Here is a 57,671-nt window from a genome sequence, read left to right on the forward strand (position 1 = left end):
ACTCCCTCCTACTCGATTGTTGACCTGCCTGCGAATATTTAGGGGAATCCGTGACAAACTAGGAGTGTTTTGGCACGAATTTTCGCGCAGGGAGAGAGGGCAAGCATGAGGAAAACAGCCATTGGAAAGTGGGCTGGTATTTGGCTCGCCGTATTGGGTGGGGGAATGTCGGTTCATGCAACTGGACATTCCTTTGACCAAGCGAAGGAAATTTCTGCGATCATCGAGCCAACAGACATTACCAAAGAAGACGCCATACGAATCGCCTTACAGCAAGTAAAAGGGCGAGTTGTCCATGTTGAGTTAGAAAAAGACGAAGGTGTTCTCGCGTATGAAATCATCATTCTCACCGAGCAAAATCAGGTGTTTGAAATCGATGTCGATGTGAAGACCGGAAAAGTGATCAAGGTTGAATCGGAGAATTTGTAAGGAGAAGGCTTCTGCAATTGGGCAGAGGTCTTTTTCCTATGGGCAATTAAGTTTTGGCAACAACGAGTCAGACAAATTCGCGCTTTGATTTTGTTGTTACCTTCTATGAAAACGCTTTATATTTGAGGTGTACCCATTATCATTTCAATCATGTCAACATCTCATAAATAGGGGTAAAGGAGGGTGCAGTATGGAGAGCGTGGAAACAAAAAACGCTTCGGGTGGAGTACGGGTCTCGGTACAAAAGTTTGGACGATTCCTGAGTGCAATGGTTATGCCGAATATCGGTGCTTTCATCGCTTGGGGGTTGATTACCGCTTTATTTATCCCAACAGGTTGGCTGCCTAACGAAAATTTGGCCAAACTGGTTGGACCGATGATTACGTATTTACTGCCACTGCTGATTGGTTATACCGGCGGGAAAATGGTCCATGATGTTCGAGGTGGGGTCGTAGGTGCCGTCGCTACGATGGGGGTTGTCGTAGGCGCAGACATCCCGATGTTCCTCGGAGCCATGATCATGGGTCCTTTGGGCGGCTGGGTCATGAAAAAAGTGGACCAGTTGTTCGAAGGAAAAATTCGTTCCGGCTTTGAAATGTTAGTGAATAACTTTTCCGCGGGTATTGTTGGCGGGTTACTGACACTGTTTGCTTTCCAAGCAATTGGCCCTGTCGTTGCAGGCTTGAGCAAGGCGCTTGCAGCAGGTGTAGAAATCATTGTAGGTGCAGGATTGCTACCGCTTGCCAGCATTTTTATCGAGCCAGCGAAGATCCTGTTCCTGAACAATGCGATTAACCACGGTATTTTGAGCCCGATCGGTCTGGATGAAGCGGCGAAGTTGGGTCAGTCCGTTTTCTTCCTGCTTGAATCCAATCCGGGACCAGGTCTGGGAATATTGTTGGCATACTGGCTTGCTGGCAGAGGCAGTGCCAAGCAATCGGCTCCGGGTGCTGTCATCATTCACTTCTTCGGGGGTATCCACGAAATTTACTTCCCGTACGTGCTGATGAATCCGCGTCTGATTCTCGCGGCCATTGGTGGCGGGATGGCTGGTGTGTTTACCTTCACGCTGCTCGGCGCAGGATTGGTGGCGCCACCGTCTCCAGGTAGTATTTTCGCCTTGATTGCAATGGCACCGCGTGGTGGATTGCTACCGGTACTGGCTGGTGTGTTGGCGGCGACTGTCGTGTCCTTCCTCATCGCATCTGCTCTCTTGAAAATGAGCGCGAAGACAGACGAGGATGAACTGGAAAAAGCGACAGAAAAAATGCAAGAGATGAAAGGCAAAAAAGCGCAGGAACAAGAAGTGGTAGAAGCTCCAGTGAAGCATGAGGTAGCTGCTGCTGACGTGAAGAAAGTTGTCTTCTCTTGCGATGCGGGAATGGGCTCCAGTGCGATGGGAGCGGCGTCCTTGCGTAAAAAGTTCAAGGATGCGGGCCTGACCGAGATTACGGTCATCAATACGGCGATCAACGACATTCCAAGCGACGCTGATATCGTTATTACGCACAAGTCTTTAACAGAGAGAGCGCAGGTCAAAGCGCCTTCTGCGGAGCATATCTCTATTGAAAATTTCTTGAATAGTCCCGAGTATGACAAGTTGGTCAAACGCCTGGGGTAAAGGGAATCAACGCTAGTGAGAGCTAGCGTCTTCCCTCTTTGGCGTTAAGGAGGGAACGAAGACATGCATGTATCCTCTCGACAGCGATCTATTATCGAGATTTTATTGAAGGAACAAAAAGGAGTTACCGTGGGTTCGATCGCCGAACAGGTTGGTGTAAGCGGTCGTACCGTTCACCGAGAATTGGATGCACTGACTTCCTTGTTTGACGAATTTGAACTGGAGCTGGTCAGAAAAACAGGTTCAGGTCTTGAAGTGGTGGGGACTGACGAGCAAAAGCGTGCACTCAGAATGTCTGTCCTGCATCACATGACGAAGGAATTCACCGCGCAGGAACGAAAGGCAATCATCCTGTGCGCACTCCTGGAGGCATCGGAGCCAGTCAAACTGATTTCGCTGGCGATCGATTTGAAAGTGACAACAGCAACCATCAGCCATGATCTGGATGATTTGGAGACGATGCTCGCTCGATACGATCTGTCACTCTTGCGAAAACGAGGGTATGGCGTGGAGTTGCAAGGTACAGAGTCGTCCAAGCGGCGGGCGATCAGCAGACTGATTGCCGAGCATCTGGACGATCACGAGCTGATTGGGATTATCAAAGAAAATATTCAAAACAAGTCACTGCGAGACATCGACTCGATTTCGGAACGGCTGCTCGGTTTGATTGACCGGGAAAAGCTGATCAAGGTCGAGAATGCATTGAGCCATCTGGACGAGGAGCTTCCCTATCCTTTGGCAGACAGCGCCTATCTCGGATTGGTCACACATTTGGCATTGGCCATGGAACGGATTGAAAAAGGGGAAGGCATTCATTTTGACGAGAATACCCTCAGTGAATTGATTGGAACACCCGAGTACGAAATAGCCAGCAACATCATGGAGCGGCTAAAGCAGATTTTCCAAATGGAGATCCCAGCAGATGAGATCGGCTATATTACGATGCATTTGCGGGGTGCCAAGCTGCGGCATTCCCCGGATGACCAAGTATGGCCAGAAAATACAGAGCTCATGGTCATTACGAAACGCTTCATTCAAGCCTGTGAAGAACGCTTGGACATTCCGCTTGGCAATGAGGCTTCGCTGTTCCATGGTCTGCTGACGCATTTGGAGCCAGCGTTATACCGATTACAGCGGAAGATGGAGATTCGCAATCCGATTCTCGAGCAGATCAAGCAAAACTATCCAGAGCTGTTTGCCGTAACAAGTGAAGCGGTCCATACGATTTTGCCAGAGCTACAGGTTCCAGAGGAAGAGATCGGGTACCTGGTGATGCATCTTGGTGCAGCATTGGAGAGAACGCGCCATGAGCAGCAGTGGTACCGGGCATTGGTAGTATGCTCCAGCGGGATCGGCTCCTCCAAGATTTTGGCAACGCGTATTAAAAAAGAAATACCGGAGATCGTCAGCTTGAAAAACCTGTCCATGTTCGATCTGGAAGAGGTTCCGGCAACGGATTATGACTTGGTCATTTCCACCCTTCCCTTGCCGCTCGATCCAGCGGAATATGTCGTGGTCAGCCCGCTGCTTCCGCCAGACGATATCCAAAAAATTAAATATCAATTGCACACGACGAGTCAGAAACGATCCCATCAGGAGAAAAGTCAGCTGGTTCCCGCAGGACAGCAGTCCATCGAACAACTAAGGGCCATGCAATACTACGCTGCGTATGCCAATGAGCTTTACGATGGGCTATGGGGAATGAGATGGGATAATCGTGCTCAGGACATCGCCCAGCTTTTGGGACAAATCAGCATGAGGCTGAAAGAACGTGGAACGATCGAGGAGGTCGAACCGGTAGTCAAGCAGCTGATCGAGCGGGAAAAGCTCGGCGGTTTGGGGATTCCGGGAACATCCTTGGCCCTTTTCCACGGAAGAAATGAAGCGGTGAACAAGCCGTCTTTTACGTTTCATCAATTACGAGAGCCTATCCTTCTTCGCTCGATGGATGAAGAAGTGATATCCATTGACACGCTTCTACTCTTGTTAGGGCCGAAAGAAGTGCCGAAGGAAGGGCTGGAAGTACTCAGTGAGATCAGCTCCCTTTTGATTGAAGAAGACATGCAAGCGGTTTTGAAAACAGGAGAAACACAGCAAATTGCTGATTATATAGCAGGCAAAATGTATGCATTTTGCCTTAAAAAGATAGGATTGGAGAGAACAAAATGAAAAACATACTGACAGCAGAAAAAATCATGTTGAATGCAAAGGTAGCCAATAAAGAAGAAGCGATCAGACTGGCAGGAGAATTGCTTGTGCGTGCAGGTCATGTAACGGAGGCGTATCTAGAGAAAATGCAAGAGCGCGAGCAGTTGGCGACCACCTACATCGGAAGCGGCGTAGCCATCCCGCATGGAACCAACGAATCCAAGGCAGAGATTCAATCTACCGGGATCTCCATCGTTCAGGTTCCTGGGGGCGTAGATTTTGGAGAGGGCAACACAGCTTATTTGCTGGTGGGCATTGCTGCCGTTGGAGACGAGCATCTGGAGGTGCTCTCGAACATCGCGATTCTTTGCTCCGAGGAGGAAAACGTCAAGCGGATTGTAAACGCGGCTTCGGCGCAAGAAATCATCACGATGTTCTCCGAGGAGGTGTAATTTCCTATGCTAGCTGTACATTTTGGAGCAGGTAACATTGGGCGAGGCTTTATCGGACAACTTTTGCAAAAGGCTGGCTATGAAATTGCGTTTGTGGATGTCAATGCGGCTTTGGTCGATGAGCTGAATGAGCGAAAAATGTATCGTGTGCAACTAGCAACAACAGGAAAACCGGAGTCGGTCGTGGAAGGAGTTCGAGCGATAAATGGTCAGGATGTAGCGGCGGTAGCTGAAGCGATCGCAACTGCCGATTTGGTTACGACGGCAGTGGGTCCCAACATTCTTCCGCATATTGCAGGGGCCATCGCAGCCGGCATTACCCGGAGACTTTCTGTTCATGCGAAGCCACTCAATGTGATTGCATGTGAAAACATGATTGGCGGCAGCGAGATGCTGAAGGAGCATGTGTATGAGCATCTGACGGAATCGGTTCAAGCCGAGGCAGCACAATGGATCGGATTCCCCAATGCAGCGGTAGACCGGATCGTTCCTTTGCAGCAGCATGATGACAAGCTGCTGGTTATGGTTGAAACGTTTTTCGAATGGGTGGTAGATTCGTCGCAGATGGTTGGAGAAATCCCTTCCATAGAGGGCGTTACCTATGTGGAGGATCTTGCGCCGTACATCGAAAGAAAGCTGTTTACCGTCAACACAGGTCATGCGGTCATCGCGTACCTAGGGTATCAGCTGGGGATGAAAACGATTGATGAAGCGATGCGAGACGACCGGATTGTTCAGGCGACACGCGGGGCTCTCCAGGAGACAGGTGCACTGCTTTCTGCCAAGTACGGATTTGACCCACAAGTGCATGGGCAGTATGTAGAAAAAATTCTCGGCAGATACACCAACCCGCTGTTGTCTGACGATATTGTCAGGGTGGCACGTTCGCCGATCCGCAAGCTGTCGCAGCATGATCGTTTAGTCGGCCCAGCGCTGCAATGCATGGAAAAAGGAATGAACCCAGAGCATTTGGGTCTGGCGATTGCAGCGGCACTGGCATTCGATTATCCCGAGGATGCGGAGTCCGCACGGATACAAGCAAGCCTGAAAGAGTTTGGATGGGAAAATACATTACACAATTGTACCGGCATTCCGGCAGGTCATCCTCTTGAGGAGATCGTGCGCGAACAGGCACGCAGATTGAAGGAATGGTCAGGTAGCCATTGAGAGAGGCTGGTGTTACGATGTCCCAAAAGATCACAGGTGTAAAAGCTTCAGCAGGTATAGCCATTGGTAAGGCGTTTTTACTGACAACGCCCGATTTACAGATTAATACCGTAGCGATTGAAGATTCGGAGAGTGAAATCCAACGCTTTCAAGAGGCATTGGCTCGAGCGAAAAATGATTTGGAGGACATCGTTCTGCGAGTGGAGCGGGAGATGGGCACGGATCATGCAGACATTTTCAAAGCTCACCTGCTCGTCTTGGAAGACCCGGAACTGGTCGATACCGTCAAAGATAAAATCTCAAACGAAAAGACAAACGCTGAAAGTGCCTTGAATGATATCGCACAAGCATTCATCGTACTTTTCGAGCAAATGGACAACGAATACATGCGGGAGAGAGCAGCAGATATTCGTGACGTGACTAAGCGTGTACTTTCTTACTTGCTCGGGGTACCGTTTGCTGGACTCGGTGAGCTGACAGAGGAAGTGATCATTGTAGCGGATGATTTGACGCCTTCCGATACGGCCCAATTAGATCGTCGCTATGTCAAAGGCTTCGTTACGGACATTGGTGGACGAACCTCGCATTCTGCGATTATGGCACGTTCTCTGGAGATTCCTGCTGTTGTCGGAACACAAGGGATTACTCGTGCGGTTCAGCCCGCGACACTCGTCATTCTCGATGGGCATGAAGGGATCGCGATTATTGACCCGAGTGAAGAAGAGATCGCTGTCTACAAACGCAAGCAAGCTGATTACGAAGCGCAAAAAGCCGAACTGGCGAAGCTTGTGAACGATAAAACGGTCACGTTGGACAATCATCATGTCGAGCTTGCCGCCAATATCGGAAGTCCTGAAGATGTCGCTGGGGCTATTGCCAATGGTGCTGAAGGTGTCGGGCTGTTCCGCACGGAGTTTCTGTACATGGGACGCAATGATTTTCCGACGGAAGAGGAGCAATACGTTGCGTACAAGCATGTGCTGGAGCATATGGGCGACCGTCCGGTGGTTATTCGTACATTGGACATTGGCGGGGACAAGCATCTCTCTTACTTGGCTTTGCCAGAAGAAATGAATCCGTTTCTTGGACATCGCGCCATCCGGCTGTGTCTCGACAACCAAGAACTGTTTCGTACACAGCTACGTGCACTATTGCGCGCAAGTGTACACGGCAATTTGAAAATCATGTTTCCGATGATTGCGACACTGGAGGAGTTCCGCCAGGCGAAAGCGATTTTGGAAGAAGAGAAAAAATCTTTGGTGAATCGCGGAATTGTAGTATCCGATCAGTACGAAGTGGGTATCATGATTGAGATCCCTGCTGCGGCACTGATGGCCGATCAATTTGCACGCGAAGTTGACTTTTTCAGCATTGGAACTAATGATTTAATTCAATACACAATGGCAGCCGACCGTATGAACGAGAAGGTCGCTTATCTTTACCAGCCTTATCACCCTGCCGTTTTGCGCTTGCTGCACAACGTCATTAAAGCAGGGCACGCGCAGAACAAATGGGTCGGCATGTGCGGGGAGATGGCGGGCGATCCAATCGCGATCCCGATTCTGTTGGGACTAGGTCTGGATGAATTTAGTATGAGTGCAGGGAGCATTTTGCCTGCGCGCCAACAGCTGAGTCGTTTGCGCGTAGAGGACGCAGCGAAACAGATTGATACGATTTTGCAAATGAGCACTTCTGCGCAAGTAGAGGCGTTCGTGAAGGAATGGCTGGAGAGAGTATAGCAAAGGAGGCATATCAGAATGGTAGAGAAAAAAATAGTGGTTCAATTGGCGCAAGGCCTGCATGCACGTCCTGCTGCGAACTTTGTGAAGGTGGCCACGACATTTTCAAGTGAAATTAAAATCATCAAAAATGAGAAAAATGTAAATGGCAAGAGCATCATGGGTATTATGGCAGCAGCGATTGGAAAAGGGGAAGAAATTACCCTGATTACGGATGGTGCCGATGAACAAGAAGCGATGACAGCATTGGAAAAAGCATTGACCGAACAGGAATAGTGAAGAGAAGAGAAGAGAAATGATGAAAAGCCCCTCAAATTCGAGGGGTTTTTTTGTTGTTCCGGAAAAGTTCACGTAGACAGAAAGTGTGCGAAAGGGTGAGAAAAGGGTGTCAATCGCTTTTGGGCTCGTTGTTCTTCTAAAAGCAGCTCCATTTTCAGGCGGATGCGCTCTGAGTGTGTGGTTTTGTAGAGGGGGATTACCAAATTCCTTGTTTCCAAAGGATCGTTCGTGAGATTGTACAATTCGTAATCAATCATGGTGGGGTTGTATACATCCTCGGCGAAATAGCGGGAGTATTTCCATAAAGCGCTGTGCCCGGCAGAATGCATGTAGGAGAGGACGGTTTCTATCCGATTCGGAGGAATGACAGAGTCATAGGGCTGGTGTTGCACGCTCACTTGATGCTGTCCTTTTGTTACATCGTCGTCCGTCATAAAGTAGATCGGTTCAGTGGAGATAGATTCCGTATCGTGAGACAAGATGATGGGAGTAAGATCACGACCGACAAGAGGTCGTACCTCGCTATGCGTGAAGGTCAGTTCCTCACCAAGCCTGTCTGTGTCTACTCCAGCCATACCGAGCAGTGTCGGAAGAATATCCACATGACTGGTTAACAGCTCTGTTGAGGTTGCGTGTGGGAAAAGGAGTGGGTTGTGGATAATGAGGGGAATGTGAATCGCCTCTTCATAGGCACAGTACCATTTTTGATGCAGCTTGCCATGAGCCCCCAACAATTCGCCGTGATCGGATGTGAACACGACTAGTGTTTCGGGATAAAACGAGCTTGCGACGAGTGCTTCAAGAACACGCATGACTTCCCGATCGGCGTTTTTCTGGAGCTGATAGTACAGTCTTCGATAATGGGTTTGGTCCGAAATGGGCTGGAACGCTTGTGGATATACCTCCCGATAACTCGCTTGGCAGCGCGGTTTTGTCGCAAGGGATTCGTGCTGAGTAGGGGGCGGGGCAACAGCGGGAACGGACTTATCCACATGGAAGCGAAAAAACGGTGTGCCCGCAGAGATATCCCCATAGATGGCGATATCATGTGGATTGACGAAAGACGCCACGATCAGCCAAGGATGGTAGCTTTCAACGGAGTTCTTCTCCTGGTCTAATGCATGGAGCAGCTCGATGACTTCACTGCTGTACACCACATCACGACCGTTTACGCCGATGGCTGCGGACGAACCGGAGTTATGAGGCGCTATCCCATGTGGTTCAGGCCCTATCCAACTGGAGAAGCCATAGCCTTCTAGCCGATCAGCAAGTAAGTATAAGCGCTCTTTATCCGGATCGGGAACTCCCGTTACAGGAATATAGCTGGGGATGGGAAAATGGGTACCCGGTACCCAAATGTCAGCATCGGATATATGCCACTTGCCTTTATAGAAACACCGATAGCCCGCTTGACGAAAAAAATTTCCCATCGTCGGAACGGTATTGCGATCGAGCCAGAACATGTCGCTGTCGGGAGATCGTTTAGCCACGCCGCTGGTCTGGGTGACGCCGTGCAAAGAGGGGTACTGACCGGTGAACAAGGTGGCTCTGCTTGGGCAACAGCCTGTGGAGCCGACGTAATGACGCTCGAACTCCAACCCATGCTCTCGCAAAAAAGCATGAGCATGGAGTGTATCCTCACTCCATGCACGTATCGCAGGCCCTTCATAAACAGGGGGAAATCGTTCCTGATCCACAATGATAAATAAGATGTTCGGCCGTCTCCTCAACCATTTTCTCGACATATAGATCCCCCTCGGCAAAGATGTACACATCTTTATCAACATATGGGGATAATCTTTGTCCTTATCCACAAAAAAACTCGCCGATCATCAAGAAATCGGCGAATTCGAACCCGCATGTCTGGTTATCCACAATTTTTTATACCAATGCAAAGGAGAGCACCGACAAAAGAATCGAGGTAATACTCATAGCAATCAGTGGGCGCGCCGCTTTTGTTCGAAGGGCCCGCAGATCGACATTGAGGCCAAGCCCGACCATCGCCATGGTGAGCACAAAGGTTGTAACATTGGCGACGCCATTATGGAACGATTCTGAGACAGGAATCGTTGTACCGAGAACGTAGCTTCCAAAAACACTCATGGCGAGGAAGCCGATCAGGAACCAAGGGAATTCGATCTTGGTACCACTTTGTAACTTCCCGGAACGTTTCATCCAAACCATCAGGATAAAACAGAGTGGGACCAACAGAAGCACACGTCCCAATTTTGCCAGCAGTGCAATCGCTAGCCCATCTTGACCCGCCGGTGCAGCAGCCAATGCGACATGCGCAATCTCATGCAGACTAATTCCAGACCACATGCCGTATTCGACCGCGGACAGGGGAAGGATTGGACGCAAGATCGTGTAGGAAATAGCAAATAAGGTTCCGACGAGTGCGATCATTCCTACCCCAATGGCGGTATCTTCATCCTTGGCAGCAACGATAGGGGAGACGGCTGCTATTGCCGCTGCTCCACAGACGCCTGTACCGACTCCGAGCATGAGGGAGAGGGAAGTATCTGCTTTCAGCCACTTGGCTATCAGCATCGTAACCGCGATGGCAAAAATAATAACACCAGCGTCATAGACGAGAAGCCCGAGGCCTTGATTCAAGACGACGTCGATATTGAGCTTAAGACCGTACAAAATAATAGCCAGACGCAGTAAGCGTTTGGCGGAAAATTGAATCCCTGATCGCAATGCTTCCGGATATCCACGAAAATGCCGGTATGCGACCGCGATCAGGATCGAACAGGCGAGGGGGCCAACTTGTTGAAAGCCAGGTATTTTTGCTAAGCCGTAGCCTGTCAGGGCGATGAAAAAAGTAAAAGCGATTCCAGCTATCCACAGCGAGAAGGATGCAGGGTTGCTTTCGTTGTTTTTTGCGGGCTGTACACTGGCATTGCTTTCATTCAATGGCACGCTGCTTTTAATTGGAGTTGCCATTGCCATCACTCCTCGAAAAGTTTTACAAACTCAGCATACGGCAACTGTTATAATAAGAAAAATAAATCATTGCGATGATCATCATAAGTGAAATGAATGGTTAGTAGTGGAAAGGAGAGTGGAGGCAGTTGGATCAGCATTTGCTTGTGTTCGTGACCGTTGCAGACAGACAGAACTTTTCCCGAGCCGCAGAAGAGCTCCATATGACGCAGCCTGCCGTTAGTCAGTATATTCATGCGCTCGAGCGCACGATAGGGACAAAGCTCCTGGAGCGAAGCAACAAATATGTTCGTTTGAATAAAGCGGGGGAGATTGTCTATCATCACGCTCGGGAGATCTTGGGCCTGTACACGCGAATGCAGAGCCTCGTGGATGATTTGATGAATACACCAAGCGGGCATTTGACGATTGGCGCCAGCTACACATACGGAGAGTATGTGCTACCTCATGTCATTGCACGTCTTCGTCAGTATTACCCAATGATTACCCCGACGATTACGATTCACAATTCCACAGTCATTGCTGAGCTGGTGGCGAAGCGACAACTCGACGTCGGGATTGTTGAGGGGGAGTATGTGGACGAAAAAATGTGCGTAGAGCCGTTTGCTGATGATCGTATGTATTTGATTGCTTCGCCAGAGCATCGATTGGCCGGGCAGACAGAGGTCAGCATTGACGAACTAATGAAGGAAACGTGGATTGTGCGGGAAGAAGGGTCAGGCACGAGGGAAGCGGCTGAAAAAATGTTTCGCCAGCTGCAATTCACACCGCAAAAGCGAATGGAGTTCGGCAGTACACAGGTAATCAAGGAATCAGTGGAGGCTGGCCTGGGAATCAGCTTACTGTCTTATTGGGCCATCCGCAAAGAACGCAAGCTCGGCACGCTCTGTACATTGAAAGTGACGGGGACACCGGTTACCCGTGATTTTTCGCTCGTCACGAAATCCGACGAGTTTCATACCAAAGCATTGGACATTTTCATGGATCTTATCCGCACGCATGTGCCGGAGGGTGCCCATACGTAAAAGAGGAAGCGGCACGAGCGGTACGTGCTGCTTCCTCTTTTTCATTTCAAGCGGACGAGTCTGGATGGGCGAGTGTAAGACGAAAGGTTGTTCCTTCTGGAGAAGTCTGAACCAATTCGACATTTCCATCGTGTGCCTTTGCCAATAGGCGGGAGATCGTCAAGCCCAGCCCCAGGCCTTGCTTCTTTTTGCGTTTGCTATCCCCACGATAGTACCGTTCGAAAATGAAAGGAACCTCTGACTCAGGAATTCCTTTTCCATTGTCAGTTACATCGATGAAGAGGAAGCTGCTTTGGTTGTGAACGTCGATCTTGATTTGCGTTGCATTTGCGGCAGCGCTGTTCCCCAATAAATTGAGCAAAATTTGTTTGACATGTGATTCGTCGCCGATCCATACGATTTCTTGTCCAGTCGGGTTAACTGTCACAGATACGCTGGCAAATGAGGGCAAGGTTTGCACCTGTGCGACTATCTGATCCAACGTACTGTCGATCTGAATGGACTGCTTCTCGACGAAAACTTCACCTGCTTCCATGGAGGAGAAATCGAGCAGGTCATTGACCATTGTCTGGAGTCGCTTGGCTTCGTCCATGCTGATTTGCATGAATTCATCCGCATCTGCACCTTTTACGACGCCGTCTTTCACTGCTTGAATCATTCCGCGGATCGAAGTAACAGGGGTACGCAGCTCATGGGAAACACCAGCCAAAAGGTCGGTGCGCATCCGTTCTAGTTGTCCAAGCCGTTTCGCCATTTCGTCAAAGGAATAAACCAGCTGACTGATTTCTGCTTCTTTGATTTTGGAGGAATTGGGCAAGGAAGGCGTATAATTCCCGCTGGATATTTGTTCTGCCGCTATTGCCAACTGCCGTAGGGGCTGTGTTAACGAGCGAGAAAGTACATAGACGATGGCCCAACCGCACAAAGTGATGATTCCGATAGAAACCATGATCGTGATATAAGTGTGAACCAAATCATTGTTAAGGGGGGTACTGACGTAATAGGTGCCTGCGACTGTATTGTGTTCATAGTAAGGGACACCCACACGCAGCCAGGTAGCTCCCTTTGTGGCAACGACCTCCCGTATTTCTTTAGTTTTGTCCACAGGTTGGGCAGGGGTAGGTAACTGCGCAATGGTAGCGGTCGTCGTCTGACTCACCATTTCCTTCTTAAACGTCTTGCCCGCATCATCGTAAATCTGTACCACGTGATCGATTGGAACAGTCGGCATGACTCGAAATGCGATCATGGCGGTATTGGCTGCGGGTGTTGCGGTGTCAGGAATAGCCGGAGACGCAGGGCCAGCCACAGCAGTGACAGCCTGACTGGAGATACCAACTGTTGTTTGTGCCAAATCAGCTATCTTTACAGAAGAAGTCGAGGTGCTCTTGGCAAGCAACACCTTGGTATACGAATCAGCGAGCAACTCTGTTCTTGCTTCCAATACTTCAAACTGTTGTTCTGTAGCTGCTTTGTTAATCCAATAGATGCCAAAAAAGCCGATACCAAAAAGAATGACGGATAATATCAAGGCATAGCGCCACGTCCAGTAACGCAAGAGCGGCACAGCAGTTCTAGTAGAAGTAGATGGTTTAGTAAACACGCAGGCTATACCCCATTCCTCTGATTGTGCTGATTTCCCCTTCGGAAGTCGGCCACGGCAGCAAGCTTTTGCGCAAGCGCTTCACTGCGGTATCCACAGAGCGATCGCCTCCTTCAAAATCCATTCCCCACACCTGATCCAGCAACTGATCTCGGCTGAAGCATTGGTTCGGATGTCGCGCCAGGAAAACGAGCAGCTGCCAATCCCGTGGCATCAAGGCAAGGGGTGTTTTCCCGATCAAGGCATTTTGGGCAGTAACATCTATGGAAAGTGTCCCGAGTCTGATCGTATCTGCTTCGGCGATATAAGAGGAACGGCGGAGCACAGCTTGTACACGGGCGAGCACTTCTTCTGGATCAAATGGCTTGGCGATGTAATCATCTGCACCTTGTGCCAGCCCTTGGAGCTTGTCTGGCACGGTACCGCGCGCCGTGATGATAATGACAGGGCAACTACCGTTTTGGCGAATCTGATCGAGTATATTCAAGCCGTCATGATCGGGCAGCATCAGGTCAAGCAGGACAAGATCTGGTTTCCAGGAGAAAAAAGTCGGGATTGCCTCGTGATCACCCTCATTCCATTTTACCTCATAGCCCGCCCGTTCCAGGTAGACCTGGACAAGTCGGGCAATCGGCATTTCATCCTCGATGAGTAGAATTCGTTTCACGAAGAAACACCTCCTATCTATCTCAAGTCAATTTGTACTTATCATAGCAATGATAGACATCATTTTGAGTGACATCATTTGTAAAAAATGTTCTTGTTCAGTTGTTTAGCATAATGGAGTTATGTGTCCGTTAAATGGCGAAGGGCATAACTAAACCTCTGGCAGTTTCCCGTCAGAGGTTTTTGAGTGTCTTGAAAGGCAACGTTTATTTTTTGATGGCAGGTACTGAGATTGTTGTACCTTTTGTGATCTTGCCTTCTTTTTCGAACTGTTTGATCAACTCTTCCACGGAGATGCCCTTTTCTTTTGCCATTTGCTCCAAGCTGATTGCAGGGTGAGTAAAGGAAGCTGCTTTACCAGTGGCGATCGTGCCTTCTTTTTCAAGCTGCTTGAGCAATTTTTCCACAGAGATGCCTTTTTCTTTCGCTACTTCTTCCAGATTGATAGTTGTCATGGAAACATTCGTTGCCAGCTTGCCTTCTTCTTTAAGCTGCTCGATCAACTCTTCTACGGAGATACCCTTTTCTTTCGCCATTTCTTCCAGATTCATAGCAGGGGCAAGAGTGATGAATGCTCCGCCGTCCTTGTTTTCAGGATCGAGAGCAATGACTGCGAGACCTGAATTGGTGCCGTCTGGGTTGCTGGAAGCTGTTGCTTTCGTCAGTTTTCCTTCTTTTTCAAGCTGCTTGATCAACTCTTCCACAGTGATGCCCTTTTCCTTTGCCATTTGCTCCAGGTTAAAAATCGGTTTTTGAAGAGCATCTGTACCATCTTTGGTCACCATTTTCAGTGGAGCAGAAGAACCAGTCGTTTTCGCTGGTTCATTTGCCGCAAACGCGGAACCTGCCATTGCGGATACTGCCAAAGCCATTACTGTCATTGCCATTTTCTTTTTCATTGTAAAATTCCTCCTTGGGGGTCTTTAGATTGTGGTGAGCCTTGCTTGCGGGCTTGCCCGTCTCGGCTACAACACAAATGTAACGTGGGTGTGTGTCCGTAATATGACCGGAATATGGAAAAGTGACGGAATGCCGAAAACGCTTGCATTTTTCTGTGCCTTGTTCTACATTAGAGACAGGTAAAAGACCACATAAATAGCGTGTAATCTTCTACCCACAAGTGAATAATCAAAAGGCAAAGGTGCCCTTGAACACGGCTTATTTTTTCGTGTTTAGGCACCTTTTTTTACTTTTGATCAGGGATGTTGTCTTGAAAGGAGTGACACGCATGGAAAAACCAATTCGAGCGACGCCGCTTGCGATCCGACTGATTCCCAATGTCGATCCACAATTTGCGGAGAAGCTGAACCTGCCTTCTCATATCCGAAGTCTGGGGCTATTGACCTCTACGATTGACGATGTGGGGTATACGGCCATTGATGAAGCGACCAAAAAGGCAGCGGTAGAAGTTGTGTATGCCAAGTCGTTTTATGCAGGCTCAGGCCATGCGTCTGGACCGTTGTCCGGCGAGTTCATCGGGATGATCGGAGGCGCGACGCCATCGGAGGTGCAGAGCGGACTGGATGCAGCCGTTGCATTTATGGAAAGCGGAGCATGCTTTTACTCTTTGAATGATGAAGGGACGCATGCGTATTACGCCCATGTTGTGTCGCGGACGGGCAGCTACTTGTCTCAAACCGCCGGAATCCGCGAAGGTGAGCCGCTTGCTTACTTGATCGCTCCGCCGCTGGAGGCCATGTATGGTATTGATGCCGCCCTCAAGGCTGCAGATGTACAAATGGTTCAATTTTTTGGTCCACCGACAGAAACGAACTTTGGGGGAGCGCTACTCACTGGCAGCCAGTCGGCATGCACGGCAGCCGCCGATGCTTTTGCCGAGGCCGTAAGAAGTGTCGCCCAACAGCCTGTCAAACGATAATAGGGATTTTCTCTCTTGAAGGGGAGGTAATGTAAATGCGCGCTACAACATATTCACTCGGCATGATCGAGACGCTGGGCTTGCCTGCTCTCATCGCTGCCGCAGACGCTGCTGCTAAGGCGGCAGACGTCAAAGTCGTCTCTTATGAAGGAGCGGACGCAGGAATCGTCACTGTATACGTGATCGGGGATGTATCTTCGGTTATGGCGGCAGTAGATGCTGGCGCTGACGCTGCGAGACGTGTCGGAAGATTGCTGCACTCGCACGTGATTCCACGTCCTGACGAAAATATTCCAAAAATGATTAAAAACCTGCTGAAACCGGAAGTAAAAGAAGAGGGTAAGGCAGAGCCGGCTAAAGCGCCAGTGTCAGGATTGCAAGATCAGTCCATCAATGACCTGCGCAAAATGGCGCGTTCGTATGCGGACTTCCCGCTGACAACGAACGAAATCAACATGGCGAAGAAAGAAGATCTCATTCGTCTGTTGGAAGAGAAACAAGGCGGAGGTGACAAAGCCTAATGACACTCGACGCTGATCTGTATTCCATACAGGAAGTGCGTACCTACCTCGCACAAGCGAAGGAAGCACAGGCCAAATTCGCTACCTACAGCCAAGAGCAAGTTGACCGGATCATCGAAGCTATGTCCAAAGTGGGCGTAGAAAATGCTGATCGACTGGCAGCAATGGCTGTAGAGGAAACAGGCTTTGGTAACGTCGCTGACAAGCGGATGAAAAACCTGTTTGCTGCACAAGATGTGTACGCATCTGTAAAAGATGTAAAAACGGTTGGCATCATCCGTAAGGACGAGGAGAACAAGGTGTGGGAAGTGGCGCAGCCATTTGGTATCGTAGCAGGGGTTGTACCTTCCACGAATCCGACGTCCACGGTTATTTATAAATCGATGGTCTCCCTCAAGGCGAGAAATGCGATTGTATTCAGCCCGCATCCGTCGGCAGCCAAATGCACGCTGGAAGCAGCGCGACTGATGGCACAGGCGGCAGTAGCGGCTGGAGCACCAGAAGGGTTGATCCATTGCGTTACGAAGCCTACTCTTCCTGGGACAAATGAGCTGATGAAGCACAAGCTGACCAATCTGATTCTCGCGACTGGCGGAACTCCGATGGTACGCGCAGCATACAGCTCCGGTAAGCCGGCATACGGTGTTGGACCTGGTAACGTACCCGTTTACATCCACCACACTGCTGACTTTGCTGCTGCTGCCAGACGCATCGTGCAGAGCAAGACGTTTGACTATGGTACAATCTGCGCTTCTGAGCAAGCATTGGTAGTGGAGGAATCCACCAAACACCAATTGATTGCAGCCTTGAAGCGTGAAGGCGCCTACTTCCTGAACGAGCAAGAAAAGGAAAAGGTAGCTGCCATCGTCACGATAAACGGCTCGTTGAACGCGAAAATCGTTGGCCGCTCTCCACATGTGATCGCTCAAATGGCGGGTATTACCATCCCTGCTGATACGCGTGTCCTGGTTGCGGAGGAGAACAATGTAGGCAAAGCTTATCCGATGTCCGTTGAAAAACTGGCACCGATCCTTGCCCTCTACACGGTTCAAGGCGACAGCGAAGCGTTTGCTCGTTGCCGCGAATTGTTGGAACATGGTGGTCTTGGACATACAGCGGGTATTCACGCCCAGGATGACAATGTCATTGCAGCGTATGGTCAAGCAATGCCAGCATCCAGAATTCCGGTAAATACGGGTACGACCTTCGGAGGAATTGGTGCAACGACTGGCGTACAACCAGCGTTCACGCTTGGATGCGGTTCTTTAGGGGGCAACATCACTTCCGATAACATCGGTGCGAAGCATATGTTCAACATCAAGCGTGTTGCGTTTGGCATCAAAGAAATGCCGCAATCAACGCCAGTAGCAGCAGCTCCTGCGACACAAGCGGAAGAAGCTGTCCTACAGGCTGTCTCTTCCATGAATGTCGGTTTGAGCCGCGATGAGATCAAAAACATCATCAAATCGGTGTTAACAGAAATGACGACTTAGAGTCGTAAAACACTAAAATTTTGGAGATATAATTAAGGAGGAAATGAAAATGGCTGGAGAAATGTCCGCATTGGGAATGGTAGAAACAAAAGGTTTGGTAGGAGCAGTAGAAGCTGCTGACGCAATGGTAAAAGCAGCTAACGTAAAACTGATTGGTAAAGTACACGTAGGTGGCGGTCTCGTGACTGTTATGGTACGTGGTGACGTAGGTGCAGTAAAAGCTTCCACTGACGCAGGCGCCGCTGCTGCTGAAAAAGTAGGAGAGCTCGTATCTATTCACGTAATTCCACGCCCTCATGGAGACATTGAACTGATCCTGCCTAAACTCGAAGGATAATAATTCCCTATGGCAGTGATTACAGAAGCATCCTTGAGAGCCATGCATAAGTCAGGTATTCCAAACCCCTTTCTCGTTGAGAAAGGGGATAAAATAACACCAGCAGCGGCAGATTTCTTGAAAGGAAGAGGGATTCAAGTGAAACAAGTTGATCAGAACCAGCAGCCTTCCACCAATCAAGCTGCCGAGGCAGTGCGAGAAATTCCTTTGGGCGTATCTAACCGTCACATTCATTTGTCGCAAGCAGATGTCGAGAAGCTTTTCGGAGCCGGACATCAATTGACGCCAATGCGTGATTTGTCGCAACCGGGCCAGTTTGCTTGCCAAGAAACAGTCACCATCGTGGGACCAAAAGGCAGCATCCACGGGGTTCGCGTTTTGGGACCAGCTCGTGGCGCGACACAAGTGGAAATTTCCCGGACAGACGGCTTTGCAGTAGGTGTTCAAGCACCTGTGCGTATGTCTGGAGATATTGAAGGAACACCAGGTATGGTACTCGTTACGGCAAAAGGGACAGTCGTGATGGACAAAGGCGTAATCGTAGCGAAGAGCCACGTTCATATGTCTCCTGCAGATGCCGAGCAATATCAAGTGAAGGATGGCGATACGCTGATCCTGGCGACGCAAAGCGATCGTCCAATCATCTATCCAGATGTAGTCGTTCGTGTGCATCCGCAATTCGCACTTGATTTCCACGTTGATACGGATGAAGGTAATGCCGCTAATTTGAAAACGGGAGACCGGGTAAAAGTGATCGGCAAGAACGGGCAATTTTACTCCGGCTAACGGAGGTAGAGCTTGATGGACATCAGAGAAATGGTGGCGTCGATTACGAAAGAAATTTTGCAATCGATGAATACAGAAAAGAAAAGCGATGCGCCTCGTGTCCTGTACGTCTTTTGTGACAGCCAGGCTCATGAGGCTTATCAGGATCATTTTATCCAACTGAAAAACCACGGGATCTGCCATGACATTCTCTTCCTGGATGGAGAAACCTCCTCTTGGCTTGGCATGCACAAGATCGAATGTGGGGGAGCAGGCAGAATCCTTACAGCAGATGAGTACGCTCCTGCCCCGTTGGAAGTGCCGAAAGATTATGTCGGTATCGTGATTCCTGAAATCGATTTGGATAATGCAGCGAGAATTGCTTCCGGTCTAAAAGGAACAATTAAAGCGGAAATCGTCTTTTCCGCGTTGGTAACAGGTAAATTCGTCATTGCTGGTTCCGATGTGCCAGGGATCAAGCGCGCAGACCGTCGTACCCTGCAAACCTTGACACTGACACCTGCTTATGAAAAGCTGTTCAACCGTCACGTTGAGAGCATGAAAGAGCTGGGTGTGGAGTTTGCGGAGCAACGCCGTCTGGCTGATCGCGTGGTTTCCAAGCTGAAGTCTCAGCTACAAAAAGTCGAGACTACTGGCAAGACAGAACAACCGACATTGACTCCTTTGGATGAGCAAGAAGCCGTCTTTTCCGGGAAGCTGTTGACAGCGGATTGGATCAGATCGCAGCCTGAGCTTCGCGATACGACTTTGATCGTGAAAAAAGGTGCAATTGTTTCTCCGCTTGCTTATGACAGCATGAGAGAACGCGGCATTACGGTCAGCTATTTAGGAAAAGGGTGATCGCATGTTTTTGGGAAAAGTGATCGGCAGCGTCTGGGCCACGCAAAAAGAAGCAGGTATGGAAAATCTCAAGCTCATGGTGGTTCAGCCGATTGATTGGCGTGGCGAAGAAGGCGGACAAACCGTTATCGCAGCGGACAGGATCGGTGCGGGAATCGGGGAGCAGGTTATCGTCTCTCGTGGGACGCCTGCCCGAATCCTTTTCTCCGGCACCAGTGTGCCGATCGATGCGATCATCGTAGGCATCGTGGATTCGTTTGAGGTGCCGGGTGCCGCAGGAAGAGAGGAATAGGAATGGAACAGGAACGTTCACGAGTCATCCAGGAATTCGTACCAGGGAAACAGGTCACGTTGGCTCATGTAATCGCAAACCCTGACCCAATGCTCTATACCAAGCTAGGTATCAATGAGGCCGGTGCCATCGGCATTTTGACTTTGACGCCTACCGAAACAGCCATTATTGCCGCGGATATTGCGACAAAGGCTGCTGGCGTCGAGCTTGGGTTTCTCGATCGTTTTACAGGTTCGCTGATTGTCGTAGGGGATGTATCCGCTGTTGAGATGGCAGTCGAAGCGGTCAATCAGGTACTGAGCGAAAAACTGCGGTTTACACCGGCATTGGTGACGAAATCATGACCGGCCGTGTAATGATTATCGGTGCAATCGAAGCAGGAAAGTCTTCTCTGGTGCGGGCGCTGTTCAATGACGAACAGCCTGCCCGGAAGACACAAGCGCTCGAATATCGGGACTGGGCAATTGACACTCCGGGTGAGTACAGTGAAAACCCGATGTTTTACCGCACGCTTATGGCTACCTCTCTTGAGGCGAAAATCATTGTGATGGTGCAGGATGCTACGCGGGAGCGCAATTATTTCCCTCCTGGCTTTTCACAAGGGTTTCCACAATCGTGTATCGGGGTTATTACCAAAATGGATCATCCTGATGCAAATGTGGAGAGGGCTGAACAATTTCTGCGTCAATCGCTCGGCAATGCGAAAATTTTCCGGACCTCCTCGCTCACGAGTGAGGGAGTGCCAGAATTGCGAGCGTATTTGCAACAAATGGTAAACGATTAAGTGTGATTAACCAGTATTACACCCCTTTCCGCCGTAGCGTGTCTGTGAGAAAATGAAGTCATATCAACTCCTAGCAGGTGAAAAGAGGTTCACATGCAATCAATACGAGAAGTGTGCAAAGCGTCCACGACGTTGAGTGATGACGACATTCGGATTGTGGAGGATCTGGCTTCCAAGCTTCAGATTTTTGCTGATCTGTCTCAAGCGGACATGTTTATCGATTGTCCGACGGTAGATCGGAGCGCTGCGATGGTAGTCGCACAAGCTGCACCGAGTACGGCACGCTCTATGTACAGTGGATCGGTCGTAGGGCATTTGGCGACGGCGATTAATGAGCCGGCCGTTATGTATTGTCTGACTACAGGCAAGCCCGTCATCGGTTCACGTGGGGTTTCACAGGAGCAAGTCGTGATGCGACAAAGTGTCGTACCCATCACGAATGCGGCTGGAAAAACAATCGGGACCTTGATAACTGAACAAGATATATCCAAACAGGTGGAACAGGAAAAGAACGTCGAAATGCTCAAGGAAACAACGGAGCAGTTAAGTGAGACGCTCATCCAGTTCGCTGTGCCTGATCTGCCCATTTCGTCGCTTTTGCACGAGGGCATGATTTTGTTTGATCAGAGTGGGGTTATCACGTACGCCAATGGCCGTGCCCACAAGCTGCTCTCCTTGATTGGCTTTGAACGGCCGGAAAAGGGAGAGAGCATTGAACGTATTTTTTCCTGGAGAGTTTCCCCGGAGAATTTTGTACGCAACGGGGGTTATATTCAGGAGGAGCTGTCAAAAGGCAAACATTTTATCATGATGAAAGCGGTTTCGTCCGTCCGCAAACAAGACATCATTGGGGGATTCATTCTCCTGCGAGACATATCGGACATTCGGGAAAAAGAAAAGCAATTAATGATCAAATCCGCGGTGATCAAAGAGATTCACCACCGGGTCAAAAACAATTTGCAAACCATCTCTAGCCTACTGCGCCTGCAAATGCGGCGTTCGCAGTCCAACGAGATTGAAAAGGTATACAGGGAAAGCATCAATCGCATCAACAGCATCGCCATTATTCACGAATACTTGGCACAGGATGGTCTGGAGCAGATTGACTTCAAAGAGATTTTAACCAAAATATCGAAAATAATCGTCTCTTCGATGAGACGTTCCGAGCAAGCTATACACGTCGTGGTGACGGGCGAATCGGTATATCTACCGTCCAACAAAGCAACATCGTTTGCCTTGATCGTCACCGAGCTGATTCAAAATTGCATGATTCATGGTTTTCATGACCTGCACGAAGGGAAAATCTCTATTGCACTGGTTGCCAAGGAAGACTTCGTTAGTCTGTCTGTGACAGATGACGGAGTAGGCATCGAGGACATGGAGCAAATCCACAAAAAGGGCCATCTCGGCCTGAAAATTGTCGATACGCTGGTCAGGGAAGACCTCGAAGGCACGATGCATTTCCGCAACACTGGGAACGGAACAGAGGTAACCATCCTCTATCCGATCCAAAAGGAGGATGAAGATGACACAGCCGAAGATTATGGTGGTTGATGACGAGCCGATTATTCGCATGGATTTGCGCGAGATGCTCGAAAATGAAGGGTATTTAGTGGTTGCCGAGGCGAAAAACGGAGAAGAGGCAGTCGAACAGGCCCATCGTCACAAGCCCGATCTGATCATCATGGATGTGAAAATGCCTGTCTTGAATGGAATCAAGGCAAGCAGTATCATTCGTTCCTTTTCAGACAGTTCCATTCTTCTTTTGACGGCTTATAGCCAAAAGGAACTCGTCCAGGATGCCAGAAAAGCGGGTGTGACGGCTTACTTGGTGAAGCCGGTGTCGGAGGATGACTTGATTCCCGCAGTAGAAATCGCACTCAGTCAAAAGGAAAAAGTCGTTTCACTGAAGAAGGATATCAATGATCTGAAGCAAAAGATCGAGGATCGCAAAGCAGTGGAAAAAGCAAAAGGAAAGCTGATGAGTGCCCTATCCTTGGAAGAGGATGCGGCTTACAAATGGATGCAGCAAGTAAGCATGCAACGGCGCATGCCGCTTGTGAAGCTGGCAGAAGAGATTTTGTCGGGCGAGCAGGCCATTTCCACACAAGGCTAGTACTGACGTTATCATAAAAAGCAGTGACAAGTAGATACGAAGAGAGCAAAGGCGCTTGAATCAGACCGGGAGCAAGGAACCGGCTGTTCAAGCGTTTTTTCGTAAGCCCGTCTGACACGCCAATGGTTCAAGGAGGTTCATATGGACGAACAATGGATCCAAAGCGTCGGGATCGATGTGGGAACAAGCACAACCAAAATGATCGTAAGCCGATTGCGATTGGGTCGCATGTCCAGCACGTTTTCGCTGCCGCGTTATCAGATCGTGGAGCGACAATTGCTGTATGCGAGTGAAGTACATTCCACACCGCTCATCGGATTTGATGAAATCGACGCTGACGGAATCGGATCGATTCTTGCAGCCGAGTACAACAAGGCACAAATCAGCTTGTCTCAAATCAAGTCCGGAGCGGTCATCATTACCGGAGAAACAGCCAGCAAAAAGAACGCACAGCATATCGTTCATCTGCTGGCTGAACGCTCCGGGGATTTCGTGGTAGCGACAGCAGGTGCTGACCTCGAAGGCGTGCTGGCGGGCAAGGGCGCTGGAGCAGAAAAACGCTCGCAAGCCATACAAGGTGTGATCGTCAATGTCGATATTGGCGGAGGAACAGCGAATGCAGCCTACTTCCAACGTGGTCGAGCGATTGCGACGGTTACGTTCCACGTCGGAGGAAGACTGATCCGTCTCAGTCCGCAAGGTGTCGTTCAATATGTGTCGCCGAACATTCAACAATGGCTGTCGGCAAAAGGATTGCGTATTCAAGTCGGACAGGAAATCGGATTCGCGCAGCTCACAGAGGTTGCCGAACAGTTGGGACGCAGCATGCTCGATTATTTGACGGGGAAAGAGCGCCAAGTATCAGGCTTGCTCGTCTTGGGGCCGCATCTGCGCGATTCCATCCCTGTTGCTGAATTGACTGTCTCAGGCGGTGTAGGCCTGCTCATGAGCGGACCTCCCGTCCAAAATGTTTCGGATGCAAGCCGATATGGCGATTTTGGCCCGCTGCTCGGATATGTACTCCAGCAGGAGCGCGAAAAAGGAACGTATCCGGTACAGTGGCTAGACCCAGATCAGACAGTACGGGCAACGGTAATTGGCGCGGGGATGCAAAGTACGGAGATTAGCGGTTCAACCGTGCATATCAAGCCGGAGCTGTTGCCGATTAAAAATATTCCGATTCTCAAGCTAGAGCTTACCGAGGAACAATTGGCAGATGCCACACGACTGCGACAGGAAGTGGCTTCGATCTACCAACTGGGTGAGCGCCTGTTTGAAAAAACGACAGGGATTCCTTTCGCACTCGCGATCTCCGGCATCGGGTATTGCTCGTACGCTCTGCTACAGACGCTGTCCCAGGAGCTGTCGGAGCAATACCGGGCAAGTTTTCCCGAGAGTCAAACCATGGTCGTGATCTGTGAAACAGATATGGCGAAAGCGCTCGGGCAGGCCTTGGCGCTGCGTTGCAAAGGGGCACCGGAAATCATTTGCATCGATCAGGTGCGTGTGGAATACGGCGATTACATCGATCTCGGTGAGCCGATCTCGGGAACGATCATTCCCGTCGTCGTCAAAACACTCGCGTTTGATGAAAGGCCGTAACGTAAGAAGGGGTGGACGTGATGAACACGAAAACGACTGTGCTTGGACAGACCTATCAATTTCGCGATTTGAAAGAAGTTTTCGCGAAGGCTAATGAAGATAAATCAGGCGACCAGCTGGCTGGTCTCGCCGCTGCTGATTCCCGGGAACGTGTAGCTGCCAAGCAAGTTTTGGCTGATCTGACGCTGGCGGATATCCGCAACAATCCAATGGTTCCGGCAGAAGAAGACGAAGTATCCCGTGTGATCGAAGAAGGCATCAACGAAAAAATTTACAGCGAAATCAAAAACTGGAGTGTAGCAGAACTCCGCGAGTACATTTTGAGCCATCAAGCAGGCGATAATGAACTCAAGCGCATCAGCCGCGGCTTGTCCAGTGAGATGATTGCAGCGACTGCTAAGCTCATGAGCAACCTGGACTTGATTACGGCTGCGTCCAAGATTAAAGTTGTGACGCATGCCAACACTGTAATCGGTCAAAAGGGCGTATTGGCTTCTCGTGTACAGCCGAACCATCCATCCGATAACGTACAAGGCATCAAGGCGTCTCTGTACGAAGGATTGAGCTACGGAATTGGCGATGCGGTTATCGGGATCAACCCGGTTATCGATACAGCGGACAGCGTCAAGGATATTTTGAACATGACCAAAGACGTGATGACCAAGTTCGATATCCCGACCCAAAACTGCGTATTGGCTCACGTATCTACGCAAATGCGTGCCATCCGTAATGGGGCACCAGCAGACTTGATTTTTCAAAGTTTGGCGGGTAGTGAAAAAGGAAACAATGCATTTGGTATTGATGTAGCGCTGTTGGATGAAGCAGACGAGCTGATGCGCAAAGAAGGTACTTCCTATGGACCGAACTTCTGGTACTTCGAGACAGGCCAAGGCTCTGAGTTGTCTTCCGAGGCGCATCACGGCATGGACCAGGTAACGATGGAAGCGCGCTGCTACGGTTTGGCTCGCAAATACAATCCATTTATCGTGAATACGGTAGTTGGATTTATCGGACCTGAGTATTTGTACGACAGCCGTCAAGTAATCCGCGCAGGCTTGGAAGACCATTACATGGGCAAAATGCACGGTTTGCCAATGGGCTGTGACGTATGCTACACGAACCACATGAAGGTCGATCAGAACGATATGGACAATCTCGGTATCTTGCTCTCGTCGGCAGGAGTTAACTTCGTCATCGGGGTAGCTATGGCTGACGATGTCATGCTCAACTATCAATCGACGAGCTTCCATGATATTGCCGCGTTCCGCGAAGTGATGGGACTGCGCCCGGCACCTGATTTTGAAAAATGGCTGGAGAAAATGGGCATCATGGAAAACGGTAGGCTGACTGCAAAAGCAGGCGATCCGACAATCTTCATGTAAGATCAGGAGGTGAAAGACGGATGGAACAACAATTAGATTTTTTGGTAGATAAAGTAGTGGCAGAGCTGCAAAAGAAGCTGGGTGAGGCCACAGAACAAGCTCCGTCACCAAAAGCAGAGACAGGCGGCTTGATTCAACTGAGATCGGAACCAAAGGCAGAGCCGGTAGCGAGTGCGACGACGGCTCCGACGCAAGCTCCAGTGGCGAATGAGCAGCCCGCTCCATCAGCAGAACCAGAGAGAACCACACATGTACCGAATCCGAAGTACAAGGAAGGCTTGGATGAACTGCTGTCCAGCACGCCAGCGCGCATCGGAGTTTGGCGTACAGGTGTGAGACCTTTGACTAAAACGATGCTCGAATTGCGTCGCGACCATGCTGCGGCTGTAGATGCTGTATACGGTGAAGTCAGTCAAGCGGTGCTCGACCAGTACTCCTTGTTCACAGTCGAAACGCAGTATGACAACACCGAAAACTATCTAAAGCGTCCGGATATGGGGCGCGTCCTCACGGAGGAAGGCGTGCGCTTGCTGCAAGAGCGCTGCCAAAAGAAACCGCAGGTACAAATCGTCGTTTCGGACGGCTTGAGTGCCGCTGCGGTGGATGCGAACCTGAAAGACGTGCTTCCATCTCTGATGGACTCTCTGAAAAGCTATGGACTGACCTGCGGCACACCGTTCTTTATCCAAGGCGGACGCGTAGCCAGCATGGATCACGTCGGCGAGATTTTGGAGCCAGAAGTATTGGTACTCCTGATCGGAGAGCGTCCAGGATTGGTTACGGCGCATTCCATGAGTGCATACATGTGCTACCGTCCACGCAAAGGTATGGTAGAATCAGAACGTACAGTGATCTCGAATATTCATCGTCAAGGTACTTCTCCGGTTGAGGCGGGTGCCCACATCGGGACCATTCTCTCCAAAATGCTGGAGCAAAAAGCAAGTGGTGTGAAACTAGTCTTGTAACATGACGAGGAGGATTCAGCATGACATTTCGTAGAAAAAAAGTAGCCGTCATCGGTAGTGGTTTTACAGGAGCGACAACTGCGTTCATCATGGCGCAAAAAGAGCTGGCTGACATCGTTTTGGTCGATATCCCTCAACTGGAAAACCCAACGAAGGGTAAAGCACTCGACATGATGGAAGCTTCCCCAGTTCTCGGCTTCGATGCTAACATTACAGGTACTTCTGACTACAAAGACATCGAAGGCTCCGATATCGTAATTATTACAGCAGGGATTGCACGCAAGCCAGGCATGTCCCGCGACGACTTGGTAGCAACGAATGCAGCTATTATGCGCTCTGTTGCTGAGCAAGTGAAAACATATGCACCAAACTCCATCGTACTCATCCTGTCCAACCCGGTAGATGCGATGACGTATACATTCTACAAAACGTCCGGCTTCCCGAAACACCGCGTAATCGGTCAATCCGGCGTACTGGATACAGCTCGCTTCCGTACATTCGTAGCAATGGAACTGAATGTATCTGTTAATGATGTAACAGGCTTCGTATTGGGCGGTCACGGTGACGACATGGTGCCACTCCTGCGTTACTCCTACGCTGGCGGCATCCCACTGGAAAAATTGATCCCACAAGATCGTCTGGATGCCATCGTCGAGCGTACACGCAAAGGCGGCGGCGAAATCGTAGCTCTCTTGGGTAACGGTTCCGCTTACTATGCACCTGCGGCAGCTCTGGTAGAAATGGCAGAAGCGATCTTGAAAGACAAGAAGCGCATCTTGCCTTCCATCGCTTTGCTCCAAGGCGAGTATGGCTACAACGATATCTACCTGGGTGTACCAACTCTCTTAGGTGGAAACGGTATCGAGCAAGTCATTGAGCTGGATCTGACTGCGGCTGAGAAAGTAGCATTGGATAAATCCGCAGATTCCGTTCGTGCAGTTATGAAAGTAGCTATGCCATAAGCACAGTATGAAAATGAAAGCTTCGCCAGATATCTTGGCGGAGCTTTTTTTACAATGTGGATAGAGTAGCTGTAGTGGAGGGAAGAAGCGGATTTCCAGTCTACGCTTCGGCCTACGCCCTGCTGAGGGCGGGCACTGTTCGCTCCGAAATAAATAGCGGGAGCGCTTCAAAAGTAGAGTTTCGAGGATGTTTTTTCAGAGGTTGAAGCTGAAAACCCCCGCTATTTATTTCAGAGCTGGGTAGGGCTCCAGAGGCGCTAGGACTGGAAATCCGCTTCTTCCTACGAGGCTGTATTCGCATGAAAGCTGATTCAACTGATTCAATTGAGTGTAATTGTCACGAAGTGCAAACACCTGTAAAACACTGGAGGAATTGTGCGAAGAGTGACGAAATAGATTGCTGAAATGTAAACAATTGTAAAGAAAAATCTTTCAAAAAAATATATTTTATTGTAAAATTAAGGAAAAAAGTAGGGGTTGATACTTTATGGGGGAGCTGCTAGGGACAATGCACTGGTCGCTGCGGTCAGAAATTGAAAGACACCGTAGAGAGTGCGGCTATACCTTGAGTAAATTAGGTGAATTAACGGGAATCAACCATGGGAGTTTAAGCGAAATCTTGAACGGAAATCCACCGCGGGCTATGACCATTGGTCAATTAGATGCGCTCGCTGCGGTGTTTGGTCGCGAGCCAGGTTGGTTGTACGAATTGTATACGGAAGAATGCATATCAGAGGGGCGAATATCGCGTCCTCGGTTGATACCTTATTTAGTTCGATGCGCGGAGGTTGGGCGGAAAGATTGCATAGAAGAGGTTGTTCCTAAATTGTTGGACAACCCTAAAAATATTTCGACTCTCTTTTTAGTGGCGGAACAGCTATATGAAAGTGGGAAACAAAAAGAGTCCGTACCTTTTTATCAGGCTGTCGTTGATAGCGAGAAGGATGGACATTCTGACCAATTCGTAATGAGTCAGTATCGATTGTTTCGGGCTGCACTCGGGACCAATTCAGAAGAAAATGGGGAGGCAGTTATTCGGTTTGCTCCCTATCGGAATAGGCTTCCTGAGAACTATCAGTTGGATGCTTTATTTCAATTAGCGCGGGTTTGTTTCGCTTTGCAGAAATGGAAGAAATCAGAGCAGTATGCAGATGAGTTGCGGTTTCTTGCGGAAACGATTTACATACATGAGTTGGACAGGTTGAAAAGAAATAAAAAGAGAGAACCTCTAGAAACAGAGCGCCATTTCGTCTTTTATTATGGTATGGGACATTTATTTAAAGGCTTGGCACTGGAGATGCAAGGGCTATACGAACAAGCAAAAACGTATGTACAAGGTTATGCAGATCTAAGTTGGTTTGAACTACTTGATGAAGTTGGATACAAAGAGGTTGAGAAGTTCAGCGTCTGGGCGAAGGCTAACATGTACACGTTAGAGGTATTGGGTGGCAATACAAGCATCATAGAAGAGTATACAGACTATCTTGATAGTCTTCCGACGAATGAAATACTCGCGGGTTTAATTTCCATTATGAAATCCGCGAATACCTACCATTTTTGTGTGGATGAAATACTTAAACGTTTTTCTTCGCATATTGCTACTTTCGATCAATTTACTGAAGCTATTGGATTGGACAGGCAACTCCAGTTCCGGTCTCAAACTGCCATTTATGAATTCAATAAAGGACGTATAGAGAAAGGGATTGAAGAAACGTTGAGCTACCTTTCTCTAGCTGACTCAATGAACAGATATCAAGATGCTCTTAAATGCGTAGCTTTATTTGAAGAGCACCGTCAATACGCATCAACAGCACAAGAGGAACAATACCAAGGAATTGTAACGGGAATGGTTGCTAATCTTCTTTTTCAAAATAGGTAAAATGAAACGACTCTATAACAGTCATTTATTTGATTATCTTAGTGCATGGCAACGACGCTTAGGGCTTAATTATATACCCTGAACATTGCACGAAAGAGGCTACAAATTAGAAAAAGGGGGATGGGAGAATGAAGGCTCTTATTCTTGCATTTTTACTAACGATAGGAATTATTAGCGGTATACCTTTTGAACCATTCCATGATGGTCTAATTAAGGCTAAGGCATATCAGCATGGAAGTGATGGCTAGAGAAATTGCAGTCATAGATTTGTTATAATTAGTATTTATACACTCCTAAAAGCATCCCTAAATGGGATGTTTTTTTCTATTCAATTTTTCTTAATCGGTGAATTTCTGCACATCCCTGTATAGTAAATATATGTAATAAATTGTAAAAGAGAGGGGGCGTTGGACATTACTGCTATCGCAAATATTTTAGATAGGGATGTTTCTTTTCACAGTGGAAACTCCCCCAAAAGAGGAGCAGCATCAGCCCCTAAAAGTAAGTGTACGATCCGGGGCATGGTAAAGGACATCGGCTGCCATTTAGAGTTGGATAATAGAATTGAACAGTTACGACAGGAAATGATGGAATTGGCAGGAAAGTATGGTCTCTCACATGATAAGGTTTTGGCTGTAAGCCAACAATTAGATAAATATATTGTCATTGCACAAAACAGATTGAAAACTGAAAAGTAAAGATAAGGTCATTTCTTCTAACACTTCAAGGCCCCCAAAAACCCTTCCGTTAAGCCATTGTCCGAATATCTGCTGACTCCTAGGTCAAAAAGTTATGAACTTGATGACGAAACGCTAGGAAGGTAAAGTAGTGTATTTCAAAAAAATAGTGAAATAAAGTAAAAGCGAAGGGATGAACCTTTATGGTAGGGCTGCAAGGGACATTGTATCAGTCACTGCGGTCAGAAATCGAACAATGTCGGAGAAAGCACGGTTATACATTAAGCAGACTGGGTGAATTAACGGGCATTAACCCCGGTAGTTTGAGTGAGATATTATATGGAAATCCCCCGAGGGCTATGACCATAGGGCAATTAGATGCGTTCGCTAAGGTATTTGGACGTGAGCAGGGTTGGTTATATGAATTGTATACAGAAGAATGTTTATCGGAGCAGAGAATATCGCGCCCACGATTAATTCCTTATTTGACTCGATGCGTGGAGGTTGGGAGAAAGGATTGCATAGAGGCTGCTGTGTCCAAATTGCTGGAGAATCCGAAAAATATTTCAATTCTGTTTGGACTTGCAGAACAGCTATATGAGAAAGGGCAACTGAAAGAGTCGATGTCCTTTTATGAATATGTCATTGAGAATGAGAAAGATAGCTTTTCTGACCACTTTGTGATGAGTCAGTACAGGCTCTTTCGAATAGTCGTACAAGGAACGAATTTTGAAGAAAATTGGAAAGCAGTTATTCGATTTGATCCGTATCGAAGGCGCTAGCCGGAAAATAGGCAGTTGGATGCACTCCTGCAATTGGCCAATGTTTGTTATACGCTGCATAAGTGGAGGCAAATGGAGCAATATGCAGATGAATTAAGAGAATTGTCAACAATTATCTATGAGGATGAGTTGCGGAGGCGAAAAAGCAACATACCCAGTGAATTGTTAGCAACAGAACGTCATCTGGTTGTGTACTATGGACAATCATTTCTCATTAAAAGTATAGCATTAGAAAAACAGGAGTTGTATGAAGAAGCGAAGCGATATGTTGAAGGATATGCTGATTTAAGCTGGTTTGAACTCTTGGATGAAGTTGGACAAATCGAGGTACAGAAATTTCGAACATGGGCAACAGCCAATTTGTACACATTGAATATCCTGATGGGGGATGGTGACGTCATCCCTGAGTATATTCAATTCTTGGACGATCATCCGAAAGAAATACTTTCGGGTTTAGTAACGATTGTGAAAGCGGCCAATGAACATGGTTTTTCCATTGATTCGGTATTTGATAAGTTTGCGGAAAATATAGATAATTTCAAGAGGCGCATAGACGCTATCGGTATGAGTGAACATATCCAGTTTCGGAATGAAATGGCCAAATACTTACTAGAAAAAGAGAAGTATGCAGAGGGGCTTAATGAAACGTTTCAATGTCTTGTTTTGTCTGATATTACTAAAGACTATAACAATTACACTGGTTTGTTCAAATTATGGGTGTGGGTATCAAAGTCGTTAGTGGATAAGCAAGCAACAAAGTAGGCGAGAGGATATATGTTAGGCTAAAAATATCCGAATTAGAGGATATTTTTCTATTTGGTTAGTAGAAACCGCTAGTTCCCTTAAATTCATTAAAAATAAAAAATCAAGTAAGAATCATGGGGATGATGCTATATAGGGGGCGCAAGAGACAATGCGTCGGTCACTGCGGTCAGAAATCGAAAAATGTAGTAGAAAGCACGGTTATACATTTAGCAAGCTTGGTGAATTAACGGGCATTAACCCCGGTAGCTTGAGTGAGATTCTAAATGGAAATCCGCCACGTGCCATTACCATTGGTCAGTTAGACGCACTAGCTAAGGTGTTTGGTCACGATCCGGGTTGGTTGTATGAATTATACCCGGAAGAATGTTTATCAGAGGGGAGAATATCGCGCCCCCGATTAATACCATACTTGATTCGATGCGTTGAGGTTGGGCGAAAGGATTGCATAGAAGCTACTGTCCCCGAAATGCTGGAGAATCCGAAAAACATCTCGATTCTGTTTGCCCTTGCAGAGCAACTATATGAGAAAGGGCAACTGAAAGAGTCGGTGCCCTTTTATGAATATGTGATTGAGAATGAAAAAGATAGTTATTCGAACCACTTCGTGATGAGTCAGTATCGGTTATTTCGTGTTGTACTTGGGACAAATACAGAAGAAAATTGGGAGAATGTCATTCGGTTTTCTTCGTATCGAAATCGGCTTCCCGAAAACTACCAACTCGACGCCTTATACCAATTGGCGAAGATCTGTTTCGCTTTGCAAAAGTGGGAGAGATCAGAGCAGTACGCAGACGAATTAAGGCTTCTGGCAGACACTGTTTACAGGCATGAATTGGACAGGATGAAAAGAAACAAAAAAGGTGAATCTTTGAAAACGGAGCGTCCTCTTGTTTATTATTATGGATTGGGCCATTTATATAAGAGCGTTTCACTGGAAATGCAAGGACTTTATGAAGAGGCGAAGCAGTATGTGCAAGTTTACGCTGATTTAGGCTGGTTTGAATTACTTGATGATAACGGACGTAAAGAGGTAGAAAGATTCAAGGTATGGGCAAAGGCGAACTCTTATACATTGGAGGTATTGTCTGGCAATACAAACATCATTGAAGAGTATGCTGACTATCTCGATAGTCTTCCCACCAATGAAGTTCTTGCTGGTTTAAATGCCATTATGAAATCCGCTAACACCTACCATTTTTGCGTGGATGGGATTTTAGAGCGTTTTGCCTCCCGCATTGCTAGTTTTGATCAATTTACAGAAGCAATCGGATTGGATCGACATCTTCGGTTTCGATATCAGATGGCTATTTATGAGTTCGGTAAGGGAAGAATAGAGAGAGGAATTGAAGAAACGATTTATTGCCTTTCTCTAGCCGATTTGATGAATCGACACGACGAGACCCTTACATACATAGCCCTGTTTGGATGGTTAGGAAATTTGAATAAGCGAATAGGTAGCCAAAACGAATTAGGTGGATAGCATCCTGTTAGGTCATAGTAAATATAGCGTAGATTGATGAAACATCCTCTGTCAGGATGTTTTTTTATTCCATTTTTTGCAGTCGGTAAAAACCCGCATAACAACTTATGGTTAATTATGTAATAAATCTCAATAAGGGGTGGCGAATATTGATATTCCATGAAGCAATAGAAATCTAAGAACAGCTCTAAAAAGAGGAGCCACAGGAGCCACTAAAACCAAGTGCGTAATCCGGTGGTAAAGTAAGGAGGGTGAGACTTATAGCAGCAATTGCATTTAAAAAGGGCGTTCCACCCCTTGTCATTCAGCTCTTCTCCAAATGGCTAGAAGCTGCTTGTAAACGTACCCATTCGCGGGGAAGGCATGAACAACGTCTGCTCCATACCTCTCCTGATAAACTGAAAGCTGAGGAACAGGACGAATTAAAAGTCTGGTTAGCCCAAGATCCCCATCCAGAACGCCTTTACAACGCCCTTCAGCACATGAGAACGGTGTATGCAGCTCATACAGAAGAATCAGGGAAAGAAGCACTCCAACAATGGATTGCTGAGCATCTCACTTCCCCCACCGCTGCCATTCGGTCGATTGCAAAAACGGTTGTCCAATGGCGCGAGTCGATTCAGAATTATTTTTCGTTTCGGGTCACGAATGCTCCGATTGAAGGGACACACAACAAAGTGAAAGTCATTAAGAGACGAGCCTATGGCTATCGCAACATTGAGCGATTCAAGATTCGAATTCGGCTGGAGTGTAAACCAGCCATGTAAAATAGTGAAAAACTACGTTAGAGGAAGATCAAGCACGTTTAACGGTGAAGAGCTATAAAAATACTTTGTCTCTACTATTAACAAGGAGGTTTTATTTATGGGAGTAGATGATTGCACTTTGTATGGGATTCACAAAATGAAGATTGTCTCGCGGGCTATCATTAAGAACAAAAACACGGGCAAAACAATCAATTCACATTGGAGTTATTACAGATGTAAATGTGGAAACTTGTTTGCTTGCAGTGGAGCTCCGCAACTCGGTGAACCGGTTATGGATTATTTAACTAACCACTACATGGATGGTGTGGGAATGAGTGGTATTATTACAATCTTTGTTGATCCAAGTGATATTGAATCAACTACCGACGACACGATTCCAGGTCATAGTTTCATGTAAATTTATGAACAAAATAGAGAAGTGCTACAGTGAAATGTAGTACTTCTCTTTATATTCTCCGAAGAATTAATATTGAATTAATTTTCAAACTGTTTTGTTCTAATATCGTCCCAATAATAATCAATTTTAAAAGTTTCATTTTCAGGTATTAAAGTTACCCTACCTGATTGTTGCTTAACATCGCTTTTTGAAGAGTCTTGTAAAAATATTGTATAACTAATATTTAGTGATCCGGTGGTTTCATCTCTCTTGAAGTCTGTAATTTTTACATCTTCTACCTTCAAAAATATATCGTTATAAGCTAAATAAGCAGCTGTAAAACCAATATTTAATTTGATCAGACTTTCAGGCTCTTCCTTTTTAGTTAAATAGGGCTTTGCTTTTTCTTGGATCACTGGTATATATGCAGTAAAATCTCCAGGGGTTTTTACATATTCTTCTTTTTTGACTTCGTAAAGAATTTTAGTATATTCAACCAAATGCTTCTTAGTTTGTTCTTTTAACTCATCTTCTGAAATTCCAGATGAACATGCGGTCAAGCTGAACAATAGCAAAATAGCTGAAAGTATCATTCTCAAATGAAAAACCCTCCTTTTAGTACAAATTCCTTATATTGGAATTATATCACATTTGTAGAAGTGTTGAAATCTACCACACTATCTCAAAGTACAAAAATTGCATCATCTGCACATTTAGGTTTCGCGCAAGTTAAAAGTGCTTAGTTTCTTAGCATAGGGAAAACTAACAAATCTAAAACAGTAACGCCTTCTTGGGGTAATAAATCAGGAATAAAAAAGGAGGCAGATATTATGATTAATGTCTCTCATAATATATCTTCTACATCTCCTTCAAAATCAAGCTTTGACTTGAAATCTATTATGGCACATGAAATGGGGCATGTTGTGGGACTAGATGACGAAACTAAGCTAAAATATGGTGACTCTGTTATGTACGAATCATTATCAACTAATGAAATTAGATACAATCTTAGTAAAGACGACGAAAATGGCTACCATACCATTTCCTGGTAGGAGGGATAAGAATGACTAATAAAAAAGCAATTGCTATCGGGCTATTAGCTTTCAGCTTTTCATTAGGGTTCGGATTGAATATATAATCACAAAGTTTAGTCAGTGGAAACGTAACTGAAATCAACAGACATGGACTTGTCCCTAGATATAGTATCGAAGAGTTAGCCGCAGGAAGTCAGTTGATTATTAAAGGTACTATCGTTGATATTGATAAGGATAAATGGAATACTGAAGATGGTGGACAACCGGAAGAAATTGGGGTTTCTGATTCGATCTACAGAGATGTTTCTGTAGAAATAGACGAAGTTCTCAAAGGAAACCAGGAAAAAGGTGATATAGTCGTCGTTCGGATGTAGGGTGGTGAGATAAATAATACAGTAATCAGAGCTGACTATGAGGCTTCGTTTACAGAAGATGAAGAAGTTGTTCTTTTCTTAATTGTAGACGACTCCCTGAAAAATAAAGATGGCTCAACCGATCATTATATAACCTTAGGTAATTACCAAGGAAAGTATGAGGTTAGTGATTCGAAATCTAAAGTGTTTATTCAAGGAAAAGCAGATAAAAAAGTTTCATCCTTGGAAAATTTACTCGAAAAAATTGAGGATCACAAAAACGATCCGTTGCCACCTCAATTAGCAGAAAGTGACGAACCAGATTTGGAAAAATAAAAGGGCACTTGTAAGATTCTGAACCAATAGCCCAATCAAAAAGTGCACCCTTTGTCTTGCACGCCATAATTTAATATGGCCAGTTTCTTCTGAAAAAAGGAGAAATATTAGATTCCGGTTATCAAAAATGAAGTTGTAGACTGTTTGTGTCTACAACTTCATTTTAAGACGAGATCCCTACATACATAGCCCTGTTTGGATGGTTAGGGAATTTGAATAAGCGAATAGCTAACGAAAACGAGTTAGGCGGCTAGCATCCTGTTAGGTCAGTGTGAATATATCGTAGATTGATGAAACATCCTCTGTCAGGATGTTTTTTTATTCCATTTTTTGCAGTCGGTAAAAACCCGCATAACAAATTATGGTTAATTATGTAATAAATCTCAAAATAAGGGGTGGTGAATATTGATGTTCCATGAAGCAATAGAAATCTAAGAACAGCTCTAAAAAGAGGAGCCACGGGTGCCACTGAAACCAAGTGCATAATCCGGTGGTAAAGTAAGGAGGGTGAGACTTATAGCAGCAATTGCATTTAAAAAGGGCGTTCCACCCCTTCGACAGGTTAAAGGAACGCCCGCAGGAGGAGCAGTGACAGCTACTATAAGTAAATGTATCACGTTACTTCTAGATCGAGAAGGAGTAACCTATCACGATATTAATCATTTGAAAAACATTGTGGAACAATTGCGTGGACAGCTGGTGCAGTTGTATTTAGAGAAGAATGATTTTTTGGATGATGAGGTCGTGGAATTAAGTCAGCAGTTGGATCAGTACATTTTGGTAATTCAATCAAAAATGATGGGAATCTAAATGGAAAAGATGGTGATAATTATGATTAAGAAATTAACATCATTGGCATTGATTTTATCACTCGTTATGTCTTTATTTGCAGTTCCAATATTCGCAAGTATTGATAAAACTTTGGATATTGATATAGGAGAAGATTACGAAGGCAAAATCAAAAAATTCGAAGATGGTAGAATTAGTCCAGTATCATTCGCTGAGGAACTGACTGAAAGCCAGTTAGAAAATATTTTAGTGGAAATGGGTTTTTCTAAAGACGAGATTTCTGATATGGGTATTACTCTAAAGACAAGACTAGTATCCGACGGTGGTAAAAGAGTAAAGACAACTCCAGTACATGCTACTTATCGCACTGGAGATGGAAAAAATGAAGTAACATTTGAGGGTGAGAGCATTGATGAAATAAAAGAACAGTTAAAAGCCGATAAGGAATCCGGTCAATTCAAAGCTGCCTGGGACAAAGAAGAAGAGAATTGGCATGGAAAGACTTATGTAACTTGGGCCGGATTAACTGGAAATGGTAAGGAATTCAAATATAATTTTTATATAGAGTTCGAGTGGGATAGTAACCCTTTTCAACAAATGACGGATCACTTTGCACTTCATTGGGGAGATAAAGGAACAAAGTATGCATCAGGAGACTGGACAGTTGTACAGGCTCTGAAACCAGATAATCGTTATGGAGGAGGTAGCTGGACTGATATCCCGGTGACGAATGAGCAAAACAATCTAGCGGGAACTGAGTGGTCTTTCAGATGGTATGATGTTCAAACCGCATATAAAGTTAGAGGAACGGGGCATGAAGAAATTAGAATTCCTGTAAGTAAAGCTGGTGAAACTTATACATATGCTGGAGCGTATTTTCACCCTTGGTGGAGACATGATGTAGCCATAGTTCTTGGTCCAGTAGGAATTACATTTAGTGACGACGCTGGTGATAAGTGGACATGGGATGAAAGTTTTGAAATTGGTGATGATCGACCGAATAATTAATATAATAAGAAGAAGGGAGGGCTTCCTTCCCTTCCTATTGTATTTTTAGTAAGGGGCGGATGTATCATGAAAAAAAAAGTAGTACTAGGTATTATGCTCCTGTTTTTGCTTAGTATGATTGGGTTATATATGAATTTTCAGGCACATAGCAAAACGTATGGGTGGGTTGTAGTAACAAACAAATGGGTAGAAAATGACAAATATTTTCTTAGTATCAAGCATATTTGTTTAAATAACGAAACTGAATTTTGTAGCAATGAGAAGACAATTAGAATTGGAGATGAGGTAAGCTTGTTAAGCTCCTCTCCTGTAAAGAGTAATACACTTAGCGCTAAAGAGGCATATGATCAAATCGAACAAAATGGTAAGTATGTTTTTAGCTATATTTTCATTGAGGGAAGAATGTGGCCATTAAATATGCCTAATACATTAGTTGAATTTAAACAATACAACAAAAAAATATAATCAAAGTATTTTGTTGTTACTTTTAATTTAAGATTAATGCAAACAATGGAACATGGGATTACGAAAAGGAAGAATAATCTCGAATTTGCTTCCAGATAGCCGGTTAACACTAGCAGCATAACCGGCTATTTTTTGTGTCTAGCACTCCTTAACCTTGTAAACGCATATGTTCGTTTTTCTTGTGGCATCCATATTAAAGTGTGTTAAAGTGCGTTTATATAATTACCTATAAATCACTAGCCATACGATCTATTTTTTCAGCATCTCGGATGGACTCTTACCACCAACTAAACAAATTATGAGGAGTGTGTTTGATCTGCCTAAAATATAGCGTAATGCTTTGCTTGTTGTAGTTCTTAGCACAATAACTTTACTTGGCTGCTCCAATATATCTGAAAAAACTGAAGATATTCCTGTTAATTCTGCTCAATCGGACACTTTGGAAAAAGTAAAAAATGGGCAATTAGAAGGTGTCTTAATTGGCATTGGAGCAACAAAGAAAGAGGTTCTGGATAAAATCGGAACCCCCGTCAAGAGCGGAAATTCTGAGTATGGATTCACAGTATATTATGAGGGTTTTGATTTACAATTCGAAGACTATGCTAATTCAATTGAAGAAGTAAAGGATACGAGTAAAGTCGTCCTAATGAATGCCGAACCCAAGACTGTTGGAATGACTGGAAAACCTGAGGAAATCAAAAAAACCTTAGGAGAACCCTCTAGAGAGTTTATGGATGACTCAGGTGATCATACGTTTATATTGGAATATGAAAACAATGGAAACCTACTAAGATTTACGTTTGATTCAAAAGAAAGTCCAGTAAAGTATGTTACCCTTCGAGTCCAATAAGCTAGACTACCTGGCTTATTGTGGCCTGAATGTGCATAAAAAAAGAGGCGGGGGAACCGCCTCTTCTCTTTTACTTGTGTAACCCAGTTGACTCTGTTTTTCTACCATTCCGTTTCTGTTCTGTGTTCAATCATTGGCAATATTTTTGGTTCAGCTGCTTTCATCATTTCTTTCAGTGATTGCTCGGTGATCGGTACTCCATCCCCTTGAAGTTGTCCTCTAGCTTGTGTTTCTGCAATCACATCAAGTACTTGTTGTTTCGTGACATTTTTAGATGCTGCAATCTCCACAACAGTTTTACCTTTTGCTAATTCTTGTTTTAATTCTGTCGGGCTGATTTTTAGTAAAGCAAACAGTTTTTCATCGTTTAAAAAGTTATCAGCAAAATAATCAGGTTTACCATTTCTAGAGAATAGGCCTTCTACTTTAATGTTTGAAGGTGTATCAGAAGGTGTATCAGCTGTAGGAATACCTACGATCTTAGTAAGACTAATGGTATTGTCCTGAACAAAAACCTGGAAGACCGGTTTATCGAACATCTCATTGGTGTAATTCAACATCCATGTTTTTTGATTTGGATTCTCCATTTGCTCTATAGCAACTTTGTATTGTTCGACGTTGCCATACATTTTATTAATAAGATCAGATACCTTCGCCTTGATTTCCTGATCGCTTAACGTAATGAGTGACTTCTCCTTAGGCTCCCAATTCTCTTGAATCACGTGTTCAATCTCATCCGTACTACCGTTTGTATGGAGGGTAATCTTTTTGCCGGTTCCTCCTTTTTCTTGTAGTACGATGCTTGTTTGCTTCACGTTGGTTACATTTTTCCCTTTGGATACATCACCTTGAACGTTGCTTGCATCGATAATCTCAAACGATTTTGTTTCAGGATATGCGAGATACAGCTTCTCAAGCGTTGATTTGCCAACCTCATCCACCTTGACTTGTTCAGTAGTCATCGGTGTTCTTGTAGGCATGTCAATCACGCCAGAAGCCGCAAATGCTGCAACTGGAATCAAAATCGCAGTAGCAACCACTCCACCAATTAAACGTTTTTTCATAATTAATTCGCTCCTTTTTTGTTGTAAATAATGTGAATTGGATTGTTCTATTTGTTTTCTGAATAAGCAGCTTACACACTATATTGCCTCTTTAGCGGAAAAAGGTTCGGTTCATATCTTATTTTTTTTCGTGAGCAGACCCCATGCCCATCAAGAGAAGAACCACCTGTCTGAAAAATTAGTCCATAAAAGAAGAGATGGTTCCCCCGCCTCTTCTTTTACTTGTGTAACCCAGTTAACTCTGTTTTTCTACCATTCCGTTTCCGTTTTGTGTTCAATGACTGGCAATACTTTTGGTTCAATTGCTTCCATCATTTCTTTCAGTGCTTTCTCGGTGATCGCTACTCCATCCCCTTGAAGTTGTCCTCTAGCCTGTGTTTCTGCAATCACATCAAGCACTTGTTGTTTCGTGACATTTTTAGATGCTGCAATCTCCACAACAGTTTTACCTTTTGCTAATTCTTGTTTTAATTCTGTCGGGCTGATTTTTAGTAAAGCAAACAGTTTTTCATCGTTTAAAAAGTTATCAGCCGTATAATCAGGCTTACCATTGAAAGAGAATAGGCCTTCTACTTTCATGTTTGAAGGTGTATCAGGAGCTGTAGGAATACCTACGATCTTAGTAAGACTAATGGTATTGTCCTGAACAAAAACCTGGTAGACCGGTTCTTCGAACATCTCATTGGTGTAATTCAACATCCATGTTTTTTGGTTTGGATTCTCCATTTGCTCTATAGCAACCTTGTATTGTTCGACGTTGCCATACATTTTATCAATAAGATCATTTACCTTCGTCTTGATTTCCTGATCGGTTAAAGTAATGAGTGACTTCTCCTTAGGCTCCCAATTCTCTTGAATCACGTGTTCAATCTCACCCGTACTACCGTTCGTATGGAGGGTAATCTTTTTGCCGGTTCCTCCTTTTTCTTGTAGTACGATGCTTGTTTGTTTCATGTTAGTTACATTTTTCCCTTTGGATACATCACCCTGAACGTTACTTGCATCGATAATCTCAAACGATTTTGTTTCAGGATATGCGAGATACAGCTTCTCAAGCGTTGATTTGCCAACCTCATCCACTTTGACTTGTTCAGTAGTCATCGGTGTTCTTGTAGGCATGTCAATCACGCCAGAAGCTGCAAATGCTGCAACTGGAATCAAAATCGCAGTAGCAACCACTCCACCAATTAAACGTTTTTTCATAATTAATTCGCTCCTTTTTTGTTGTAAATAATGTGAATTGGATTGTTCTATTTGTTCTCTGAATAAGCAGCTTACACACTATATTGCCTCTTTAGCGGAAAAAGGTTCGGTTCATATCTTATTTTTTTTGCATCGTGAGCAGACCCCATGCCCATCAAGCGAAGGAACTATTCTATCTATCATTTTGTAGGAAGGAGAATACTAATGATTAGCATTAAGAATTTAAAATCCACAAAAAAAAGAGCACTAGCTACTATTGGTTTTATAACAATTGCAGGACTTGCTGTTTACTATATAGGTGACTTGAAAAAACAGAATTTCCTTTATTCCAGTGATTCAGATTATAGAATCGTTTCTGGTGAAGCAATGTTTACCGAGACATTCACAACCGTGGAGGATCTAGCTGAAAATGCAGATATCATAGCCGAAGCTGAAGTTATTTCTCAAGAAAATAACGCTAATTATGAAAGACTAGATGTATATACAGTCTCTGAATTAAGATTAACGAAAGTCTATAAAGGTGATGTAGAGATAGATGATACAGTATCTGTACTGGAAACTGGAGGGGAATTCGATGAAAGAGAGGTGGCCAAATATTTCGCAGGAAAGCCAGGATCTAAATTAGTGAATGATGATCTTGGTGAACCCAGAATAACATCGGTAGGCATTGAAGGAAGTATACCTATGAAAGAAGGAAATAAATATTTTGTTTTCTTAACAGAAGATAAAGATGACGTTTATAACATAGTAGGGTCAGTTCAAGGAAAAATAAAGATTAATGACGAGAACACACTTGTATCCCAAGTTTCACCGGAAGTAATAGAACATAGTAATCTTTATTTCCTCCAAGAAAATTATTCAGGGCAGAATATCTCTGAACTTAGAAACGAAGTTGAACACCTCATTGCATCCTCTCCCAATTAGCTCCCTAAAGTCTCTCTCAACCGCAATATCATTACGAAGTAGACCGAAAAAGAAGATAACGGATTGGTATGGGAGTTTTTTGCTATTACTAAAAAGTTGTGAATGGTTATCTAGCGTATTGAAAAGTTTTGTATCAGGTTCAAAATAAAAGTATGGCGGAGGGATTGTGATGGAGGACATTATCGTAGAGCCGGGAATAAGGGTTGGCCCCATAAAGTTAGGAATGACTAGGGAAGAAGTAAAGGCTCATGAGCAAGAATGGCCGCTGAAATATGTGACATTTTTGATACAGTATGAGGAGAACAAAGTGAGTTTCATCGAAGTTCCCATAGATACACACAATATTAGCGGAGGATTCAGTTGTTTTGTTTACGGTATCGATGTGGTTCATACAAAGGCGACACAATTAGCGGAAAAAATCGATAAGATATCAAATTATACGCGGGATGAAGGTGCAAAGTGGGGCGACAGGTACGCTTTTCCTGAGATAGGTTTAGGTTTTTGGCGAGATGGTGTCTTAAATGAAGAAGATTTAGAAACAGAAGAATTTAAAAATTTGGACCCAATAATACAAGAGGATAGTCTAAGGAATCAATATTTCAGTACCGTTTTCGTCATGTATCCAATGGTTTAATAGGGGGCATATCCAACAAGGTAACAAGAAGCCTGCGTTAAGGACGCGATTTCTCGCGTCCTTTTTTGTTTACAGTACAGTCACATATGAACCTCCTATTGCTTTTCTAATCGTCATTTCGATCAATTTACAGAAGCAATTGGATTGGATCGACATCTTCCTGATAGGTCATTGTGAATATATTGTAGATTGATGAAACATCCTCTGTCAGGATGTTTTTTTATTCCAGTTTTTGCAGTTGGTAAAAACCTGCATATCATTTTATGGTTATATTTGTAAGTGTATGATATATATGAAGACAAATATGATGACTATCTTTGGCTAGGAAAAAAGAAACAAGGAAGGAATGAATGGATACAGTTGTTTTTTGACATTATCGATGCCGCTGACATGTTCCCTTTGCGTGGAAATATACCTGAACATTAATCCATACACTTAATACGGAGGTGATGGTGATTATGGATGTGAGACTAACCACCCAGGACAATGAAGATACATGTATAAGTGCAGAATTTTGGTGTTTAGCAGAAGATCAGTTTGATACCCAGATATTATCAGAAGAGCTGTGTCTGATCCCAACATCGACAAGAAAAAAAGGGGAATTAACTCAAGAAAAAATACCTGCTCCTGATACGAGTTGGGAAATTTCAACATCATATGAGGCTTCACTCGATATCAACAACCAGCTTCTCCCGCTCCTTCGTATGCTAGACGGAAGACAAAAAAAATTACAAAAATTAAAACAAGAACATAATCTCATCTATGGAATCGAATTCTTCATCTATGCGTACGAGAGACAAATCCCTCGAATGAAGCTGACACAAGAAACGATCCAATTTATGAGTGAGATCGGAGGCATGGCGAGGATAAACATCATCATCTACCCTGACGATCTGCCTCCAAACTTGGAACTCAAAGCCCCCCAAGGTACAAGTATCAAGGTAGCCTTCCTGGTCAAAGGAGCTGACACGCAACCGGACTTGAACCCACAACTTCTTCAAGTTTCCCCACACGCATCTTGGATACAAGGGGAACAGACGTCGGATGGGGCAGTATGGTATCTCGAAACGTTAGAGGAAGAAACAGATGATACAGAGGAATTACTGCTGGCAATGATAGACACGTTGAAAGAGGAAAAAGAGTCACTTATCAGTCAGAAGGAAGAACAAAAACTGTCATATGAAATCGTCGTGTACGCTCATGTCAGAAATCGGCAAGAGCCTGCGATCACTGCAAAAGAAAACGTCATCTCACTTTTGCATGAGATCGGAGCTACGCTTGAATTCGTATTGTTCTACGCGTCAGAAGAAAATCGGTATGAAGACGACGGATTGATATAAGAGAAAAAGATCTCTTGATGTTCAATATTACGAAGTAGACAGCAAAGGAGATAACGGATAATTACAAAGGAAACTGGGAGCTAAGTGCTCCCTATTTTCGTTGTAATAACATAGTGGAGGTTTTTTCAGTGACATACTATTCTTTCCTTGTCTTTGTGCTTTTCCTGCTAATCACTAAAGTATATAACTTTATCGAGAGTATACTCAGCCCACTAGATTTCGCCTTAGTTGTCGGTATGGGAGTTTTTATGCTATTACTAAAAGGTTGCGAATGGTTATCTGTCCTATTGGAAAAGTTTTGTATCAAGTTCAAAATAAAAGTATGGCAATTGTATGTAGTCACTATTATTTTGTATTTCTTATTTTAGCTGCTTACGCATAGTATTCACCCGTTTCTGTTCAGGGGACGGGTTTTTCCATGTTCAGTATATTTTCGCCTATTTAACGTGAACCAAACTCCACGTTCTCGTGAATATACAGTAGAGCAAAAACGAAGGGAGGAAACGCTGTGGATGAGTGGGAGTTGATTGCCAAATGCCAAGAGGGCGAGCCTGAGGCTTTCGAACAATTGGTCAAGCCTTATCTGGCGATGGCATACCGTACAGCGTACTTGATCATTCATGACAAGCATCTGGCACAGGACGCCGTTCAGGAAGGGCTCATCGAAGCGTATCAGCACATAGACCGACTCGATAAAAAACGGGGAGTGGCCTTTCGCAATTGGCTATACCGGATCATTACGTTTCGGGCTCTGAATCTGGTACGCAAGCAGAAGCCTGTAGTGGAGTATGAGGAGATGATCCCGGAAGAAGCGCTAACGCCGCTGGATAACGTGATCAAGCAGGAGGAGCAGCGGCAAATATGGCAGGCGATTCGCAGCATGAAGGCGGAGCATCGGGCGGTCATTATTCTTTACTATTACGAGGGCTTCAGCGTGTCGGAGATCGCCAAAATTACGGGCTCCTTCGAGGGCACGGTCAAATCGCGGATGCACAAGGCGAGGAAGCTGATTGCACAGCAATTGGACAAGGGTTGCATTCCATCAGATTTTTTGCAGGAAGGGGCAATGACTCATGACTAACGAGGAACGGCAAATCCAAGAGACGCTTAGGAAAGTAGCGGGAGCTGTCGAGATACCGAGTTTTCAAATGCCAAGCAAAAATGACGGACTGCAAGTGAGAAGGCGTCCATTTTACCGTAGCAAAAGATGGGCTTCCATCGGCATCGCTTCTGCGGTTGTACTCGGGCTGCTCGGAAGCATACAGGTGTCCCCGTCGTTTGCGGCCTATGTCAAATCGATCTTTGCTCAAGACGGATTCGATGAAGGAGTGCAACAGGCGGCGAGACAAGGCTTCTCCGAAACATCGAATCTTTCTGTTACGGATCAGGGGATTACCTTGGAGGTAAAGGAAATCATTGCTGATCCGGTGCAGGTAATGGTTGCTTTAATGATTAAGCAGTCGGATGGCAAGCCGTTGCTCCCTACATATCCGTCAGCGACAAACGCAGAATCCAATGCCATTGAATTGCTGGATGCCAAAGGGGAGGTCATTTCTGACGAGTGGGGAACAACCTTTGAAGATAATGCCGGATTCATCCGGTTTACCCTCGGGAAAAAAGGACAGGAGCCCCTTCCGAAGACGTTGTCGATCCATTTTGATGAAATAGGCGACAGAAAAGGAAACTGGAAGCTGCAAGTTCCGATCACGATGGCAAAAACAACGGCCGCAACCACTGTGTTGCCTGTCAATCAAACGCAAGAGACGAAGCATGGATTGAAGATGACCCTGCACCAGATCGTCAACACGCCAACGGCCACCCGGATTGAGCTGGAAACACAATGGACAGATGCGGCCAAAAAACAACTGGAACAAGAAGCAAAAAAGCTAACCGGAAAGACGACGAACCCGGATTACGCTCCATTTCTTCCGTATCAGCAATATAGGCTGGGATATTACTACGAGGGAGCAGATGGCAGCAAGGGGAAGGAAAGAATCATATATAATTCTTATTCCATTGATCGCTATGGGCATTTCCGTTGGATCAATGACGACGATCCGTTGCAAAAAAGCAAAGCAGCGACATTGGTCATAAATAGCCTCCATAAAGCGATCCCGTACGATATGAGTGTCACCTTTCATCCGGATGAATTGAACAAGAAGCCAGTGATCAAACAAGTAGGAGAAGATATCTTTACGTTGAAAAGCATCAAGCTGGCAAAAGATGATGATTCGGAAAAACAGCAAATGGAAATGGAGATCGAGGTACAATCCAAAGATATTACGAGGATTTATTTGCCTTGGTGGGTACTTCAAGATGGGCAGGGGACAACCTACCGGGCTAAAATGGGTCATCAATCCAAGGGACCCGTTGATCAGTCAGGACGCGAGCGAGCAACGTACAAAATTCGGCTGGAGGACAGCAGAGATTGGGAAGGAGGAGAAATAACCAAGCTCCCGGAGAAGCTCACGCTACGCCTGGATGCTGTTCAGAAAAAATATCCACTCGAGTGGCGAATTCCAGTTACCCATCCATAAAGCTAAAACCGCCCCGTATTAAAGGGCGGTTTTTCCTGTTTATTTCGCTACCAACTGCGGCTCTGTCTGCCCTAGTCGGATCGTCGCTTCGCTCGGAATCCACATACCTGTGTTCTCGTCACGTCCTTGCAGGACAACCGTAGGTTTTGCTTTGCCCATCTGTTCGGCACCTTTGGCAATTTGCTGCCCAATTTTGCCGCCCTTGACGCGGTTCACAACGAGCACGAGCTGCACGCTGTCCAGCTCTGTCATCATCTCGAAATCACCGTTGCTATCGCCTGCGATGAAGATAGGGCCGTGACCATACTTTTTCACCAATACATCCTGGATCACTTCCGTCTTGCCGTGGGCTACCGTGATCGGGTAGTCAGGCTGGTACACATTCGTAATCCGTCCGTTTTCTGTTTTCAGACGCATGCCGATGATGTTCTCCGCTGGGAGATTGTAGCCATATTTCGGGAGAGTGGCAAAGACACGAACGACATCCTCCAAGGAGGCACTCACGACATACACATCGATGCCATTGGCACGCAGTGTGTTCATCAGGTTTGCGACTTCGGAAGTGAGGCGCAGGCCTGTTGTATGAGAGGCTTTCACCACGCCTGCTTTGCCTGCCAACGATTTCGGGCTCGTCCAGGTTACTTTTTGAATCGACATACCGAGGCTGAGATCATTGGATGCTTCCGCCAACTGTTGTACTTCTTCAACGGTCATGTTCGTGAAGAGGTAGAGCACCCACGGATAGCCAATCGAGTTGCTGTGTGTATCGTTGATTGCTTCATACAAGAAAAACAGCTTAGCTTTGAAATCTGCGAACTGCTCTGTTGCTGTCACTTCTTCCAGCGACTTTGTTCCTTTAAGACCTAGATAATTTTGATATAAGTACGTGTAGTCGGCTACGAGATCAGTCGCGATGGCATCGAGTGTGACAGGCTTGCCGTCGACATTTTTATACGAATCGGAAAACGGTCCCTCTGGTACATTCGTGCGGATGACCTTCCCGAATTCTTCAGGTGTGAGCTTGTAAGCCAAATGGTTGATCTGATAGACAAACAGCGCTTCTTCGGTGTCATGCATGATGCTCGTATTGTCCCAGTCAAAAACGACATACGGCTTTTTCTTGGCATTGTAGGTAGCGCTCTTGACGCCGTTTTTCTCAATCAATTCATGGACGGCTTGATAAGTCGCAGGTGCCCATTTCCCCTTGTCGAGCATCTGCACGTTGGTGTCCTTGGCCAAAGCTGGCATTTGCATCGCGAGTAGAGCGACGATCATCAGCATGGTCAGCCACCACGTTTTGGGTTGTGCTTTTCTGTGTGACATGGTTGTCATCCCCTTCTTCTTTTTCTCGAGCCCCAAATGAAAACGTTATCATTTCTTTCAAAAGAAAAAGGTCTTCCCCACGCCTTTTGCAAAGCGCGGGTAGAAGACCTCATTGTCTTAAGCGTTTTCATTTGTATTCTAATCATACTAAATCTTACAGCAAAAGCAAGAAGATTCCGATAAACTTGATAAGGGCAGGACTAACGATCTAATCTAGCGAAGACAGAAGAGTTTGCAAGAAAAAAGTGGATATAATCTAACCATCAGATAGATGAGAAGGATGATGCGGCGTGACATTGATAGAATCCAGCAAAGGCATTTTGATGAATTGCTTGGCATTACAGGCGAATGAGACATTTTTGGTGGTGGCCGACGAGCGGAAGCGGGACATCGGTGAGGCGCTCTGGGAAGCGGGTAAACAGCTCGGGGCAGAAGCGATGCTGATGGTCATGAAGGAGCGGGAAAAGTCCGGTCAAGAACCTCCTGCGGCTGTTGCAGCGGCGATGAAGAGCGCAGATGTGGTGGTATGTGTGACCCAACACTCTTTGACTCATACAAAAGCACGAAAAGAAGCAGCAGCAAATGGTACAAGACTGGCTACCATGCCAGCTATTACGGAAGACATGTTCCTTGCGGGAGCGATTTCCGCTGACTATACACAAGTAAAGGCACTCACCGAGCGCGTGACCGAAATGCTGACGCGGGCAAGTACCGTGCGGATCGAAAAAGCGGGCAAGTCACTGACGTTTTCCATCGCAGATCGCAATGGGGTGCCGAGTACGGGCATGTACGTCAATCCTGGAGAATCGGGCAATTTGCCTTCCGGAGAAGCGTATATCGCCCCATTGGAAGGGACGGCAGAGGGACAAATCCTCGTCGATGGCTCCATCGCTGGTATCGGAAAAATTGATTCGCCCCTGCTACTGACGGTCCAAAATGGTCGGATCACAGAGGCAGAAGGAACGGCGGGTGAACGCCTCCTGCAAATGCTTGGGGACCAAGACGGGCGGATGCTGGGTGAATTCGGAATCGGAACGAATGATAAGGCGCGTATCACGGGAGTTGTGTTAGAGGACGAGAAGGTGTACGGAACGATTCACGTAGCCTTTGGTAGCAACAACACGTTTGGCGGGACAATTGTTGCGGGGGTACATATTGATCTGGTTGTCAAAGAGCCGGATGTGTATTTGGACGACAAATGTATCATGAAGAGCGGAAAACTATTGACAACATAGGACAAACTAGATGGATAGGAAGGATGAATCCCAATAGTAAATGTTGTAATATGGGAGAAATCCTAGAGGTGGATGTGGTGTGATGGCAATGTTTGAAAAAATATTTGCGATTATAACAATAGGTAACCTGATCTTGGCTGCCGTTCTTATTTTCATGGAGAGGCGAAACATTGCGGCAACCTGGGCCTGGTTGATGGTTCTGCTGTTTTTGCCGGGCATCGGGTTTATCGTTTACCTGATTTTTGGACATAAGCTAAGCAAGAAAAAGCTGTATCGGCTCAAGGAAGGGGAATTTTCTCATTTTCGAGCTGCGGTCGATAGACAAAAGCAGTTGCTTGCCCATGGTGAACTACAGGTGAACGACCCTGAGATGGAGAGACACCGCGACATGATTTTCATGAACGTGGTAAGTGATGGAGCGTACTATACGCAGGATAATACCATTCAGGTTTTTAAGGAAGGCCATAGTTTGTTCAACCTCATGTTCAAACAGATGGAGGAAGCACGCGAGCATATACATTTGCTCTACTATATTTTGAATGACGATGATTTAGGGAAACAGCTCATTCAACTGTTGACGAAGAAGGCTAAGGAGGGCGTCGAGATTCGATTGCTCTATGATGCGGTAGGGTCTTCTGGTGTCTCATCCCGGTTCCTGCGCCCACTGGTAGAGGCGGGGGGACAAGTCGCCTCCTTTTTCCCGGCGAAGATTCCGTTCCTTAATTTTCGGGTCAACTTCAGGAATCATCGCAAGCTGACGATTATTGATGGCAAGATTGGCTATATCGGAGGCTTCAACATCGGGGATGAATACTTGGGTAAGGATAAGAAGCTGGGGTATTGGCGTGATACCCATTTGCTGATAGAGGGAAGAGCGGTGTATATGCTGCAAGCACGCTTTTTCCTGGACTGGAATTTGTCCGCTCCGAAAAGAATGCATGAGTCACTCGCGTATTTTCCAGAGATTCAAGAGTCCGAGGGCACGATTGGCGTTCAGATCGTATCGAGCGGGCCAAACTCGGAAAAAGAGCAAATTAAGCATGCATTTTTGAAGATGATTTACAAGGCACGGAAAAAGATTTACTTGCAGACGCCGTATTTCGTTCCCGATGAAGGTATGCTGACCGCACTAAAAATGGCGGCAATGTCCGGGGTAGATGTACGGGTGATGGTCCCGGGAAAGCCAGATCATTTGTTGGTATTCTGGGCGACTCACTCTTATCTCGGTGATTTGTTAAAGAGCGGTGTGCGCTGCTTCCTCTACGAAAAAGGCTTCATGCACGCCAAAACAATCGTGGTTGATACCCAGTTGTCATCTGTAGGAACAGCCAATGTTGATATTCGTAGCTTCAAGCTGAATTTCGAGACGAATGCGTTTATGTACGATTCGAAGATGGCAGAGGAGTTAGAGGAACTGTTTGTCTCCGACCTGGCTGATTGCCGGGAGATGACACTGGGGGAGTATGTAAGCCGACCACTGCGTTTACGCTTGCTGGAATCGTTGACGCGGCTGTTGTCTCCGCTTTTATAAAAGCTGTACGGGAAAGTACAAGAGGACCTGTTAACCTACGTGAGCAATCACGGAGTTGGCAGGTCCTTTTATTTTCGTTAAGAAGCTTATGCCGTACCGAACGTGATACCCATCTCCGTCAAGTATTGACGGTAAGCGATGCTCGCACGGTCGCATTTTAAGGATAGCTCTACTTGTAAATCAAGTGGCAGGTCCTCAGGCTTTTGATTTTCCACGATCGGTTTATCTTGTGCAAAGATGAGGTTTTGGAAGCTAATGATTTCCTCATCGGAAAGGTTCGTCTCATAATTAAAAGAAAGTACGCCATAAGCTACGCTTCGCGCTTCATCCAGCGGCATCACAGTAAGCAAAATGGACATCAGATTGCCGTTTTCCGCATCGCGTTTCGTGAATTTTACCGTGAGCGGACGGAGGATTTCGTATGTGTAATAGACGTGCTTCGCTTGACCAGTACCGTCCGGGTCAGGCTGAAAAATCTTGATCTCATCTGTGCGAATAACACCGTTCTCGTTGCGGTGAACGCGGTAATCCCCGATTTCCATGTGCGTTTCGACACCCAAATACCCCTCATGAACGACAGCCAAGTGGCCTACATCCAAAAAGTTCTCTACGACGCGTGGAGGCTTGGCCATCACTGTCTGTGGCCCCCAGATGACATTTCGAAAACGTTCATCCTCAAATTCCGGCAGGGCAAAAAACTCGGGAGATTGGTTGGCGAGATTCACCCACACGAATCCATATCGCTCTGCACAGCCGTATAAAATAGCACGCGCTTTGCCGGGTATCGCTTGCTCGGCAGGCAACTGAGGGATTTTTACACAGGCGCCGGATGCTTCATATTCCCATCCATGATACGGACAGACCAGCTTTCCATCTCGGACACAGCCCAGAGACAGGGCAGCGCCTCTGTGAATACAGAGGTCTTTAAACGCATGGATTCCTTCTTCGCTGCGGAAGAGGACGACCCGCTCGCCCATAATGGTGGCCTGGATCGGGCGGTCTTGCACATCCACCGAACGACAGGCGACGATCCACTCATTACGCAGCACGGTATCTTGCACGATCATTGATGAGACACTCCCTTTGTCGATACTTCGGTTATTCACCCATTGTAGCGGGAGAGTAGAAGGGAAGTCAACAGAAAACACGAACGTTATTGAGGTGTAATACCTATTTATTACGTGAATAGTTGCCTAAAAACGGATTTATTCGGTATAATCCTACTTATATCGTTCGTGATTAGCTAAACTACCACTAGGGAGGCCTTTTGAAAGTGGAACAACATCGAGAAAGCAATCAGCTTGTTGTGGGCGTCGATGACAAAATCAGTGTGGGCAAGGCGTTTTTACTTGGTTTGCAGCATGTGTTGGCTATGGACTTGTACATTGCTCCTATTATTATTGCTGGGCTGCTGACCATGGACGCTTCAAGCACTTCTTTCTTTATTCAAATGTGTTTTCTTGCGACGGGTATCGGGACGTTGATCCAGACTGGATTTGGATTGCGTTTGCCTGTCGTGCAAGGCCCTTCCTATGTACCTATCGGTGCGCTAGCTGCGATCGGCAGTAAGCTGGGGATGGGTGCGATGATTGGCAGCATGATTCCCGGAGCGCTGTTTGTAGCCCTGATGGGGTATCCATTGAAGTGGTTTGCCAAAGCGGTTCGCAAGTTTATTCCACCGCTAGTCGGCGGGACGGTGATCATCATCGTAGGCATTGCTTTGATGCCAACTGGGATGGGAAACATTTATCACTCCCCGGGAAATATTTGGACCAACATTTTGATTGCCGCCGTTTCAGCTGGTGTGCTTGTCATCTGTATGCTGCTGGGCACAAGAGCAAAGGTTGCGGGGGCGTTTTTTAGACTGGTATCTGTCCTGATTGCGATTTTCGTCGGAACGGTAACCGCTGCTTTTTTTGGAACGGTAGATTTTAGTCCGGTTGGACAAGCACCGTGGCTGTCCATGCCGAAGCTGTTTCCGTATGGGGCTCCTGTATTTGATCTCAGTGCTGTTTTAACGATGCTTTTTGTTTATATGATTATCATGATTGAAACAACAGGGACTTGGTTCGTCGTCTCTACGGTAACGAACAGTGAATTGACGGAGGAGCGATTGAATCGCGGTGCTGTCGGTGAAGGCTTGGGGTGCTTTGTCGGGGCATTGTTCGGAGGTACACCTACGACTGGCTATTCCTCCAATGCAGGGTTGATTGCGGTGACAGGAGTAGGAAGCCGGATGGCGATTATGGCCGGAGGATTGATCTTGATTGCCCTTGGGCTGGTCCCTAAGCTGTCGGCGGCGATTACTTGTATACCGGAGCCAGTCATCAACGGGATTTTTGGGATCGTGTGTGTAGCGATTGTGGCGAATGGGATCAAAGTCATTCAAAACATTACGATTGATGACCGCACGATGATGGTCATTGGTCTGCCGATCCTGCTGACGATGGCGGTAACCGTCCTGCCGAAGGACGCACTCGCAGGAGTACCAGATTTCGTGAACTACATTTTATCGTCAGGCATTACAGTAGGGGCGTTGGCAACAGTTCTTTTGAATCTGCTCATTCCAGAAGGCAAAAAGAACCGAGCGAAGGTTCCACAACAACAGCCTGTCAGCAATTGATAAAAAACAGCCCGCGAAGCTGAGCTTCCGGGCTGTTTTTGCATGGTTATTTTTTCGTTCCGGTCAAATACTGCACAGCTTCATCCAGCTGCTTTTCAATCAGAATGGCGTCGTATCCTAGCCATCTGTCCACGTCGACAACATAAACATGGTTATTTTTGACGGCAGGCAAGTTTTTCCACAGACTGCTTTGCTCGATTTCTTTTAGATATTGGGTGGCATCTTCCCCTGGGAACAGCATCAGGAAAATATGGTCAGCCGTATATTCTGGCAAAAGCTCCATCGACAGGTCATTTGACCAGAACAGCGGGTCTTTTTCAATCTCGGTCTTGATGAGTGCAGGTGGCGTCAACTGTAGATCGTTGTACAAAACATGCCCCATATTACGAGCGCCGTACATTTTGATTGTTTTCGCACGGACGTTCATAGCTGCCACGGTCTCGTTTTTTCCGACCTTGGCTTGTACGAGCTTGCGAGCTTCTTCCACCTTTGCTTTGTACTTTTCTTCCCAAGCCTTTCCTTCTTTCTCCATGCCTAGTGCTTTCGCTACCTTCTGTACATGACCAAAGACATCGTGTTGATCAAAATCGATTGCAACAACGGGGGCGATTTTTGTCAGCTTCTCATATACTTGTTGTTCGTCATCGGAGCCTGTCAGGATCAAGTCAGGCTGCAATTCAAGGATTTTCTCCAGATTGTAAGCATCATAATCTCCCACGACTTCGATGCCACTGACCAACGGAGCCATGTCCACACCTTCCATATGTCCCTTCAATGCTCCGATTGGCTTCACACCTAGAGCAAGCATAGAGCCCACATATTGCAGGGCTACGACACGTTTTGGCTTCAAGGGAATGGTGGATTCGCCTTTCGCGTGCTTCAATACGCGTGTTTCGCCACCTTTGTTCTCTTGTGCAGGTGCCGATGGATTAGGGCTGGCTGTCTGACCGCATGCCGTGAGCAAGAGCAAGGAAAGCATCATGAATCCGGGCAGCCAAGCTTGTATGCGTAATCGTTTCATCGTATATCCTCCATGAATGAAAATGATTCTCATTAACGAAGTTCATCTTACCCTGAATGTACTCTTTTCATCCATGGAGAATGATCCGTTTTTCTTTGGACAATGTGGTGGTGTTAGAATGGGTCAAAATTTGGACGATCTCTTCCAGTTGGATGTCGAGGGAGAGGGGATCATACGAAAACCAAATCGGGTTGAGAATGACCACTTGCCCTTTTTGTACAGCAGGAATTCGTTGCCACACATCCTGTTTCATTAACTCTTTGAAGTGTGCCCGTGAGAGATCATCATCAAAAATATGAACGAACAGCCAATCTGCTGCGTACTGGCTTAATTGATTCTCGTTGATTTTGGTCGCCCAAAAATTGGGGTTGCGTGTCAACTCTTCTTGAATGATTCTGGGTGGCGTCAGCTTCAAGGATTTGTATAGTACATGCCCGATATTTCTGGCACCGTATGCAAATAGGCTCTGTGGACGCACATTGAGGATCAAGAAAGTTTCTTCCTTTTGGATATGAGCGTCGATGCATCGCTTCGCCTTCAAAACCTTCTGTTCATGCTGCCTGAGCCACATGTGTGCCTGATCTTTCATGCAAAGCACATCGGCCAGTATGTTCAAATGACCAAATACATCATGCGCAAGCCACGGAAGTGCAAGAGTAGGTGCAATCTTGGAGAAAGTAGCGCAATCTCCTGTCGATTCGGTCAAAATAAACGTCGGTTGCAATGGTTCGATCAAGTCTGGCGTGTTCTCGGGCAGGCTGACAATCTCATCTGCCTCTTTCATCCGCAATTGCTCGCGTAAATAAGTGACCTGCTCTTCCGGAGCGCCAACCGGTCTGATTCCCAGTGCCAATAAATACTCGGCATAGTGGAAGGTGACGGGCGCCATTTGCTTCTGATTCATGCGGACAAAGACAGTTGGCGACACGCCTATCTGCTGTTTGAAGCGTCTGCTGAAGTAAAACTCATCGGCATAACCGACCAGGCGTGCTACTTCGCGCAATCGTTTATTCGATTCGCGAAGTAGCGTCTTCGCATGCTCCATCCGGCAGCTCGTCAAATATTCGATCGGGCTTTTTCCGACCTTTTTCTTGAAGACTTCGGAGTAATACCGAGGGGTAAGGCCAGCTCGATTCGCCAAATCGTCTAAGGTGATTGGCTCCGCATAATTTGTATGAATGTAAGAAAGAGTCTGATCGACAACGTTTGATGTTTCTATGGTAGATTGCTGTTCTGCATGGCTCCAAATCAGATTTAGCAATTGCTGAAAGCGAATTTGATTTTGAAAAGCTTCCAACGGATCAATGGTTTGTCGATGGGCAAACAGCGTGAGGGCAAGCTCCGTGCCGTGATCGACCTGGTGAAATAAACATGAGCTGTGGTCCAGATGCCAGGAAAGACTCGGGCTGTAAGCGTTGGTGACCTGATCTGACTGTTGCAGGGCATCAAAATAAAATACGAGGAAACGGAGTGGATCTTCTGTATCAGCGCGTACTTGCCTCGCAGATTCTCGAGAAAGAACCAGCACACTTCCATCTAGTAGAGTGGCTTGATCCAACACGTTCAGCATCCGGCCCGTTCCTTTTGTCACGATGAGCACGGCATGGGTAGATCCGCCGGAAAACGTCCATGCTTCTGTCGGTGACAAGGTGACCTGCTGTATGTCTTGAAGTAAAAACAAAGGAGTGGGCATTAGCACTGCATTTCCTATCATGATACCAATTCGAAGGACTCGGTTACGACGATGCTTCCCTTGACAGATTGGACCATCGGGCAGTTTTTGCTCGCGGCTTCAATGGCTTTTTGCACTTTTTCTTCTTTCATATTTTCACCCGTAATGATGAAGTGGAGGTGAATTTTTTCAACCCGATTTGCCTCTGCCTCATTTCGCTGCACATCTGCTGTTACTTTCATATCCGTGCACGGCATTCTCATCTTGTCCAATACTTTTCGCAAAACACCGCCACTGCAAACAGCGATGGAAGAGACCAAGAGCTGGTAGGGGCGAAAGCCATACTGTTCATCACCCGATACATGCAGCTCACCGTAGGACAGTTGCGTGACAAAGCCATTTTCTTTCGCTTGAAATTCCATGCGTAACCCTCCCTTGAAATGGTTTTTCTTCATTATAAGGAAAAAGGCTCCTGTGCGACAGTAATCTATCGGTACAGGAACCTTTTCCTATTTGCTATTCTTTCCATGCTTTCCCATTTTGCAAAAGAGACTGGATACAACGAGGAAGCATGTCTTTTAACGTATCGAATGCATAGTCGACGTCTAGACGCTCTGTCCATTGATGGGCGTCACGTCCGACTGGACCGAGGTTCATGACAGGTACATCAAAAGCTTCGAGCTCCTGAAGCGGAATGGAGTAGCCGTTGTCCCACAAAGGCATGTTTGCTACCAATGGCTTCATGGATGCCGCCGGATATTGGAGTCCGACGTAGCTTAAGTCAGAGATACCGCCAAAGTAGTTTTGTTTGACCAAATTGACCTGGTGCTGATCTCTCGCGTATGCTTTCATCTCTTCCATCGTTTGCTGGATCAGAGGATGATTGCGCGAGCTGACTGCCGGGTAAAACGGCGGAGCGAAGAACAAGATCATCATCGGCGACAGTTCTTTGCACAGAATCGCTAA

55 protein-coding genes and 2 pseudogenes (1 of these 57 running past the window's edge) are annotated in these 57,671 nt (G+C 46.2%); 43 read left to right on the forward strand and 14 right to left on the reverse strand.

Translation table 11 applies throughout. From position 1 onward, the window contains the following. Positions 1-105 precede the first annotated feature (105 nt). The 7 genes from C7R92_RS13955 (at position 106) to C7R92_RS13985 (ending at position 7,832) form a co-directional block, all read left to right on the forward strand. Positions 106-429 carry a PepSY domain-containing protein gene (locus C7R92_RS13955; RefSeq protein ID WP_017252532.1) on the forward strand — a complete coding sequence of 108 codons (324 nt, stop codon included), beginning with the start codon at positions 106-108 and terminating at the stop codon, positions 427-429. A gap of 190 nt (positions 430-619) precedes the next feature. After that, entirely contained in the window at positions 620-2,050 is a 1,431-nt protein-coding gene (locus C7R92_RS13960; protein ID WP_106834679.1) for a PTS mannitol transporter subunit IIBC, read from the forward strand. A 63-nt stretch (positions 2,051-2,113) separates the two neighbouring features. Further along, complete coding sequence (locus tag C7R92_RS13965; RefSeq protein WP_106834680.1) at positions 2,114-4,219, forward strand: BglG family transcription antiterminator; 2,106 nt, start codon at positions 2,114-2,116, stop codon at positions 4,217-4,219. Then, on the forward strand, positions 4,216-4,650 hold the full coding sequence (locus tag C7R92_RS13970) for a PTS mannitol transporter subunit IIA (RefSeq protein ID WP_069849782.1): 435 nt from the start codon (positions 4,216-4,218) through the stop codon (positions 4,648-4,650). Before C7R92_RS13965 ends, C7R92_RS13970 begins: the two co-directional genes overlap by 4 nt. Before the next feature lie 6 nt (positions 4,651-4,656). Then, complete coding sequence (locus tag C7R92_RS13975; RefSeq protein WP_106834681.1) at positions 4,657-5,817, forward strand: mannitol-1-phosphate 5-dehydrogenase; 1,161 nt, start codon at positions 4,657-4,659, stop codon at positions 5,815-5,817. Between the two features lie 17 nt (positions 5,818-5,834). Further along, positions 5,835-7,556, forward strand: coding sequence for a phosphoenolpyruvate--protein phosphotransferase (ptsP, locus tag C7R92_RS13980; protein ID WP_167403209.1), 1,722 nt, complete (start codon positions 5,835-5,837; stop codon positions 7,554-7,556). 18 nt (positions 7,557-7,574) lie between these two features. Beyond that, positions 7,575-7,832, forward strand: coding sequence for an HPr family phosphocarrier protein (locus tag C7R92_RS13985; RefSeq protein WP_106834683.1), 258 nt, complete (start codon positions 7,575-7,577; stop codon positions 7,830-7,832). A 71-nt stretch (positions 7,833-7,903) separates the two neighbouring features. Here C7R92_RS13985 and C7R92_RS13990 read toward each other — a convergent pair whose 3' ends face one another. Then, the gene (locus C7R92_RS13990; RefSeq protein WP_106834684.1) at positions 7,904-9,580 is read right to left on the reverse strand and encodes a sulfatase family protein; all 1,677 of its coding nucleotides are present in this window, start codon (positions 9,578-9,580) and stop codon (positions 7,904-7,906) included. Positions 9,581-9,716: 136 nt separating this feature from the next. Then, the gene (locus C7R92_RS13995; RefSeq protein ID WP_106834685.1) at positions 9,717-10,784 is read right to left on the reverse strand and encodes a YeiH family protein; all 1,068 of its coding nucleotides are present in this window, start codon (positions 10,782-10,784) and stop codon (positions 9,717-9,719) included. A gap of 128 nt (positions 10,785-10,912) precedes the next feature. Between C7R92_RS13995 and C7R92_RS14000 the strand changes: the two genes are divergently transcribed. Then, positions 10,913-11,809, forward strand: coding sequence for a LysR family transcriptional regulator (locus C7R92_RS14000; RefSeq protein WP_069849774.1), 897 nt, complete (start codon positions 10,913-10,915; stop codon positions 11,807-11,809). 46 nt (positions 11,810-11,855) lie between these two features. Here C7R92_RS14000 and C7R92_RS14005 read toward each other — a convergent pair whose 3' ends face one another. The 3 genes from C7R92_RS14005 to C7R92_RS14015 all read right to left on the reverse strand — a co-directional run bounded on the left by C7R92_RS14005 (position 11,856) and on the right by C7R92_RS14015 (position 14,977). Further along, positions 11,856-13,412: a HAMP domain-containing sensor histidine kinase gene (locus C7R92_RS14005; protein WP_106834686.1), complete on the reverse strand. Its 1,557-nt coding sequence runs from the start codon at positions 13,410-13,412 to the stop codon at positions 11,856-11,858. Continuing rightward, on the reverse strand, positions 13,402-14,079 hold the full coding sequence (locus C7R92_RS14010) for a response regulator transcription factor (protein ID WP_069849772.1): 678 nt from the start codon (positions 14,077-14,079) through the stop codon (positions 13,402-13,404). Before C7R92_RS14010 ends, C7R92_RS14005 begins: the two co-directional genes overlap by 11 nt. Positions 14,080-14,284: 205 nt before the next feature. Next, positions 14,285-14,977 (reverse strand): hypothetical protein, encoded by a 693-nt coding sequence (locus C7R92_RS14015; protein WP_106834687.1) that lies wholly within the window; start codon positions 14,975-14,977, stop codon positions 14,285-14,287. A gap of 329 nt (positions 14,978-15,306) precedes the next feature. Between C7R92_RS14015 and eutL the strand changes: the two genes are divergently transcribed. The 21 genes and pseudogenes from eutL (at position 15,307) to C7R92_RS14120 (ending at position 34,784) form a co-directional block, all read left to right on the forward strand. Then, a complete protein-coding gene (gene eutL / locus C7R92_RS14020; protein ID WP_017252519.1) occupies positions 15,307-15,957 on the forward strand; it encodes an ethanolamine utilization microcompartment protein EutL in 651 nt (216 codons plus the stop codon). Positions 15,958-15,992: 35 nt separating this feature from the next. Next, a complete protein-coding gene (locus C7R92_RS33150) occupies positions 15,993-16,478 on the forward strand; it encodes a BMC domain-containing protein (RefSeq protein WP_017252518.1) in 486 nt (161 codons plus the stop codon). After that, positions 16,478-17,971, forward strand: coding sequence for an acetaldehyde dehydrogenase (acetylating) (locus tag C7R92_RS14030; RefSeq protein WP_106834688.1), 1,494 nt, complete (start codon positions 16,478-16,480; stop codon positions 17,969-17,971). Before C7R92_RS33150 ends, C7R92_RS14030 begins: the two co-directional genes overlap by 1 nt. A gap of 49 nt (positions 17,972-18,020) precedes the next feature. After that, entirely contained in the window at positions 18,021-18,308 is a 288-nt protein-coding gene (eutM, locus tag C7R92_RS14035) for an ethanolamine utilization microcompartment protein EutM (protein ID WP_007720104.1), read from the forward strand. Between the two features lie 9 nt (positions 18,309-18,317). Further along, complete coding sequence (gene pduL / locus C7R92_RS14040) at positions 18,318-19,094, forward strand: phosphate propanoyltransferase (protein WP_041749711.1); 777 nt, start codon at positions 18,318-18,320, stop codon at positions 19,092-19,094. Between the two features lie 15 nt (positions 19,095-19,109). Then, positions 19,110-19,934 (forward strand): hypothetical protein, encoded by an 825-nt coding sequence (locus C7R92_RS14045; protein WP_106834689.1) that lies wholly within the window; start codon positions 19,110-19,112, stop codon positions 19,932-19,934. A 4-nt stretch (positions 19,935-19,938) separates the two neighbouring features. Next, positions 19,939-20,226, forward strand: coding sequence for a EutN/CcmL family microcompartment protein (locus C7R92_RS14050; protein WP_007720099.1), 288 nt, complete (start codon positions 19,939-19,941; stop codon positions 20,224-20,226). A 2-nt stretch (positions 20,227-20,228) separates the two neighbouring features. Next, entirely contained in the window at positions 20,229-20,570 is a 342-nt protein-coding gene (gene eutS / locus C7R92_RS14055) for an ethanolamine utilization microcompartment protein EutS (protein ID WP_007720097.1), read from the forward strand. Further along, positions 20,567-21,010: a EutP/PduV family microcompartment system protein gene (locus C7R92_RS14060; protein WP_106834690.1), complete on the forward strand. Its 444-nt coding sequence runs from the start codon at positions 20,567-20,569 to the stop codon at positions 21,008-21,010. Before eutS ends, C7R92_RS14060 begins: the two co-directional genes overlap by 4 nt. Before the next feature lie 93 nt (positions 21,011-21,103). Continuing rightward, complete coding sequence (locus tag C7R92_RS14065) at positions 21,104-22,564, forward strand: sensor histidine kinase (protein WP_017252513.1); 1,461 nt, start codon at positions 21,104-21,106, stop codon at positions 22,562-22,564. Continuing rightward, positions 22,530-23,126, forward strand: coding sequence for an ANTAR domain-containing response regulator (locus C7R92_RS14070; protein WP_017252512.1), 597 nt, complete (start codon positions 22,530-22,532; stop codon positions 23,124-23,126). Before C7R92_RS14065 ends, C7R92_RS14070 begins: the two co-directional genes overlap by 35 nt. Before the next feature lie 141 nt (positions 23,127-23,267). After that, a complete protein-coding gene (locus C7R92_RS14075; RefSeq protein WP_106834691.1) occupies positions 23,268-24,728 on the forward strand; it encodes an ethanolamine ammonia-lyase reactivating factor EutA in 1,461 nt (486 codons plus the stop codon). A gap of 20 nt (positions 24,729-24,748) precedes the next feature. Next, positions 24,749-26,110 carry an ethanolamine ammonia-lyase subunit EutB gene (locus C7R92_RS14080; protein WP_017252510.1) on the forward strand — a complete coding sequence of 454 codons (1,362 nt, stop codon included), beginning with the start codon at positions 24,749-24,751 and terminating at the stop codon, positions 26,108-26,110. Positions 26,111-26,130: 20 nt separating this feature from the next. Continuing rightward, entirely contained in the window at positions 26,131-27,075 is a 945-nt protein-coding gene (gene eutC / locus C7R92_RS14085; RefSeq protein ID WP_106834692.1) for an ethanolamine ammonia-lyase subunit EutC, read from the forward strand. 20 nt (positions 27,076-27,095) lie between these two features. Next, the gene (mdh, locus tag C7R92_RS14090) at positions 27,096-28,037 is read left to right on the forward strand and encodes a malate dehydrogenase (RefSeq protein ID WP_106834693.1); all 942 of its coding nucleotides are present in this window, start codon (positions 27,096-27,098) and stop codon (positions 28,035-28,037) included. A gap of 487 nt (positions 28,038-28,524) precedes the next feature. Continuing rightward, positions 28,525-29,916 (forward strand): helix-turn-helix domain-containing protein, encoded by a 1,392-nt coding sequence (locus C7R92_RS14095; RefSeq protein WP_106834694.1) that lies wholly within the window; start codon positions 28,525-28,527, stop codon positions 29,914-29,916. 407 nt (positions 29,917-30,323) lie between these two features. Beyond that, a complete protein-coding gene (locus tag C7R92_RS14100; RefSeq protein WP_106834695.1) occupies positions 30,324-30,614 on the forward strand; it encodes an aspartyl-phosphate phosphatase Spo0E family protein in 291 nt (96 codons plus the stop codon). A 182-nt stretch (positions 30,615-30,796) separates the two neighbouring features. Further along, positions 30,797-32,137 (forward strand): annotated as a pseudogene (locus tag C7R92_RS14105) (helix-turn-helix domain-containing protein). Positions 32,138-32,288: 151 nt separating this feature from the next. Continuing rightward, positions 32,289-33,620 carry a helix-turn-helix domain-containing protein gene (locus C7R92_RS14110; RefSeq protein ID WP_106834696.1) on the forward strand — a complete coding sequence of 444 codons (1,332 nt, stop codon included), beginning with the start codon at positions 32,289-32,291 and terminating at the stop codon, positions 33,618-33,620. Positions 33,621-33,919: 299 nt separating this feature from the next. Next, positions 33,920-34,387 (forward strand): annotated as a pseudogene (locus C7R92_RS14115) (ISL3 family transposase); the annotation flags it as partial. Positions 34,388-34,484: 97 nt separating this feature from the next. Continuing rightward, a complete protein-coding gene (locus C7R92_RS14120; RefSeq protein WP_069849760.1) occupies positions 34,485-34,784 on the forward strand; it encodes a hypothetical protein in 300 nt (99 codons plus the stop codon). Positions 34,785-34,861: 77 nt separating this feature from the next. Here C7R92_RS14120 and C7R92_RS14125 read toward each other — a convergent pair whose 3' ends face one another. Then, a complete protein-coding gene (locus tag C7R92_RS14125; protein ID WP_106834697.1) occupies positions 34,862-35,362 on the reverse strand; it encodes a hypothetical protein in 501 nt (166 codons plus the stop codon). A 210-nt stretch (positions 35,363-35,572) separates the two neighbouring features. Here C7R92_RS14125 and C7R92_RS14130 point away from each other — a divergent pair, with 210 nt between their 5' ends. The 6 genes from C7R92_RS14130 to C7R92_RS14150 all read left to right on the forward strand — a co-directional run bounded on the left by C7R92_RS14130 (position 35,573) and on the right by C7R92_RS14150 (position 39,598). Beyond that, positions 35,573-35,815, forward strand: coding sequence for a matrixin family metalloprotease (locus C7R92_RS14130; protein ID WP_328139061.1), 243 nt, complete (start codon positions 35,573-35,575; stop codon positions 35,813-35,815). A 179-nt stretch (positions 35,816-35,994) separates the two neighbouring features. Further along, complete coding sequence (locus C7R92_RS32035) at positions 35,995-36,171, forward strand: hypothetical protein (RefSeq protein ID WP_158265754.1); 177 nt, start codon at positions 35,995-35,997, stop codon at positions 36,169-36,171. Positions 36,172-37,074: 903 nt separating this feature from the next. Next, the gene (locus C7R92_RS14135; protein ID WP_244195749.1) at positions 37,075-37,296 is read left to right on the forward strand and encodes an aspartyl-phosphate phosphatase Spo0E family protein; all 222 of its coding nucleotides are present in this window, start codon (positions 37,075-37,077) and stop codon (positions 37,294-37,296) included. 21 nt (positions 37,297-37,317) lie between these two features. Then, positions 37,318-38,283 (forward strand): hypothetical protein, encoded by a 966-nt coding sequence (locus C7R92_RS14140; RefSeq protein WP_139135938.1) that lies wholly within the window; start codon positions 37,318-37,320, stop codon positions 38,281-38,283. Positions 38,284-38,349: 66 nt separating this feature from the next. Further along, the gene (locus C7R92_RS14145) at positions 38,350-38,748 is read left to right on the forward strand and encodes a hypothetical protein (RefSeq protein WP_069849748.1); all 399 of its coding nucleotides are present in this window, start codon (positions 38,350-38,352) and stop codon (positions 38,746-38,748) included. Positions 38,749-39,088: 340 nt separating this feature from the next. Further along, positions 39,089-39,598 carry a DUF4309 domain-containing protein gene (locus tag C7R92_RS14150; protein ID WP_167403210.1) on the forward strand — a complete coding sequence of 170 codons (510 nt, stop codon included), beginning with the start codon at positions 39,089-39,091 and terminating at the stop codon, positions 39,596-39,598. A gap of 101 nt (positions 39,599-39,699) precedes the next feature. Here C7R92_RS14150 and C7R92_RS14155 read toward each other — a convergent pair whose 3' ends face one another. Together C7R92_RS14155 and C7R92_RS14160 are read right to left on the reverse strand one after the other, a co-directional pair. Next, the gene (locus C7R92_RS14155; RefSeq protein ID WP_106834699.1) at positions 39,700-40,662 is read right to left on the reverse strand and encodes a hypothetical protein; all 963 of its coding nucleotides are present in this window, start codon (positions 40,660-40,662) and stop codon (positions 39,700-39,702) included. Between the two features lie 249 nt (positions 40,663-40,911). After that, positions 40,912-41,865 (reverse strand): hypothetical protein, encoded by a 954-nt coding sequence (locus tag C7R92_RS14160; RefSeq protein ID WP_106834700.1) that lies wholly within the window; start codon positions 41,863-41,865, stop codon positions 40,912-40,914. A gap of 204 nt (positions 41,866-42,069) precedes the next feature. Here C7R92_RS14160 and C7R92_RS14165 point away from each other — a divergent pair, with 204 nt between their 5' ends. The 5 genes from C7R92_RS14165 to C7R92_RS14190 all read left to right on the forward strand — a co-directional run bounded on the left by C7R92_RS14165 (position 42,070) and on the right by C7R92_RS14190 (position 47,300). Next, positions 42,070-42,789 carry a hypothetical protein gene (locus tag C7R92_RS14165; RefSeq protein WP_106834701.1) on the forward strand — a complete coding sequence of 240 codons (720 nt, stop codon included), beginning with the start codon at positions 42,070-42,072 and terminating at the stop codon, positions 42,787-42,789. Positions 42,790-42,958: 169 nt separating this feature from the next. Beyond that, positions 42,959-43,423: a hypothetical protein gene (locus C7R92_RS14170; RefSeq protein ID WP_106834702.1), complete on the forward strand. Its 465-nt coding sequence runs from the start codon at positions 42,959-42,961 to the stop codon at positions 43,421-43,423. A gap of 458 nt (positions 43,424-43,881) precedes the next feature. Beyond that, on the forward strand, positions 43,882-44,763 hold the full coding sequence (locus C7R92_RS14175) for a DUF4279 domain-containing protein (protein WP_158265755.1): 882 nt from the start codon (positions 43,882-43,884) through the stop codon (positions 44,761-44,763). Positions 44,764-45,271: 508 nt separating this feature from the next. After that, complete coding sequence (locus C7R92_RS14185; protein ID WP_106834705.1) at positions 45,272-45,844, forward strand: RNA polymerase sigma factor; 573 nt, start codon at positions 45,272-45,274, stop codon at positions 45,842-45,844. Further along, entirely contained in the window at positions 45,837-47,300 is a 1,464-nt protein-coding gene (locus C7R92_RS14190; protein ID WP_106834706.1) for a DUF4179 domain-containing protein, read from the forward strand. The genes C7R92_RS14185 and C7R92_RS14190 overlap by 8 nt, the downstream gene beginning before the upstream one ends. 39 nt (positions 47,301-47,339) lie before the next feature. On the opposite strand, the gene C7R92_RS14195 is transcribed toward C7R92_RS14190, so the two are convergent. After that, the gene (locus C7R92_RS14195; protein WP_106834707.1) at positions 47,340-48,623 is read right to left on the reverse strand and encodes a haloacid dehalogenase-like hydrolase; all 1,284 of its coding nucleotides are present in this window, start codon (positions 48,621-48,623) and stop codon (positions 47,340-47,342) included. Between the two features lie 290 nt (positions 48,624-48,913). Between C7R92_RS14195 and C7R92_RS14200 the strand changes: the two genes are divergently transcribed. Both C7R92_RS14200 and cls read left to right on the forward strand, forming a co-directional pair. Then, positions 48,914-49,858: an aminopeptidase gene (locus C7R92_RS14200; RefSeq protein ID WP_017252496.1), complete on the forward strand. Its 945-nt coding sequence runs from the start codon at positions 48,914-48,916 to the stop codon at positions 49,856-49,858. Positions 49,859-49,940: 82 nt separating this feature from the next. Next, on the forward strand, positions 49,941-51,389 hold the full coding sequence (gene cls / locus C7R92_RS14205) for a cardiolipin synthase (RefSeq protein ID WP_106834708.1): 1,449 nt from the start codon (positions 49,941-49,943) through the stop codon (positions 51,387-51,389). 86 nt (positions 51,390-51,475) lie between these two features. On the opposite strand, the gene C7R92_RS14210 is transcribed toward cls, so the two are convergent. Further along, on the reverse strand, positions 51,476-52,456 hold the full coding sequence (locus C7R92_RS14210; protein WP_106834709.1) for an aromatic ring-hydroxylating oxygenase subunit alpha: 981 nt from the start codon (positions 52,454-52,456) through the stop codon (positions 51,476-51,478). Positions 52,457-52,662: 206 nt separating this feature from the next. On the opposite strand from C7R92_RS14210, the gene C7R92_RS14215 reads away from it, so the two are divergent. Then, the gene (locus tag C7R92_RS14215; protein WP_106834710.1) at positions 52,663-54,012 is read left to right on the forward strand and encodes a uracil-xanthine permease family protein; all 1,350 of its coding nucleotides are present in this window, start codon (positions 52,663-52,665) and stop codon (positions 54,010-54,012) included. Positions 54,013-54,058: 46 nt separating this feature from the next. On the opposite strand, the gene C7R92_RS14220 is transcribed toward C7R92_RS14215, so the two are convergent. The 4 genes from C7R92_RS14220 to C7R92_RS14235 form a co-directional block, all read right to left on the reverse strand. Continuing rightward, a complete protein-coding gene (locus tag C7R92_RS14220; RefSeq protein WP_106834711.1) occupies positions 54,059-55,033 on the reverse strand; it encodes an ABC transporter substrate-binding protein in 975 nt (324 codons plus the stop codon). Between the two features lie 67 nt (positions 55,034-55,100). Further along, positions 55,101-56,726: a helix-turn-helix domain-containing protein gene (locus C7R92_RS14225; RefSeq protein ID WP_244195750.1), complete on the reverse strand. Its 1,626-nt coding sequence runs from the start codon at positions 56,724-56,726 to the stop codon at positions 55,101-55,103. Positions 56,727-56,743: 17 nt separating this feature from the next. Then, the gene (locus C7R92_RS14230) at positions 56,744-57,127 is read right to left on the reverse strand and encodes an OsmC family protein (RefSeq protein WP_007720051.1); all 384 of its coding nucleotides are present in this window, start codon (positions 57,125-57,127) and stop codon (positions 56,744-56,746) included. A 94-nt stretch (positions 57,128-57,221) separates the two neighbouring features. Then, positions 57,222-57,671 carry the final stretch of a M20/M25/M40 family metallo-hydrolase gene (locus C7R92_RS14235; RefSeq protein ID WP_106834713.1) on the reverse strand. The gene runs 1,188 nt beyond the window's last position, so the window shows 450 of its 1,638 coding nt (coding positions 1,189-1,638); its start codon lies off the right edge, out of view — the gene reads right to left on this strand; the stop codon is at positions 57,222-57,224.

It is taken from the genome of Brevibacillus porteri (assembly GCF_003013475.1).
Taxonomy (GTDB): domain Bacteria; phylum Bacillota; class Bacilli; order Brevibacillales; family Brevibacillaceae; genus Brevibacillus; species Brevibacillus porteri.

Excerpts from the sequence above, each read along its gene's own strand:
- C7R92_RS13955 (WP_017252532.1), top strand. The coding sequence starts at position 106 with ATGAGGAAAACAGCCATTGGAAAGTGGGCTGGTATTTGGCTCGCCGTA.
- C7R92_RS13960 (WP_106834679.1), top strand. The coding sequence starts at position 620 with ATGGAGAGCGTGGAAACAAAAAACGCTTCGGGTGGAGTACGGGTCTCG.
- C7R92_RS13965 (WP_106834680.1), top strand. The coding sequence starts at position 2,114 with ATGCATGTATCCTCTCGACAGCGATCTATTATCGAGATTTTATTGAAG.
- C7R92_RS13970 (WP_069849782.1), top strand. The coding sequence starts at position 4,216 with ATGAAAAACATACTGACAGCAGAAAAAATCATGTTGAATGCAAAGGTA.
- C7R92_RS13975 (WP_106834681.1), top strand. The coding sequence starts at position 4,657 with ATGCTAGCTGTACATTTTGGAGCAGGTAACATTGGGCGAGGCTTTATC.
- ptsP (WP_167403209.1), top strand. The coding sequence starts at position 5,835 with ATGTCCCAAAAGATCACAGGTGTAAAAGCTTCAGCAGGTATAGCCATT.
- C7R92_RS13985 (WP_106834683.1), top strand. The coding sequence starts at position 7,575 with ATGGTAGAGAAAAAAATAGTGGTTCAATTGGCGCAAGGCCTGCATGCA.
- C7R92_RS13990 (WP_106834684.1), bottom strand. The coding sequence starts at position 9,580 with ATGTCGAGAAAATGGTTGAGGAGACGGCCGAACATCTTATTTATCATT.
- C7R92_RS13995 (WP_106834685.1), bottom strand. The coding sequence starts at position 10,784 with ATGGCAACTCCAATTAAAAGCAGCGTGCCATTGAATGAAAGCAATGCC.
- C7R92_RS14015 (WP_106834687.1), bottom strand. The coding sequence starts at position 14,977 with ATGAAAAAGAAAATGGCAATGACAGTAATGGCTTTGGCAGTATCCGCA.
- eutL (WP_017252519.1), top strand. The coding sequence starts at position 15,307 with ATGGAAAAACCAATTCGAGCGACGCCGCTTGCGATCCGACTGATTCCC.
- C7R92_RS33150 (WP_017252518.1), top strand. The coding sequence starts at position 15,993 with ATGCGCGCTACAACATATTCACTCGGCATGATCGAGACGCTGGGCTTG.
- C7R92_RS14030 (WP_106834688.1), top strand. The coding sequence starts at position 16,478 with ATGACACTCGACGCTGATCTGTATTCCATACAGGAAGTGCGTACCTAC.
- eutM (WP_007720104.1), top strand. The coding sequence starts at position 18,021 with ATGGCTGGAGAAATGTCCGCATTGGGAATGGTAGAAACAAAAGGTTTG.
- pduL (WP_041749711.1), top strand. The coding sequence starts at position 18,318 with ATGGCAGTGATTACAGAAGCATCCTTGAGAGCCATGCATAAGTCAGGT.
- C7R92_RS14045 (WP_106834689.1), top strand. The coding sequence starts at position 19,110 with ATGGACATCAGAGAAATGGTGGCGTCGATTACGAAAGAAATTTTGCAA.
- C7R92_RS14050 (WP_007720099.1), top strand. The coding sequence starts at position 19,939 with ATGTTTTTGGGAAAAGTGATCGGCAGCGTCTGGGCCACGCAAAAAGAA.
- eutS (WP_007720097.1), top strand. The coding sequence starts at position 20,229 with ATGGAACAGGAACGTTCACGAGTCATCCAGGAATTCGTACCAGGGAAA.
- C7R92_RS14060 (WP_106834690.1), top strand. The coding sequence starts at position 20,567 with ATGACCGGCCGTGTAATGATTATCGGTGCAATCGAAGCAGGAAAGTCT.
- C7R92_RS14065 (WP_017252513.1), top strand. The coding sequence starts at position 21,104 with ATGCAATCAATACGAGAAGTGTGCAAAGCGTCCACGACGTTGAGTGAT.
- C7R92_RS14070 (WP_017252512.1), top strand. The coding sequence starts at position 22,530 with ATGAAGATGACACAGCCGAAGATTATGGTGGTTGATGACGAGCCGATT.
- C7R92_RS14075 (WP_106834691.1), top strand. The coding sequence starts at position 23,268 with ATGGACGAACAATGGATCCAAAGCGTCGGGATCGATGTGGGAACAAGC.
- C7R92_RS14080 (WP_017252510.1), top strand. The coding sequence starts at position 24,749 with ATGAACACGAAAACGACTGTGCTTGGACAGACCTATCAATTTCGCGAT.
- eutC (WP_106834692.1), top strand. The coding sequence starts at position 26,131 with ATGGAACAACAATTAGATTTTTTGGTAGATAAAGTAGTGGCAGAGCTG.
- mdh (WP_106834693.1), top strand. The coding sequence starts at position 27,096 with ATGACATTTCGTAGAAAAAAAGTAGCCGTCATCGGTAGTGGTTTTACA.
- C7R92_RS14095 (WP_106834694.1), top strand. The coding sequence starts at position 28,525 with ATGGGGGAGCTGCTAGGGACAATGCACTGGTCGCTGCGGTCAGAAATT.
- C7R92_RS14110 (WP_106834696.1), top strand. The coding sequence starts at position 32,289 with ATGCGTCGGTCACTGCGGTCAGAAATCGAAAAATGTAGTAGAAAGCAC.
- C7R92_RS14120 (WP_069849760.1), top strand. The coding sequence starts at position 34,485 with ATGGGAGTAGATGATTGCACTTTGTATGGGATTCACAAAATGAAGATT.
- C7R92_RS14140 (WP_139135938.1), top strand. The coding sequence starts at position 37,318 with ATGATTAAGAAATTAACATCATTGGCATTGATTTTATCACTCGTTATG.
- C7R92_RS14145 (WP_069849748.1), top strand. The coding sequence starts at position 38,350 with ATGAAAAAAAAAGTAGTACTAGGTATTATGCTCCTGTTTTTGCTTAGT.
- C7R92_RS14155 (WP_106834699.1), bottom strand. The coding sequence starts at position 40,662 with ATGAAAAAACGTTTAATTGGTGGAGTGGTTGCTACTGCGATTTTGATT.
- C7R92_RS14160 (WP_106834700.1), bottom strand. The coding sequence starts at position 41,865 with ATGAAAAAACGTTTAATTGGTGGAGTGGTTGCTACTGCGATTTTGATT.
- C7R92_RS14165 (WP_106834701.1), top strand. The coding sequence starts at position 42,070 with ATGATTAGCATTAAGAATTTAAAATCCACAAAAAAAAGAGCACTAGCT.
- C7R92_RS14170 (WP_106834702.1), top strand. The coding sequence starts at position 42,959 with ATGGAGGACATTATCGTAGAGCCGGGAATAAGGGTTGGCCCCATAAAG.
- C7R92_RS14175 (WP_158265755.1), top strand. The coding sequence starts at position 43,882 with ATGGATGTGAGACTAACCACCCAGGACAATGAAGATACATGTATAAGT.
- C7R92_RS14190 (WP_106834706.1), top strand. The coding sequence starts at position 45,837 with ATGACTAACGAGGAACGGCAAATCCAAGAGACGCTTAGGAAAGTAGCG.
- C7R92_RS14195 (WP_106834707.1), bottom strand. The coding sequence starts at position 48,623 with ATGTCACACAGAAAAGCACAACCCAAAACGTGGTGGCTGACCATGCTG.
- cls (WP_106834708.1), top strand. The coding sequence starts at position 49,941 with ATGGCAATGTTTGAAAAAATATTTGCGATTATAACAATAGGTAACCTG.
- C7R92_RS14210 (WP_106834709.1), bottom strand. The coding sequence starts at position 52,456 with ATGATCGTGCAAGATACCGTGCTGCGTAATGAGTGGATCGTCGCCTGT.
- C7R92_RS14220 (WP_106834711.1), bottom strand. The coding sequence starts at position 55,033 with ATGAAACGATTACGCATACAAGCTTGGCTGCCCGGATTCATGATGCTT.
- C7R92_RS14225 (WP_244195750.1), bottom strand. The coding sequence starts at position 56,726 with ATGCCCACTCCTTTGTTTTTACTTCAAGACATACAGCAGGTCACCTTG.
- C7R92_RS14230 (WP_007720051.1), bottom strand. The coding sequence starts at position 57,127 with ATGGAATTTCAAGCGAAAGAAAATGGCTTTGTCACGCAACTGTCCTAC.